Annotated in this window: 51 protein-coding genes (1 of these 51 only partly in view); 15 read left to right on the forward strand and 36 right to left on the reverse strand. The window is 64.7% G+C overall.

All coding sequences use genetic code 11. The features are described 5' to 3' along the window. Both BM275_RS16210 and BM275_RS16215 read left to right on the forward strand, forming a co-directional pair. Positions 1-267, forward strand: a 267-nt coding sequence (locus BM275_RS16210) for a PIN domain-containing protein (protein WP_244153884.1), incomplete at its 5' end; no start/stop codon positions are given. Between the two features lie 95 nt (positions 268-362). Next, positions 363-980, forward strand: a complete 618-nt coding sequence (locus tag BM275_RS16215) for an HAD family hydrolase (protein WP_019407037.1) — start codon at positions 363-365, stop codon at positions 978-980. Positions 981-1,600: 620 nt separating this feature from the next. Here the strand turns inward: BM275_RS16215 and BM275_RS16220 are convergent. Then, positions 1,601-2,056, reverse strand: coding sequence for an NUDIX hydrolase (locus tag BM275_RS16220; protein ID WP_023446199.1), 456 nt, complete (start codon positions 2,054-2,056; stop codon positions 1,601-1,603). Positions 2,057-2,279: 223 nt separating this feature from the next. Between BM275_RS16220 and BM275_RS16225 the strand changes: the two genes are divergently transcribed. Then, complete coding sequence (locus tag BM275_RS16225; protein WP_041016060.1) at positions 2,280-2,894, forward strand: LysE family translocator; 615 nt, start codon at positions 2,280-2,282, stop codon at positions 2,892-2,894. Between the two features lie 191 nt (positions 2,895-3,085). On the opposite strand, the gene malK is transcribed toward BM275_RS16225, so the two are convergent. The 3 genes from malK to BM275_RS16240 all read right to left on the reverse strand — a co-directional run bounded on the left by malK (position 3,086) and on the right by BM275_RS16240 (position 6,605). Then, positions 3,086-4,201, reverse strand: coding sequence for a maltose/maltodextrin ABC transporter ATP-binding protein MalK (gene malK, locus BM275_RS16230; protein WP_042923988.1), 1,116 nt, complete (start codon positions 4,199-4,201; stop codon positions 3,086-3,088). Positions 4,202-4,283: 82 nt separating this feature from the next. After that, on the reverse strand, positions 4,284-5,912 hold the full coding sequence (locus tag BM275_RS16235) for an alpha-glucosidase (RefSeq protein ID WP_023446202.1): 1,629 nt from the start codon (positions 5,910-5,912) through the stop codon (positions 4,284-4,286). A 144-nt stretch (positions 5,913-6,056) separates the two neighbouring features. Then, positions 6,057-6,605 (reverse strand): sugar O-acetyltransferase, encoded by a 549-nt coding sequence (locus tag BM275_RS16240; protein ID WP_090522319.1) that lies wholly within the window; start codon positions 6,603-6,605, stop codon positions 6,057-6,059. A 175-nt stretch (positions 6,606-6,780) separates the two neighbouring features. Here BM275_RS16240 and BM275_RS16245 point away from each other — a divergent pair, with 175 nt between their 5' ends. Continuing rightward, positions 6,781-7,404 carry a glutathione S-transferase family protein gene (locus BM275_RS16245; RefSeq protein ID WP_090522321.1) on the forward strand — a complete coding sequence of 208 codons (624 nt, stop codon included), beginning with the start codon at positions 6,781-6,783 and terminating at the stop codon, positions 7,402-7,404. Positions 7,405-7,450: 46 nt separating this feature from the next. Here the strand turns inward: BM275_RS16245 and BM275_RS16250 are convergent, their stop codons facing one another. From BM275_RS16250 to malE, 5 genes are all read right to left on the reverse strand, one after another. Beyond that, a complete protein-coding gene (locus tag BM275_RS16250) occupies positions 7,451-7,879 on the reverse strand; it encodes a hypothetical protein (RefSeq protein WP_090522323.1) in 429 nt (142 codons plus the stop codon). A 136-nt stretch (positions 7,880-8,015) separates the two neighbouring features. After that, on the reverse strand, positions 8,016-10,763 hold the full coding sequence (gene malT, locus BM275_RS16255; RefSeq protein WP_090522325.1) for an HTH-type transcriptional regulator MalT: 2,748 nt from the start codon (positions 10,761-10,763) through the stop codon (positions 8,016-8,018). A gap of 99 nt (positions 10,764-10,862) precedes the next feature. Next, the gene (gene malG / locus BM275_RS16260) at positions 10,863-11,753 is read right to left on the reverse strand and encodes a maltose ABC transporter permease MalG (protein WP_090522327.1); all 891 of its coding nucleotides are present in this window, start codon (positions 11,751-11,753) and stop codon (positions 10,863-10,865) included. Between the two features lie 10 nt (positions 11,754-11,763). Further along, positions 11,764-13,329 carry a maltose ABC transporter permease MalF gene (gene malF / locus BM275_RS16265; RefSeq protein ID WP_208607481.1) on the reverse strand — a complete coding sequence of 522 codons (1,566 nt, stop codon included), beginning with the start codon at positions 13,327-13,329 and terminating at the stop codon, positions 11,764-11,766. Positions 13,330-13,396: 67 nt separating this feature from the next. Further along, on the reverse strand, positions 13,397-14,584 hold the full coding sequence (malE, locus tag BM275_RS16270; RefSeq protein ID WP_090522331.1) for a maltose/maltodextrin ABC transporter substrate-binding protein MalE: 1,188 nt from the start codon (positions 14,582-14,584) through the stop codon (positions 13,397-13,399). 253 nt (positions 14,585-14,837) lie between these two features. On the opposite strand from malE, the gene BM275_RS16275 reads away from it, so the two are divergent. Together BM275_RS16275 and BM275_RS16280 are read left to right on the forward strand one after the other, a co-directional pair. Then, entirely contained in the window at positions 14,838-16,907 is a 2,070-nt protein-coding gene (locus BM275_RS16275; protein WP_090522333.1) for an alpha-amylase, read from the forward strand. Continuing rightward, positions 16,904-18,016, forward strand: coding sequence for a protein kinase family protein (locus BM275_RS16280; protein ID WP_090522334.1), 1,113 nt, complete (start codon positions 16,904-16,906; stop codon positions 18,014-18,016). Before BM275_RS16275 ends, BM275_RS16280 begins: the two co-directional genes overlap by 4 nt. Before the next feature lie 164 nt (positions 18,017-18,180). On the opposite strand, the gene mta is transcribed toward BM275_RS16280, so the two are convergent. Next, the gene (mta, locus tag BM275_RS16285) at positions 18,181-19,836 is read right to left on the reverse strand and encodes a glucan 1,4-alpha-maltotetraohydrolase (protein WP_090522336.1); all 1,656 of its coding nucleotides are present in this window, start codon (positions 19,834-19,836) and stop codon (positions 18,181-18,183) included. Positions 19,837-20,223: 387 nt separating this feature from the next. Between mta and BM275_RS16295 the strand changes: the two genes are divergently transcribed. Further along, on the forward strand, positions 20,224-21,516 hold the full coding sequence (locus tag BM275_RS16295; protein ID WP_090522338.1) for a maltoporin: 1,293 nt from the start codon (positions 20,224-20,226) through the stop codon (positions 21,514-21,516). A gap of 122 nt (positions 21,517-21,638) precedes the next feature. After that, positions 21,639-22,562: a MalM family protein gene (locus BM275_RS16300; RefSeq protein WP_041016047.1), complete on the forward strand. Its 924-nt coding sequence runs from the start codon at positions 21,639-21,641 to the stop codon at positions 22,560-22,562. Between the two features lie 61 nt (positions 22,563-22,623). Here BM275_RS16300 and BM275_RS16305 read toward each other — a convergent pair whose 3' ends face one another. From BM275_RS16305 to BM275_RS16365, 13 genes are all read right to left on the reverse strand, one after another. Beyond that, complete coding sequence (locus BM275_RS16305; RefSeq protein WP_090522339.1) at positions 22,624-24,465, reverse strand: nitric oxide reductase activation protein NorD; 1,842 nt, start codon at positions 24,463-24,465, stop codon at positions 22,624-22,626. Positions 24,466-24,547: 82 nt separating this feature from the next. Continuing rightward, a complete protein-coding gene (locus BM275_RS16310) occupies positions 24,548-25,969 on the reverse strand; it encodes a cbb3-type cytochrome c oxidase subunit I (RefSeq protein ID WP_014819181.1) in 1,422 nt (473 codons plus the stop codon). 44 nt (positions 25,970-26,013) lie between these two features. Further along, positions 26,014-26,454 carry a c-type cytochrome gene (locus tag BM275_RS16315; RefSeq protein WP_014819180.1) on the reverse strand — a complete coding sequence of 147 codons (441 nt, stop codon included), beginning with the start codon at positions 26,452-26,454 and terminating at the stop codon, positions 26,014-26,016. Between the two features lie 268 nt (positions 26,455-26,722). Next, the gene (ahbB, locus tag BM275_RS16320; protein WP_014819179.1) at positions 26,723-27,229 is read right to left on the reverse strand and encodes a siroheme decarboxylase subunit beta; all 507 of its coding nucleotides are present in this window, start codon (positions 27,227-27,229) and stop codon (positions 26,723-26,725) included. After that, positions 27,204-27,647 carry an Lrp/AsnC family transcriptional regulator gene (locus BM275_RS16325; protein ID WP_023446217.1) on the reverse strand — a complete coding sequence of 148 codons (444 nt, stop codon included), beginning with the start codon at positions 27,645-27,647 and terminating at the stop codon, positions 27,204-27,206. Before BM275_RS16325 ends, ahbB (BM275_RS16320) begins: the two co-directional genes overlap by 26 nt. Beyond that, positions 27,640-28,152, reverse strand: a complete 513-nt coding sequence (gene ahbB, locus BM275_RS16330; RefSeq protein WP_023446218.1) for a siroheme decarboxylase subunit beta — start codon at positions 28,150-28,152, stop codon at positions 27,640-27,642. The genes BM275_RS16325 and ahbB (BM275_RS16330) overlap by 8 nt, the downstream gene beginning before the upstream one ends. Continuing rightward, on the reverse strand, positions 28,149-28,607 hold the full coding sequence (locus tag BM275_RS16335) for an Lrp/AsnC family transcriptional regulator (protein WP_023446219.1): 459 nt from the start codon (positions 28,605-28,607) through the stop codon (positions 28,149-28,151). Before BM275_RS16335 ends, ahbB (BM275_RS16330) begins: the two co-directional genes overlap by 4 nt. A 1-nt stretch (position 28,608) precedes the next feature. Continuing rightward, positions 28,609-29,784, reverse strand: a complete 1,176-nt coding sequence (locus BM275_RS16340; protein WP_014819175.1) for a cytochrome D1 domain-containing protein — start codon at positions 29,782-29,784, stop codon at positions 28,609-28,611. Further along, a complete protein-coding gene (locus BM275_RS16345) occupies positions 29,781-30,122 on the reverse strand; it encodes a c-type cytochrome (RefSeq protein ID WP_208607483.1) in 342 nt (113 codons plus the stop codon). The genes BM275_RS16340 and BM275_RS16345 overlap by 4 nt, the downstream gene beginning before the upstream one ends. A 17-nt stretch (positions 30,123-30,139) precedes the next feature. Continuing rightward, positions 30,140-30,454, reverse strand: a complete 315-nt coding sequence (locus tag BM275_RS16350; RefSeq protein WP_042923944.1) for a c-type cytochrome — start codon at positions 30,452-30,454, stop codon at positions 30,140-30,142. Between the two features lie 322 nt (positions 30,455-30,776). Then, on the reverse strand, positions 30,777-31,652 hold the full coding sequence (locus BM275_RS16355) for an ethylbenzene dehydrogenase-related protein (protein WP_090522341.1): 876 nt from the start codon (positions 31,650-31,652) through the stop codon (positions 30,777-30,779). 47 nt (positions 31,653-31,699) lie between these two features. Next, entirely contained in the window at positions 31,700-32,305 is a 606-nt protein-coding gene (locus tag BM275_RS16360; RefSeq protein ID WP_003298726.1) for a cytochrome c3 family protein, read from the reverse strand. Positions 32,306-32,374: 69 nt separating this feature from the next. Further along, entirely contained in the window at positions 32,375-34,057 is a 1,683-nt protein-coding gene (locus BM275_RS16365; protein ID WP_090522343.1) for a nitrite reductase, read from the reverse strand. 332 nt (positions 34,058-34,389) lie between these two features. On the opposite strand from BM275_RS16365, the gene BM275_RS16370 reads away from it, so the two are divergent. The 7 genes from BM275_RS16370 to BM275_RS16400 all read left to right on the forward strand — a co-directional run bounded on the left by BM275_RS16370 (position 34,390) and on the right by BM275_RS16400 (position 40,760). Then, positions 34,390-35,202, forward strand: coding sequence for a CbbQ/NirQ/NorQ/GpvN family protein (locus BM275_RS16370; RefSeq protein ID WP_090522345.1), 813 nt, complete (start codon positions 34,390-34,392; stop codon positions 35,200-35,202). Next, positions 35,186-35,773: a cytochrome c oxidase subunit 3 gene (locus tag BM275_RS16375; RefSeq protein WP_045665494.1), complete on the forward strand. Its 588-nt coding sequence runs from the start codon at positions 35,186-35,188 to the stop codon at positions 35,771-35,773. The genes BM275_RS16370 and BM275_RS16375 overlap by 17 nt, the downstream gene beginning before the upstream one ends. A gap of 3 nt (positions 35,774-35,776) precedes the next feature. Further along, the gene (locus BM275_RS16380; RefSeq protein WP_014819169.1) at positions 35,777-36,025 is read left to right on the forward strand and encodes a cytochrome C oxidase subunit IV family protein; all 249 of its coding nucleotides are present in this window, start codon (positions 35,777-35,779) and stop codon (positions 36,023-36,025) included. Positions 36,026-36,194: 169 nt separating this feature from the next. After that, positions 36,195-37,376 (forward strand): heme d1 biosynthesis radical SAM protein NirJ, encoded by a 1,182-nt coding sequence (nirJ, locus tag BM275_RS16385; protein ID WP_090522347.1) that lies wholly within the window; start codon positions 36,195-36,197, stop codon positions 37,374-37,376. 70 nt (positions 37,377-37,446) lie between these two features. After that, positions 37,447-38,283, forward strand: a complete 837-nt coding sequence (cobA, locus tag BM275_RS16390; RefSeq protein ID WP_046621502.1) for a uroporphyrinogen-III C-methyltransferase — start codon at positions 37,447-37,449, stop codon at positions 38,281-38,283. Next, positions 38,274-39,797, forward strand: coding sequence for a nitrite reductase (locus BM275_RS16395; protein WP_090522349.1), 1,524 nt, complete (start codon positions 38,274-38,276; stop codon positions 39,795-39,797). Before cobA ends, BM275_RS16395 begins: the two co-directional genes overlap by 10 nt. A gap of 102 nt (positions 39,798-39,899) precedes the next feature. Further along, entirely contained in the window at positions 39,900-40,760 is an 861-nt protein-coding gene (locus BM275_RS16400) for a LysR family transcriptional regulator (RefSeq protein WP_014819165.1), read from the forward strand. A 24-nt stretch (positions 40,761-40,784) separates the two neighbouring features. On the opposite strand, the gene BM275_RS16405 is transcribed toward BM275_RS16400, so the two are convergent. From BM275_RS16405 to BM275_RS16465, 13 genes are all read right to left on the reverse strand, one after another. Continuing rightward, on the reverse strand, positions 40,785-41,924 hold the full coding sequence (locus BM275_RS16405; protein ID WP_046621495.1) for an HPP family protein: 1,140 nt from the start codon (positions 41,922-41,924) through the stop codon (positions 40,785-40,787). A 95-nt stretch (positions 41,925-42,019) separates the two neighbouring features. After that, positions 42,020-43,462, reverse strand: coding sequence for a cytochrome-c oxidase, cbb3-type subunit I (gene ccoN, locus BM275_RS16410; RefSeq protein ID WP_014819163.1), 1,443 nt, complete (start codon positions 43,460-43,462; stop codon positions 42,020-42,022). A gap of 269 nt (positions 43,463-43,731) precedes the next feature. Further along, positions 43,732-44,841 (reverse strand): methyl-accepting chemotaxis protein, encoded by a 1,110-nt coding sequence (locus BM275_RS16415; protein WP_090522351.1) that lies wholly within the window; start codon positions 44,839-44,841, stop codon positions 43,732-43,734. Between the two features lie 10 nt (positions 44,842-44,851). After that, on the reverse strand, positions 44,852-45,595 hold the full coding sequence (locus BM275_RS16420) for an SDR family NAD(P)-dependent oxidoreductase (RefSeq protein ID WP_090522352.1): 744 nt from the start codon (positions 45,593-45,595) through the stop codon (positions 44,852-44,854). 117 nt (positions 45,596-45,712) lie between these two features. Beyond that, positions 45,713-46,903: an NnrS family protein gene (locus BM275_RS16425; protein WP_042927105.1), complete on the reverse strand. Its 1,191-nt coding sequence runs from the start codon at positions 46,901-46,903 to the stop codon at positions 45,713-45,715. Between the two features lie 330 nt (positions 46,904-47,233). After that, positions 47,234-47,416, reverse strand: a complete 183-nt coding sequence (gene tatA / locus BM275_RS16430; RefSeq protein WP_014819159.1) for a twin-arginine translocase TatA/TatE family subunit — start codon at positions 47,414-47,416, stop codon at positions 47,234-47,236. Between the two features lie 51 nt (positions 47,417-47,467). Beyond that, a complete protein-coding gene (locus BM275_RS16435) occupies positions 47,468-48,040 on the reverse strand; it encodes a nitrous oxide reductase accessory protein NosL (protein WP_090522354.1) in 573 nt (190 codons plus the stop codon). Between the two features lie 29 nt (positions 48,041-48,069). Beyond that, positions 48,070-48,900, reverse strand: a complete 831-nt coding sequence (locus tag BM275_RS16440; protein WP_014819157.1) for an ABC transporter permease — start codon at positions 48,898-48,900, stop codon at positions 48,070-48,072. Beyond that, a complete protein-coding gene (locus tag BM275_RS16445; RefSeq protein WP_090522356.1) occupies positions 48,897-49,823 on the reverse strand; it encodes an ABC transporter ATP-binding protein in 927 nt (308 codons plus the stop codon). The genes BM275_RS16440 and BM275_RS16445 overlap by 4 nt, the downstream gene beginning before the upstream one ends. Further along, positions 49,820-51,130 carry a nitrous oxide reductase family maturation protein NosD gene (locus BM275_RS16450; RefSeq protein WP_042927106.1) on the reverse strand — a complete coding sequence of 437 codons (1,311 nt, stop codon included), beginning with the start codon at positions 51,128-51,130 and terminating at the stop codon, positions 49,820-49,822. Before BM275_RS16450 ends, BM275_RS16445 begins: the two co-directional genes overlap by 4 nt. Positions 51,131-51,257: 127 nt before the next feature. Beyond that, on the reverse strand, positions 51,258-53,171 hold the full coding sequence (gene nosZ / locus BM275_RS16455) for a TAT-dependent nitrous-oxide reductase (RefSeq protein ID WP_042927108.1): 1,914 nt from the start codon (positions 53,169-53,171) through the stop codon (positions 51,258-51,260). A gap of 67 nt (positions 53,172-53,238) precedes the next feature. Further along, positions 53,239-55,416: a transcriptional regulator NosR gene (gene nosR / locus BM275_RS16460; RefSeq protein WP_090522358.1), complete on the reverse strand. Its 2,178-nt coding sequence runs from the start codon at positions 55,414-55,416 to the stop codon at positions 53,239-53,241. Between the two features lie 260 nt (positions 55,417-55,676). Further along, positions 55,677-56,865: the 3' portion of an acyl-CoA dehydrogenase family protein gene (locus BM275_RS16465; RefSeq protein WP_090522360.1), read on the reverse strand. 62 nt of this gene lie beyond the right edge of the window; only the last 1,189 of its 1,251 coding nucleotides appear in the window; the start codon falls outside the window, past its right edge; its stop codon occupies positions 55,677-55,679.

Here is a 56,865-nt window from a genome sequence, read left to right on the forward strand (position 1 = left end):
CTCGGGGCTGTGGAGATGATCGAGGATCGCGCCAATGAGCTGTTCATCAGCGCCGCTAGCATCTGGGAAATCGGCCAAAACGCGATGGGCAAAGCAAGCTTTCAGTTCGATTCAGGAGTACTAAGAAGGTCTCTTCTGGACGGCGACTACAAGGAGCTGTCCGTGACCAGCCGACACGCCATTACGGCTGCGGCCTCGCCTCTCCTTCACAGCGCCCATTTGATCGGATGCTCATCGGACAAGCAGCTTCGGAAGGCTTCATCCTAGTAACCAATAATCATGCTACAGCGAAGTATTCGGGGCCAATCAAGCACGTCGGTTGAATGCGCCAGCCTTCATACCCTGTCGTAACGGGATGTCTAATGACCATACAAGCCGTCATTTTTGATGCTTTCGGGACACTGATAAAGATTCAAGATGGGTCGCATCCGTACCGACAGTTGATGAAGATCGGAAAGGCGCATGGGCGGCGCCCCCGCCCGGACGACGCGTCTTTCCTGATGAAATCTGCGATAACGTTGACGCAAGCCGCAGCGCATTTGGGGATCACTGCAAGCCCTGAACAATTGAGCACTCTGGAAACTGTCCTGGCAGAAGAGATCGCAGCCGTTGAGGCATATCCTGACGGGCTCGAAGCGGTGAAACTGCTCCAAGAGCAAGGCATTCGAATCGGTGTTTGCTCGAATTTGGCTTTCCCGTACCGGCAAGCCGTCCTGCGTTGCTACCCCATGCTAGACGCATATGCGTTTAGCTGTGATTTAGGCGTAATGAAGCCCGAACCCACCATCTACAGTTGGATTTGCGATCAGCTTGGGGCGTCCCCGACCGCATCGTGGATGATCGGTGACTCCCAACGTTGCGACCGAGATGGGCCAACGGCAGTAGGCATCCGAGGCTTTTTTGTTGACCGAAACAGCACCAACGGTGACTGCCCTGAATTGGTTACGTTCGCTCGTAAGGTATTGGCAACCGCGCGTTGAGCGAGCGATGTCAGCCCCATCCATTTTCGCACCTCGCGATTGAAACCTGGAATCACACCAGGCAATCCTGCTCCATGAACCTCGAACCGCAGTCAAAATAAGACCGTAAATTGAGTTGAGGTGATTATGATCGGGTGCCAACGGGAACACCTTAGAAACCCAAGGCGCCTCCCTAGATCATTGGTAACTTCAAACTCAGGAGCGTTTGGCTTCAACGCAGCCTAAACCCAACCGACTGCGGGCAGCTCTACTCGCCAACGCACGCAAAGCCACTCTCACAGATAGGTGAATGCGATGCTTGACAAGGCTCGAAAGGTTCATATACTCGCGCTCACTGTGAGCAATCCAACAAATCAAGGTTTCTTGCATAATGCGCTGAAGCCTTGATTTGGCCGGGATATTGAAGTTTGGGATTCAAATCCCCCCGGCTCCACCAAATACAAAGCCCCGAGAATCTCAAGATTCTCGGGGCTTTTTTTCGTGTATCGGAAAATACTGGAGGCCTCGGCACGCTTCCCCTTGCACGTTCACGCTCTCGTGCAAGGCTTTGGTAGCGACTCGGCCACTCCACTGGGTCACCCCACCGCTAGCCCCGTCCTAGAAGTGAACGCCGATCAGAATCAGCTGCTGCACTGACGATCACTTAAGAGAGCGCCCAGAAGTTCAGGCAGCCACGTGGGCTTGAATAGGGATGCGGCTTGGTCCTGCATTTCGTTCAAGCTCCACCACTTCCATTTCTGAATGGTGCTCTTTTCTTCTTCGGTCCATTCTGCCGCGAACACGCTCGTGTCCGCTGGGCATTCCACGAGGAAGTACTTCTCCAGCCAGCGCGCCGGTGTCGAGCGTGCTACGGCATATACCTCATCTCGTTCTTTGAGCAGCTTTCCGACGTGAAGCGTTAGGCCGGTCTCCTCATACAGCTCCCTTGCTGCTGCATCGGCGTAGCTTTCGCCAGGTTGTAGCTCGCCCCCGGCGGTCGCCCAGAAGGGCGCTTCATGCTCGTCTTTGTACAAGAAAAGTAAAAGGCGTCCATCAGCATCCACGATGAACAATCGAGAGGATTTTCTGACCTGCATTCGTACCTCACTGTGGCTCCGAGCGAATGCGCCATAACCGACGCGAAGCGCCAGACTACCGCGGTTGACTCTCGCGGGGCAGACGGGGTCCAGCGCTCAGGTCTCGAGGCTTTCGCGGCAGCGGCCTTCGACGAACCATGCGATGCGATATGCGCCGGTTGGGGCGGCGCCCGTCCATGCTCTATGCTGGTTCAGTCGATCAGCCCCTTATCAAGGAGCCCAAATGCCCAGCCTCGAATATCTGATTACCTGCCTGGTCGTCGTGCTGATACCCGGCGCGGGGGTGATTTATACGGTTTCGACGGCGCTAATGCACGGCCGTCGCGCCGGTATTCTGGCCGCGACGGCCTGTACGCTCGGGATTCTGCCGCATCTGCTGGCGACCATTCTCGGTGTCGCGGCGATCCTGCATTCCAGTGCGCTGGTCTTCGAGACTCTGCGCTATGCAGGTGCCGCCTACCTGCTCTATCTCGCCTATGCGACCTGGCGTGACCGCTCTGCGCTGGCGGTGGGCGGCGATAGTGAACCACTCAGGGTTCGATCGCTGGTTGCGAAGGCGCTGCTGGTCAATCTGCTGAACCCGAAACTGACCATTTTCTTCCTGGCCTTCCTGCCGCAATTCATCCGGCCGGGCGCAGGTGACGAGCTTGGGCAGCTGCTCGTTCTCAGCGCGACTTTCATGCTGATGACATTCGCCATCTTTACTGTCTACGGCCTGCTGGCGCACGCCTTTCGCAAGGCGGTTATCGAATCGCAGCGCGTTCAGGCCTGGTTGCGCCGCGGCTTCGCGGCATCATTTGCCGGTCTCGGTGTGAACCTGGCCTTGGCCGACAGATGAGCCCCCAGGCCTTTGACGCGACCAAGCAAACGCCACGGCAACGGTTCTAGCTTCACCGATCAGGCGGACCGTGCCTTTCTGTATGACGTCGGCACTGAGCAGCCTGAAGGAGCCGTTTTACCGCAGTCGATCAGGCGCAATTAGAGCTGGCCTAGCTAAACCCTGCCGCCAGTCCAGCGGGGCGGATTCGGTCATCCATAAATCGCCGGCTCGCGATAATGCCGGGTGCAGGCCTCGCCGTTCTCGCGGAACAGGTGGCACTTGTCAGCCTTGAGCCCGGCGGCGAAGGTTTCGCCTTCGGTGACGCGCAGGTTGCCGTCGACGCAGAGGGTGATGACGTCCTGCAGGCGCTCCAGGGTGAGGTAGAGCAGGTTGTACTGGCCCAGCCGTTCGGCCACGGTGATCTGGCCGTGGAAGGTGAAGTCGGCTTCGTCCGGCATGACGAAGTGTTCGGGGCGGATGCCGAGGGTGAGCGGGTCGCCAGCGCTGACGGCGCTGCCATCCACCGGCAGGGTCAGTGGGTAACCGCTGGGCAGTTCCACGGTGACGGCTTCCGGGCTGGCGGAGACGGCGCGCACCTCGACGAAGTTCATCTGCGGCGAGCCGAGGAAGCCGGCAACGAAACGGTTCTGCGGGTAGTGGTACAGGTGCAGCGGTTGGCCGACCTGGGCGATTTCGCCGGCGTTGAGCACGACGATCTTGTCGGCCAGGGTCATGGCTTCGACCTGGTCGTGAGTCACGTAGATCATGGTGGAGCGGATGCGCTGGTGCAGACGGGCGATCTCGATGCGCATCTGCACGCGGAGGAAGGCGTCGAGGTTCGACAGGGGTTCGTCGAACAGGAACACCTTCGGCTCGCGGACCATGGTGCGGCCGATGGCGACGCGCTGGCGCTGGCCACCGGAAAGGTCCTTGGGTTTGCGTTCGAGCAGTTTGTCGAGCTGCAGGATTTCCGCGACCGCTTCCACGCGACGGGCGATCTCGCGCTTATCGACGCTGGCAAGCTTGAGGCCAAAGGCCATGTTCTCGGCCACGGTCATGTGCGGATAGAGGGCGTAGGACTGGAAGACCATGCCAACTGAACGATCCTTGGGCGGCAGGTCGTTGACCCGCTGGTCACCGATCAGCAGATCGCCCGAGGTGATGTCCTCCAGCCCGGCGATCAGTCGCAGCAGGGTGGATTTGCCGCAACCGGATGGACCGACGAAGACGACGAACTCACCGTCCTCGATTTCCAGGTCGATATGCCGGGTGATCGGCGTACCGTCGTAACTCTTGCAGATGTCGCGCAGCGTGACACTGGCCATCGTTGTTGTTCTCCGTTGGATGCCGCCAAGCTCTCGTTATCTGGTGCAGCGGAGGGCCAACCCCGCCGCTGCCGGATCTCGCTCAACCCTCGAGACGCACGTAGCCGAAACCATGGGCCGGCAGGCGCGCCCATTGCCCATCGTATTCGGCGAAGCTCGCCGGCACGTCCACCAGCGGCACCGCCTGGGCCGGCAGCTCGTAGCTGCGCGGCAGATCGCCGAGGTTGAACAGGCACAGCCAGACCTCCCCCCCGAGCCGGCGCTCGAACACCAGCAAGGCGTCGTCATGGTAGACCATGCGGATGTCACCCTCGATCAGCAGACGCTGCTCGCGCCGCCAGCCGAGGAAGCGCCGGTAGCAGTTGAGCATCGAGTGCGGATCGGCTTCCTGCGCCGCCACGGAAAGCGAACGGTGCGAGTCGTCCACCGGCAACCACGGCTGGCTACCGGTAAAGCCGGCATGATGCGCCTCGCTCTGCCACGGCATCGGCGTGCGGCAGCCGTCGCGGCCCTTGAATTCCGGCCAGAAGGTAATGCCGTACGGATCGACCAGATCCTCGTAGCGCAGTTCCGCTTCCGGCAGGCCCAGCTCCTCGCCCTGATAGAGGCAGACACTGCCGCGCAGGGACAACAGCAATGCCATCAGCAGCCGGCCGCGCTCCGGGTCGGGCCGGCCATTGAGGGCCCAGCGCGTCATCACCCGCACCACATCGTGGTTGCCCATGGACCAGCACGACCAGCCGTCCGCCAGTTCGCGCTCGATGCCCTCGACGGTATGCCGGATATAGGCCGGGCTGCACTGTTCGGTCAGCAGGTCGAAGGAGTAGGCCATGTGCAGGGTGTCGCCGCCGCTGGTGTAGGCGGCCATGGTGCGCAAGGATTCGTCGCAGCCGATCTCGGCCACCGAGGAGGCGCCGGGATAGCGCTGCAGCAGGGCACGCAGACGGCGAAGGAATTCCAGATTCTCCGGCCGCGTCTTGTCGTAGATGTGGCGCTGGTAGGCGTAGGGGTTGTCGATGCGCACGCCGATGCTGCCCTCGCGGATCTCGGTGTTCGGCGGGTTGTCGCGCAGTTCGGCGTCGTGGAAGTAGAAGTTCGCAGCATCCAGGCGGAAACCGTCCACGCCCAGTTTGAGCCAGAACTCCATGTCGTCGAGCACCTGATCCTGCACGGCCGGACAATGGAAGTTCAGGTCCGGTTGGCTGGAGAGGAAGTTGTGCAGGTAGTACTGCCGGCGCCGGCTGTCCCAGCTCCAGGCCGGACCGCCGAACACCGACAGCCAGTTGTTCGGCACGGTGCCGTCCGGCTTGGGATCGGCCCAGACGTACCAGTCGGCCTTGTCGTTGTCGCGGCTGGAACGGCTTTCGACGAACCACTGATGCTGGTCGGAAGAATGGTTGAGCACCTGGTCGATCAGCACGCGCATGCCGCGTTCGTGGCAGGCCTCGACCAACCGGACGAAGTCGTCCAGCGTGCCGAACAGCGGATCGACGCCGCGATAGTCGGCCACGTCGTAGCCGAAATCCTTCATCGGCGAGGTGAAGAAAGGCGATAGCCAGATGGCGTCGACGTTGAGGCTGGCGATGTAGTCCAGCTTGTGCAGCACGCCGGGCAGGTCGCCCACGCCGTCGCCGTTGCTGTCGAAGAAACTACGTGGGTAGACCTGATAGATCACCCCGCCGCGCCACCAATTCTGAAGTTGCTCGGACATGCCACGTTACCTATGAGTGACCAGTGAAGATGGAGCCACTCTAGGTGCGGCTTCCCGTCGCAACATCCTCCGGCGGCGGGCTCTTGCAGGCGTAAGGGCCGGGCGTAGACGGCCCGCTGGCCGAGGGCGTAGACAGCGAGCCGGTCAACGCACCCGCGCCGGGTTGCCGACCACCGTGGCGCTGGCCGGCACGTCACGGGTCACCACACTGCCGGCGCCGATCACCGCATCGTCACCGACCGTCACGCCGGGGAGAATGATCGCTCCGCCGCCAATCCAGACATTCTTGCCAATACGGATCGGCCGGCCGAACTCGACGCCCGAGCGGCGTGCTTCAGGGTCACGCGGGTGATCGGCGGTGTAGAGCTGCACCGCAGGACCAATCTGCGCACCGGCGCCGATATGCACCGCGACCACATCGAGAATCACGCAGTTGAAGTTGAGGAAGGCGCCCTCGCCCAGGTGGATGTTGTAGCCGTAGTCGCAATGGAACGGCTGGCGGATCACCGCGCCGGCACCGACCGCGGCCAGCCTCTCGGCCAGCAGCGCCCGACGCTCGTCCGGCGAGGCCGCCAGCGCTGCGTTGTAGCGCACCATCCAGGCCTTGGCCGCGGCCTGATCGGCGAGAATCTCCGGGTCACCGGGGTAGTACAGCTCGCCGGCCAGCATCTTCTGTTTCTCGCTCATCGCCATGGCAATGCCTCCATCTCTGAAGGCCCGAGGGTGCCACAGCCTGGCGCTGCGCTCCTCCTCCCCCGCCCGGCGGCGAGCGAGCGATGCGATGGACGGTTCTGCCCGGCGCCTTCGCATCCACCGGCGGGCTCGACTAGGGTTGATGCACTGCCCAATTGCCTCTGGAGCACTGCCTGTGAAACTGATCGGTCGCTACATGTCGCCTTTCGTCCGCCGCGTCGGCGTCAGCTTGCATCTGTTGGACATACCATTCACCAACGAACCGCTCAGCGTCCTGACGGATAGTCTGAAGATTCGCGAATACTCGCCGCTGGGTCGCTTGCCGGCGCTGGTGCTGGACGATGGCCAGGTGCTGATCGACAGCAACGCCATCCTCGATTATTTCGATCAGCAGGCTGGCGCCGAGCGCGCACTGCTGCCGCTGTCCGGCCCCCAGCGCAGCGAGGCGATGAACCTGCTGGCATTCGCCGTCGGTGCCTGCGAGAAAACCGTGGCGGCCTACTACGAACGCGATCGTCGGCCGGAAGGGCTGGTCTGGGACGACTGGTACCGCCATTGCGAGGATCAGGCGCGCGGCGCACTGGCATTGCTGGATGCGCGCCAGGCCGAGCGCGGCGAGCGGCCCTTGCTGGGCGAGCGCATGAGCCAGGTGGATATCAGCGCGGTGGTCGCCTACGACTACGCCCGCCTCACCCTGCCCGACACGCTGGCGCCGGACGGCGCCTTTCCGCATCTGGCCTCAGCGTCGCAGCGCGCCAACGCCCTGCCCGCCTTCGCCCAGACGCAGTGGAAGGGCTGAGCGGCGCCCCGCAGTCCGCGCGCTAACGGCGCGTTGCCCGCGGAGCTCAGCGCGGCGCGCGAACCTGGGCTACCACCTCGTCCAGTGTCGGGTTGGCCTTGCCCATGCCATTGAAGAACACGGCGGGAATGCCACCGTTTAGCACCGCGACGGTGCGCTGCAGCTTGGCCTGCTGCTCGGCGTTGGGGTTGTTCGTCTCGGTAGTGAAATGACTGGAGCGTTGCACCGCGATGCCCATACGGGACAGCCCGGCCGCCAGCTCGTCGGCCCGCCGCGCTTCATCAGAAGGGCAGTTGACCGGTGCGAAAACCATCACCACACCCGGGCGTGCACCACCGGGCATCGCCACCGAGATGAACCCCGAGGGGCTACTTGTCGTGCCTGCCTGGAGCAGCATCTCCTGCTGATGCCCGCTCCACAGCTTGTAGCCAAGACCCAGGACGGCGGCGATAAACAGCACGCGGGTCAGGCTCATGGGCGGCCTCCGTCGTGCTGTACTGCGCCCGGCGCGCGCCGGGCGGTTCGCTGAACTGTCGTCATCATCCGCCACATCCCTGTTGTGCTGTACGGCCCGCGAGCATAGCCGGTCGCCTCGGCGGCGGCGAGCGGCGCTAGTCGCCCTGAATCTTGCTCAGCAGGTCGCGCGCCAGCTGCACCGCTTCGCTGCGGTGGGTGATGTTGAGCTTCTGGTAGAGGCTGCGGATGTGCGTCTTGATGGTGGTGGGCGCGACGTTCAGGTGATCGGCGATCTGCTCGTTGGACTGCCCGGCGTGGATCAGGCTCAGCACCTGCCATTCGCGCCGGGTCAGCGGTGAGCGGCGGATCAGCTCCGGCACGTCGGGGCGATTGATGATGTCCTGGATCACCGCCTCGTCGAGGGTGATGCGGATGGCGCGGCTGAAGTCGCGCTGCTGCTGCGCCAGCTGGATCAGCCGCGTGGCGCGCTGGGCTTCCGGTTCGTCGAGGGTGCGCTCGTGCAGCAGGCACTTGAGCATGCCGATGATCGGCTTGCCGACCCGCAGGAAGCTGCCGACTGCGCCGCTGCCGCTGGCCAGGATCATGGCCCGTTGCAGGTGATCCAGCGCCTGCTGGCGTTCTTCACGCAGCCAGTGCAGCTGCGCCAGAAGGATGTGGTTGCGGTTGCGATCCATCACCAGGCCGTGGCGCTCGGCATCGGTCAGCAGCTGGCGCAGGATCGGCAGCGCACTGTCCAGCTGCCCCAGCGCCACGTGAGCACGGGCATGGTTGCGCGCGTTGAGCTGGGAGAAGTGGTTGGCGCCGGCGCTGACCGGCGGCGCGCTGATCAGCCATTGGCGAATCGCCTCACGATCCTGGCTGGAATCCCAGTAGGCGAGCATCACCGCATGGGCATTGGCCAACCAGTCGATGTGGTAGCGGTCGTCGGCAAGCATCGTCTGCATCTGGCTGATGTAGTCGGCACAGGCGTTCTGCTGGCCGCGGGCGTAGGCGACGCCGGCCAGCAGTGCGTGGCTCTGCAGGCGCCAGCGCTGGTCGCCAAGCTCGTCGAGAATCTGGATGCCCTGCAGCGCGCACTGCTCGGCGGCATCCAGCTGGTGCCATTCCAGCAGCACCTGGCCGCGCACCCGGTAGATGAACTCGACGATCGGCGTGGCCTGCAGGTTCTGCTGTTCAATGTACTGGATGGCCCGTTCCTGCAGGGTGTAGGCCTTCTGCAGATGGCCCTGGGCGATGGCGATCTCCGACAGCTGGCCGAGGCTCCAGACCACCAGATGCGAGGCGTTGATCTCACGGGCGCGGCGTTCGGCTTCCTCGTACTGCTTCTGCGCCTGCGGCAGTGCACCCTGGACGAAATGCACCTCGGCCAGCCCGGACATCGCCGCCACCCGCGAGGTGCGCATGATCAGCGGCTCGCAGGTCAGCGCCTCCTGGGCCAGGGCGATGGCGCGCTGCTCGTCGCCCTGGTTCATCGCCACCTGCGCGCGCACTGCGTTGAACTCGCAGACGATGCGCGCCCAGTCCTGCTCCGAGCAGCTGCGCTGCAGGGCCAGCTCGGCGGCCTTGAACCAGCGCTCGACGTGATCGAACTGGTAGGAGTTCTGTGACACCCAGGCCTGCAGGAGCGTGAGCAGCGGCGAGCCGGCGATCACCGGCTCCGGCAGGGTTTCCAGGCATTGCTGCAGCAACCCGAGACGCCCCTGACGATAGAAGGCACGCCCGTGGCGCTGCAGGATTTCCGCGACCTGCTGCGGGTCGCCAGCCTGCACCGCGTGCCGCGCGGCTTCCTCGGGCATGCCCTCGGCCAGCAACGCCTCGGCGGCGCGCAGATGCAACTGGTTGACCCGCTGCGGCTGGTGGGTGCGCAGCTCGCCCTGCAGGAACACGGCGAACAACGGGTGATAGCTGTACCAGCGACGCAGGCTGTCCAGCGGCTGGATGAACAGGCCGCCGCGTTCGAGCCGTTCGAGCATCTCGCGGCCGTGGCAGGCTTCGGTCAGGCGGTCGGCCAGCGCCGCATCGAAGCGGTCGAGCAGGCAGGTCGCCTCGAGAAAACCGCGCAGGTCTTGCGGCAGGCCGTCGATCACCTGTTCGCGCATGTAGTCGCGGATATCCGGGTGGCCGAGCAGCAGGTTTTCCAGGAACAGGTCCATGCCACGGCTGGTCTGCACTTCCTGCAGCGCCAGCTGCAATGCGCAGGGCCAACCACCGATGCGGCGGTTGAGCCGCTCGACCTGCTCGCGGTTGATGCTCACCGGCACGCCCAACTCCAGCAAGGCCTGTACCTCATCGTCCTCGAAGGCCAGTTGGCGGGCATCGAGCAACAGCAGCTGATGCTTGACCCGCAGCTCGGCCACGCCCAGCTCCGGCAGCCGGCGGCTGCACACCAGCAGGGTCATCCAGCTCGGCATATGCCGCAGGAAGAAACGCAGCCCGGCGATCAGCTCACGCTCGTGCAGCACTTCAAATTCATCGAGCACGATCAGGATCGCCTCGTGCTCGCCCGGCAGTTCGGCCAGCAGTTGAGTGAACAGCGCATCCAGCGAGACCTGGCCCTGCTCGGCGAGTGCCGCGGATAGCGGGCAACCGGCATCGAGCTGGCGGTCCAGCGCCTGGGTCAGGTAGCGGCCGAACTGCAGCGCCAGGTTGTCGCTGGCATGCAGCTGCAGCCAGGCGACGCGGCCATCGAAGGCCCGCGCCCACTGCGCTGCCAGGGTGGTCTTGCCGAAGCCGCTGGCGGCGTGCAGCACCGCCAGGCGTACCTGCGGCAGGCGCAGCTGCCACTCGTCCAGTCGCGGGCGTTCGAGCAGGCCCGGCGGCAGCATGGGGATCGCCAGCTTGGTGGGGATCAGCGGCAGCAAGGCTGGCATTGAGGCATTCATGGACGGCTCCCTGTTCTCGTTATTGTTCTCGTCGTGGCCTGGCGCACCGGCTCGCATGGCGTCCGCTCCCCGGTCTGGCGCCCTGTTTCGCTACATCCTTCAGCCCTTCACGCCGCCCGCGGTAAGACCGCCAACGATCCACTTCTGGCAGTAGAGGAACACCGCGGTGATGGGTATCCCGGAAAGCACCGCCGCCGCGGCGAAATCACCCCACAGGTAGTTTTGCGGGTACAGGTACTGCTGGGCACCCACCGACAGAGTGAGTTTGTCCACGTCCATCAGCAGCACCGAGGCGATCGGGTACTCGGTGACGCTGGTGATGAAGGCGAGGATGAACACCACCGCCAGGATCGGTACGCTCATCGGCAGCAGGATATGGAAGAACGCCTGCCAGGTGGTCGCGCCATCGACGATGGCGGCCTCCTCCAGCGAGGCATCGATGCTCTCGAAATAGCCCTTGATGGTCCAGATGTGCAGTGCCATGCCGCCCAGCGAGGCGACGATCACCGCGCCGTGGCTGTTCACCCCGAGCCAGCTGACGTGCTGGCCGAGCTGGTCGAACAGCGCGTAGATGGCCACCAGCGAGAGCACCGGCGGGAACATCTGGAAGATCAGCATGCTCTTCAGGATCGGCGCCTTGCCGCCGAAACGCATGCGCGCGAAAGCGTAGGCGCTGGTGGTCGACAGGAGCAGGATCAGCACCGAGCTGGCCAGGGCGATTTTTACCGAATTCCACAGCCACAACAGCACCGGGAATGGCGGCTGGGTGACGCTGCCGTCGTCATGGGTGTAGGGGATGCCGAGAGCCAGCGACCAGTGCTCCAGGGTCGGATTGTCCGGAAACAGGCTGCCGGTGGCGAAGTTGCCTTCGCGGAAGGAAATCGAGATCACCATCAGCAGCGGAAAGAGGATCACCGCCACGAACGCCAGCAGCGCCGCGTGGGTTGCCCACAGCCGGTAACGGGCGGATCTGGGTTGCACCATGGCCATGTGGGTCTCCTTATACCTTCACTTTCGAGAGTTTGAGGTTGAGCAGCGCCATGGCGCCCACCAGCAGGAAGATCATCGTGGCAATCGCCGCGGCCAGGGCAAAGTCCTGCCCGGAATCCTGGAAGGCGATGCGGTAGGTGTAGCTCACCAGCAGGTCCGTGGTGCCGGCCGGCGTGGTCGCACCGATGATGTCGGGGCCACCGCGGGTCAACAGGGTGATGAGCACGAAGTTGTTGAAGTTGAAGGCGAAGCTTGCGATCAGCAGCGGCATCAGCGGCTTGATCAGCTGCGGCAGGGTGATGCGCAGCAGGTTGTCCAGCGGACTGGCGCCGTCGATGGCCGAAGCCTCGTACTGATCCCGCGGGATGGCCTGCAGGAGACCCATGCACAGCAACAGCATGTAGGGGTAGCCGAGCCAGGTATTGACGATGAGGATCATCGTTCGCGCCAGGGCCGGGTCGCTGAACCAGTCCGGGCGAATGCCGAACAGACTGTCGAGCAGCAGGTTGATCTCGCCGAAGTTCTGGTTGAACAGGCCGCGGAACACCAGAATGGAAATGAATGCCGGCACCGCATACGGCAGGATCAGCATCAGCCGGTAGAACGCCTTGCCGCGCACCAGCTCCCATTGCAGCAGGCTGGCCAGCACCAGACCGACCGCGAGGGTGAAGACCACCGTGAGGCCGGCGAAGGCGAAGGTCCAGGCGAAGATCTGCATGAAAGGTTCGCGGATGCTCGGTTCGGTCAGCACCCGGGAAAAGTTGGCGAAGCCGGTGAACACGGTAAAGCCCGGTGGCACCGCCTTGCCCGTCTCGTCGACATAGAAGCCGCGCTCCATATCGGCGGTCAACCGCGCGCCGCTGCGGGTGTCGACCAGTACGCCGGGGCCATCCTGACGATAGACGGGTTGCACGGCGGCGACTTCACGCAATCCATACAGGCGCAGCAGGCTGCCATCCGGCACCTGCATCACCCATTGCTCCAGGGCCTTGCGCCGCTGAATCACCTCGCGCAACGCCAGCGCATCGCCCAGCCCCTCGACGCTTTCGGCCGGCTGCAGGAGCAGCGGTGATTCGGCGTCAGGCTCGCCGGTCAACGGCGGGCTGACGAACACGCCCTGCTCGCCCTTGTCGATGCGCAGGCGCTCGCCCTCCGGGCTCGGGTGCAGACTGAAGCGGAAGCGCTCGCCGGCGAGGTAGGTCTGGCTCAGGTGATACTGCTCGACCTGGGCCTGACTCAGCAGATTGGTGCCACTGTAGTTGGTGAAGCCAATGCCCACCGTATAGAGCAGTGGAAAGATCACGAAAACCAGCATGCCCGCCACCGACGGGAAGATGTAGCGCTGCGCGTACATGCGCCGGTTGATGAACAGATAGCTGGCGATGCCGGTGACCACCAGCCCGAGCAGAGCGAAGGCCATCTGCTTCTGGACGTAGAGCGCGACCACCAGATACAGCGCGAACGCGTTGAAGGCCAGCCAAAGCAGCCAGCGCAGGCCAGTGGTCAGGGAGCGGGGCAGGCCCCGGGGAGTCGAACGGGTCATGGCAGGGCTGGGCAACTCGGCACGGGCATTCACGGGAGAAGAACCTTTATGAACGGAGCTTAGTCTGCCGGCGCGCCTGTGCAGGCGGCCGGCGAGCGGTTCAACGGGTGATGCGCTTGGCGGCATCGTCCAGGGCGGCGTCGACATCCTGTCGACCGGAAGAGATGTTGGTCAGCGCGGCAGCCATGGCCGACCAGAACGCCCCCATCTCCGGCACGTTGGGCATCGGCTCGCCCATCTGGGCGTTCTCGAAGGTCGCCTTGATGTGCGGGTTGGCAGACAGCTCTTCCATGTAGGCGGTATTGGCCACGGCACCCAGCGGCACGTCGGCATTCACCATCTTCAGACCCTCGACCTGCAGCAGGTAGTTCTCGAGGAATTCCACGGCCAGGTCCTTGTTCGGGCTGGCCGCATTGAGCAGCGCCGCGGCGACACCGACAAAGGGCTTGCTCGGCTCGCCATCGACCGCCGGGATCGGTGCCACGCCGAAGTCGATGCCGCTTTTCTCGATGTTCGACCAGGCCCAGGGGCCGCTGATCATCATCGCCGAGTCACCCTTGTTGAAGGCCGCTTCGGCCACGCTGTAATCCGCGCCCTTGGGCATCACGCCCTTGTCGATCAGATCGCGAAGCACCTGCGCGCCGGCCTTGGCGCCGGCGTTGTTCACCCCGGTGGATTTGACGTCGTAGCCGCCGTCGGCCTGCTCGAACACGTAGCCGCCCTTGGCCGACAGCAGCGGCCAGGTGAAGTAGGTGTTGTTGTAGTCCCAGAGGATGGCGCGCTTGCCTTGCGCTGAGAGCTTTTCGTTGAGCGCGAGGACGTCATCGAAGCTCTTCGGCGGGGTGTCCACCAGCGCCTTGTTGTAGATCAGGCCGATGGTTTCCACCGAAATCGGGTAGCCCCACAGCTTGTTGTCGTAGGTCACCGCCTGCCAGGAGAAGTCGGCGATGCCCGACTTGGTGTCGGCGCTGGGGGTGACGGGGGTGAGCAGGCCGCTCTTGGCCCATTCGCCGATGCGGTCGTGGGCCCAGATGAAGATGTCCGGGCCGTTGCCGGTGGCGGCTGCCTGTTGGAACTTGTCGGTGGCGCTGTCGGGGTGGGCCACTTCGACGGGAATGCCGGTTTCGGCGGTGAACTTCTTGCCGACTTCGGCGAGGCCTTTATAGCCCTTGTCGCCGTTGATCCAGACGACCAGCTTGCCTTCCTCGATCGCCGCCAGCGCCGGTAGCGGCAGGCTGAAGGTGGCCGCCAGGCCGACGGTGGCGATACACCAGAATTTCTTGTTCATGCTTCGCTTTCCTCGTGGCTTCTTATTAGTTGTTCCACCTGCTGCCGGCCTGAGGCTCTGGCAGTCGTTCCATCCTCGGCGCGTCCTGTGCCATGTGCATCCTCCTCCCCGAGGGGGCGGAGGGCGTAGAAGCGGGGCGTAGATCAGCCGTCGCAACGGCACAAAATACGCCATCAGCCTGGGGTTTACGCCTATACCCGGCTGCCAACGCGCGGTCAAATGTAGCGAAAAAGCATAATGGAGCCACATTTTGATGCGCGCCCACCGGTTATCCGCCCTGCCGCTACTGTTCGGCCTCGCCCTGCCCTTGTCCGGCCTCGCCGCTCCCGAGCTGAGCGTTCGCCTGAACGACCAGCCGCTGTCACCGAGCTGGAACGCCCTGGCAGCCGATCGCTACGACACACTGCTGGAACTCGAACCCGGTCGGCTGCACCTGGTGATGCCGCAAGCAGGCGTCGAAAACACCGCGCTTGCGCCGTTCCGTCGTCAGCCGCTTGGCAAAGACAGCGCCTACCGCTACGAAGTGCCCGAGGCCGGACGCTATCGCTTGATCGTCGAGACCGGCGCCTCAGCGGCGCTGCGTCTGCTGCCGATCAAGGCCGCCGAGCCGAAGACGGCTGTGCCGGTCTGCCAGGCCTGGGATGGCAGACCGGTAAACGTGTCGGTTGGCGACGTGTTCCGCGATGGCCAGACCCTGCGCGATGCGCTATCCGGCGCCATGGCGGACGTGCGCGACGGCCAGGTGACATTGCAACCCGCCGCCGGCAGCGACGGCCTCCTGCTGCTCGAAGCCGCCGAGCCGGCCAAACCGGCACCGCGCGACTGGCGCAACGCGATCGTCTATTTCGTGCTCACCGACCGCTTCGCCAATGGCGATCCAGGCAACGACCGCAGCTATGGCCGCGAGCCGGACGGTCTCGATGAAATCGGCACCTTCCACGGTGGGGATCTCAAGGGGCTGACCGAACGGCTCGACCATATCGCCAGCCTCGGCGTCGATGCGCTGTGGATCAGCGCGCCCTACGAGCAGATCCACGGCTGGGTCGGCGGCGGCGATGGCGGCGACTTCCGCCACTACGGCTACCACGGCTACTACGCCCTGGATTTCACCCAGCTCGACGCCAACATGGGCAGCGAGGACGACCTGCGCGCCCTCATCAGCGCGGCCCATGCCCGCGGCATTCGCGTGCTGTTCGATGTGGTGCTGAACCACCCCGGCTACTCGACCCTGCAGGACATGCAGCAGATGGGCTTCGGCGCCCTGCGCGACGGCATGGCCGAGTACCTGCCCGAGCAATGGAGCACCTGGCAGCCGGAAGCCCACGAAAATCTGCACGCCTACCACAACCTGGTGGACTACGAGCATCCGAGCTGGGCCGCCTGGTGGGGCCGCGACTGGGTGCGGGCCGGCATCGCCGATTACGACACACCGCCCAGCAGCACAGTCGATCCCCTCAAGGGCTCGCTGGCCTTTCTGCCGGATTTCCGCACCGAGTCCGAGGCGGTCGTCGCGCTGCCCGAGTTTCTCGCGCGCAAGGCGCAGACCCGTGCCGAGCCGCGCGAGGGCTATCGCGTGCGCGACTACCTGATCGAATGGCTGACACTCTGGGTCCGCGAATACGGTGTTGATGGTTTCCGTGCCGACACCGTCAAGCATGTCGAGCCATCGACCTGGGCCGAATTGCGCGCCGCTGCCGAGCGCGCCCGCGCCGACTGGGCCCGCGCCAACCCGGACGATCCCATGGCCGACGAGCCGTTCTGGATGGTCGGCGAAGTGTTCGGTCATGGCCCCGTGGCCAGCGACTATCTGGATCAGGGTTTTGACGCGCTGATCAACTTCAACTTTCAGGAGCAGGCCGTGGCCGCCAGCGATTGCCTCGCGGCCGCCGAACCCAGCTACGCCGACTATGCCCGGCGCCTGGCCGAGACGCCGAGGCACAACCTGCTGAGCTACGCCTCGTCCCATGACACGGCGCTGTTCAATCAGCTGGCCAAGGGCGACCTGACCCGCCAGCGCGGCCTCGCCGCCGCCCTGCTGCTGGCGCCCGGCGCGGTGCAGGTCTACTACGGTGACGAAAGCGCCCGCGCCTTCGGGCCCACAGGTTCGGACCCCTTCCAGGGCACGCGCAGCCCGATGAACTGGGACGAGCACGAGCGCCCCGAAGTTGCCGCACTGATCGAGCACTGGCAGCGAATCGGCCGGTTCCGTGCGCGCCATCCGGCGATCGGCGCGGGTGAACATCGACTGCTTTCGCCCGGCCAGCCTTATGCCTTCGCCCGCGTACTGGGCGAGGACAAGGTCATCGTGGTGCAGGCCCGATGAGTGCCGCCTCGCTGACCGCAGCGGCGCGGCGTCAGGCCCAGCTGGCCTTTCTCGCCAGCGGCACCGAGTTTCGCCTGGGCCGCGCCGAGGATTGCCCGTTGCCGCCGGAACAGCTGGCGGCGGTGCGCGGCGACGAGCCCTGGGTGCGTGCCTGCCTCGACGACGGTCTGACTGCGCGCGTCTACCGCGTGGAGCTGGCCGGCCACGACTGGGCGCTGAAGGTCGCCCGGCGGCCCTGTCGTGTGCAGAACCCCGATGGCCAGACGAGCTTTCTCAACGAGCTGCAGCGCCGCCGCGACCTTGCCCGGCTGATGCGCACGCCGGAGCAGGCCGAACGCCTGGCCGGCATCGTGCCGACGCAGTACGCCTCGCTGCAGCAGGGCATCGTGTTGTCGCCCTGGGTCGAGGGCGAGCGCATCGAGCGCTGGGACGAGCGCCAGCTCGTCGAGCTGTTCGACCTGCTGATCGTCTTGGTGCTGGCTGGCCTGTTCGAGTGGGATCTGGCGCCGGGCAACACTCTGGACGATGGCCGCATCCGCCTGTTCGATTTCGGCTACCTCTACCCCTTCGACCCGCTGCGTCAGTACAACAGCGACGGCCTGGCCTCGCCTGGCTTTCATCCCGCCGAACGTTTCGAGACACGGCAGATGTTTGCCTGCCTGCTGCGTATGGAGCAGCAAAGCGAGACATGGGCACTGGCCGATTTCGAGCTGGAGAAACGCATCGCGCTGGATGCCTACCAGCGGTTGCATCGAGAGCTGACTGGCCGCGGCGCAAGCGAAACGGTATTGGACTGGCTGAGCGGCCTGATGCGTCGCTGGCGCAACGCGCTGGCTGGCGATCTGGGCGGGCTGTACCTGCAGGAAGCCTGGCGCTCGCACTGGCTGGACGTGAAGGACGACCTCAGCGGACAGAGCTGCACGCCACTGACCCTGCAGCGCCTGGCCTGGCTCCGGGATAAAGCCACCACCCAACATGCCGAGCTGCTCGCCAGCGGTGCGCTGGGCAACGAACGAAACCCCGGCCGCGATGCCCTTCTCGATGAGCTGCGCCAGGCCGAAGCCCTGGCGATTCGCTGGCAGCTGGGCGATACGCAGAATGCTGGATAGTCTTGAGTGGCGCGGGCCTGGCCGAAGCGCTGCTTGGGTGGGCTGAAGCCCACCCAAGCTGGAGCGGCCGGCCCGGCGCATTGATCTCGACTGAACCACCGTAACGAGGTCAACAAAAAGACCCGCCTCACATCGGCGAGGCGGGCCGTCGCTACCGTTTGAGACTAAAACCGCCCGGCCGTAGTGGCACCTTCACTGGGCGTCACGCTGTTGTTGACCCCGCCCTGCCATTGCCGCACCAGCGTTGCGTTGGCCTCATTGCGGATCAGGCATTTCCATTCCACATCCTGGCCGGCAGGCAGGGAGATGCTGCCCTTCCAGGTCGGGTAGGCGCTGGTATCGGTCAGGCGCACCGCGGAGGCTGGGCTCCAGTTGCCGAGCTGGCTGACGTTGCCCACCGCGTAGACGCTGTCGCCGGGCTGCGTCATGCCGTTGTCGCAGCGGAAATTCACACTGACCAGTCCACCCTCGCCACCGTCATCCCCGCCGCCATCGCCCGTGCCGCTGCGCCAGACGCGCACCTGGCCGTTGCTGGCGTTGACCGCCTCGCTGAAGCTGCCGCTGGCAACCTGCCCGGGACTGGCCAGATCGGAGTTGAGCGCCACCACCAGGGTCTGCTGGCTGCCGCTCACGGTGGCGACCAGGCCGCTGTAGCCGCTGTGGAAGCTGATCGCCGAATCGGCACGCACGCCGGCGGCGCGACGCACCTGAATCAGCTGGCGGATGAAGTCGCCGTAGCCCCAATCGTACATGTGCGACCAGTACACCACCGGCGTGCCGGGGCTGGTCAGAATGTAGGCGTAGGCCTGGCGGATCAGCCCGTCCTGCAGCGCCCAGTGGTGCTGACCGCCGTTCTGCCCGGGCGAGTAGCCGGTGTCATGGTTGTCGACAAAGGTCACCGCCACCTCGCGCCAGCGCGGGTCCGGGTTGCCGTTCAGGCCGTTCTTCCAGTCGGCGACCGAGCCGTTCTGCATGCGCTCCTTGAGGGCGAAGTCGAACACCGGGCATTTGGCCCGGTCGGACCAGTCCTTGATGATCTGCTGCCAGCTGGCGGTATTGCGCCAGTCCCAGCTCGGGTATTCGGAGGGGCCTTTCCACAGTTCGCCGACGCAGAAGCTGTTGTCGGCGCTTTCCGTCATCCAGCTGTCGAGCCGCTCCGGCGCGTAGCCGCGGACGAAGTCGAAGCGGAAACCGCCGGCACCGTACCCGCTGCGCAGGTTGGCGAATTCGTCGCGGAACATGCCATAGACCTGCGGATGGCTGGTATTGAGGTCCGCATCGCCGCCGATGAAACGATCACCGTCGTCGCAGTCGTTGGGGTAGTTGCCCGGGTCGGCGCAGTCGTTGCGCCAGAAGCCCTGGCCGGCCGGGAGGTTGACTTCCTTGTCCGGGTAGCCGCGGTTCATGTGGTTGGGCACCACGTCGTAGAGCACCTTCACCCCGGCACCGCCAAGCGCGCCGGCGGCCTGGCGCAGCTGGGCGTCGCTGCCGTAGCGGCCGTTCTTGTTGAAGTCGTGCCAGAAATAGCCCTCACCGCCGCCGGACTTGCTACCGTCGCTCCAGCTGGAGAAGTCACGCCAGGGCACCGGCATCCAGATTGCCGAGAAGCCGTCGGCGGCGATGGTCGAGGCCTGCTGACGGAGGATGTTGTACCAGTCGTTGGGCGCTTCGCGGACGACGTTCCAATGAAAGCCCTGGAGGATGATTTCGTCGCCGCCGTGGTAGCGCACGGCATTGGGGCTCTTGCCGGCCTGATCGGCCATGGACGGCAGCGGCAGCAGGATCGCCGCCAATACGGCGGCACGCAGGATATGGCTCATCGCAAAACTCCGGTTCTTGTGCTTGTTCGGGTATCCGGCGACAAGGCCGCCAGATGAGGATGAACGCCGGCCGGGTCTTCGACCGGCACCCGCAGGCTGCCCCTGCAAGTCCCCGTCACCAACCTCCCCCGCCCCGTTGCAGGCGGCGTAGTGGCCAGGCGGAAGGCCCCTGGCAATCATCTGCGCCCCTCTCGTCTCATCCCCGCCCCGGGGATTACGCCGTTCTCATCCCTGGTACGCCCTCACCCTGCGCCAACGAAATCCGCTGCCGGGAGGATGCTGCCCCTGGCCCTATCCCCGAGGCTTCTGCCACCGAGCTGCGCCGCCCCTGGCTGGCAGCGACGGCGTGATCGATTCGGCATTAACAAGAAAAACAAGGACCTCGTCATGAAGCACACCGCGCACCCAAGCTTTGCCCGCAAACCCGCCTGCCTGCTCGCCGCCCTGCTGGTCAGCGGCCCGGCCCTGGCGGTCGACTTCCACGGTTACCTGCGCTCGGGCGTCGGCGCCACGGCGGGCGGCGGCGACCAGGCCTGTTTCCAGGCCGCCGGCGCTCCGGCGAAATATCGTCTGGGCAACGAATGCGAAACCTACGCCGAGATCGGCCTCGGCCAGGAGGTGTGGAGCGAAGGCAACCGCAGCTTCTACGTCGACAGCATGATCGCCTACCGCTCCGACCAGGGTAACGACTGGGAAGCCGGCGGCACCGATACCGACGGCGGCGAGAACAACCCCTTTGACGAGGCCGGCACCACCTCCATCCGCCAGTTCAACGTGGTCGGCAAGAACCTCATCCCGAGCCTGCCGGGCGCGGCGATCTGGGCCGGCAAGCGCTACTACAAGCGCCACGACGTGCACATCAACGACTACTACTACTGGGATGTCTCCGGCCCCGGCGCCGGTATCGAGGACATCGACCTGGGCTTCGCCAAGGCCAGCGTGGCGTGGATCCGCAACACCGACGGCGACTGGGTCTACCAGGGCTCGGGCACCGGCACCAACCTGGCCAACGACACCCTCGATTTCCGCCTCGCCGAGATCGACGTCAACCCGGGCGGCAAGCTGGAAATCGGCTACGACTATGGCAAGGCCAACCTCACCGACGAGCAGGAACGCGACCCCGGCTACGAGGACCAGAAAGGCCATCTGGTCACCCTCGAGCACACCCAGAGCGACTGGTTCGGCGGCTACAACAAGCTCGCCCTGCAATACGGCACCGACGGCATCATCGGTAGCAGCGGGCGCAACAGCACCGGTAACAGCGACGGCAAGATGTTCCGCCTGGTCAACCAGGGCGTGGTGGGCCTGAGCGACAACATCGAGATGATGTACGTGCAGATCTACGAGGACCGCGACTTCGACAACGACTCCGGGCAGACCTGGGCCAGCTTCGGCGTGCGCCCGGTGTACAAGTGGAGCGACGTGATGAGCACCGCGCTGGAGTTCGGTTACGACCGCGTCGATCCGCAGGCCGACGGCGAAAGCACCCGCGACCTGAAGAAGCTCACCCTGGCCCAGCAGTGGTCGGCCGGCAACAGCTTCTGGGCGCGCCCGCAGATCCGCGTGTTCGCCACCTACGCGCAGTGGGACGGCGGCCGTTACCAGGCGGCCAGCGAGTCCATCGATGCCGGTGACGACGACGGCATCACCTTCGGCGTGCAGGCCGAGGCCTGGTGGTAAGCCGCAACGTTTAAGTGCCGTCGCGGACCGACCGCGACGGCGCCCTTTCCGCTCCCACCGTCCAGACGGTGCCTTTGCCCCGACGCTGGCAGGTCGGGGCATTTTTTGTTCGGAGAACCACCATGCATCGCTTGTCCTTCCTTACCGCCGGGCTATTGGCCCTGGCGCTCGCCGGTTGCAGCAGCGAGCCGCTGCGCCGGGTCGATGCCCTCACCGCCAGCCCCAAACCGCTGGAACAGCCGATCGAGCAAGCCCGCAGCGCGCTGGCCGCGGCGCCGACCTGCTGCAGCGGTATCGAGCAGTTGCCGTTCGAGCCGCTCGAAGCCGGCTTCGCCGGTGACGTACTGATCGACACCCAGGCGCCGGCCTACAGTTTCGAGACCGGCAAGAGCTTCTTCCGCGCCTTCGCCCTGCCGGCCGGCGGGCCCTCGTTCGAGATCCGGCTCTACAGCCAGGCCGGCAGCAGCGTGCTGGCGCCCAACGCCATGCTGCTCGACAGCCGCATGCGCCCGACCCGCCTGCTCGACGCTGACGACTTCGCCTATGTACCGCCGACCGGGCTCAAGGGCGACAGCCTCGACGCGCGCCTGCGCATCGACCGCTCGCAGCCCGATCATCCGGGCAACGAGCGCTACCTGATCCTCTACACCAGCGACGCGCAGATGGCCGGCCAGACCGTGCTGCAGCATCCGGCCAAGGCCTACGCCAAGGCGCTGGGCAACGAGCCGCCGAGCATCCCCGACCCGATGGCGAAGCACTCGCCAGTAGGCGTGATCCGGCTGGTGATGATCCCCGACAACGCCGCCGGCTCGACCGCCAAGGGCTACGTACCGGGCTACAGCATCGGCCAGGAGATGGGCAACGAACTGCCCAGCGCGCCGGCGCCGACGGTGCTGCCGGAGACCTCGGCGTACTATCGCCAGGCGATCGATGCCGCGCTGGCGCAGAAGGATCTCGAACGCGCGCTGCGCCTGGCCGACGAAGCGGCACGGGTTGGCGACAGTACGGCCAAGCAGCACCTGCTCGAACGCATCGAGATCCGCTGAGAGACGAGGTTCGCGGCACGGCAAACGCGTCGCGAACATCGCTATGGAGGGGTGAAGCGCGTTAGGACTGGGTCAGCTGCTTGTACAGCTGCGGCAGGCGGAACGGCAGCTGTTGCGGCTCCTTGATCAGGGTGTAGCCGTTGGCGCCGAACATGTACGGCAGATAGTCACCGGCCTCGCGGTCGATGGTGATGCAGAACGGCAGCAGACCCTGCTTGCGCGCTTCCATGACGGCCTGGCGGGTATCTTCGACGCCGTAGCGGCCTTCATAGAGGTCCAGATCGTTCGGCTTGCCGTCGGTGACCAGCAGCAACAGCTTGCGCCGCTGCTTGCAGTTGCCAAGCAGCTCGGTGGCCTGGCGGATGGCCGCACCCATGCGGGTGTAATAGCCGGGCTTGAGCGCCTGGATACGGCCGCGGGTTTCATCGCCATAGGGCTGGCGGAAGCTCTTCAGCTCCTGCATGCGTACCTGTTGGCGACGCAGCGAGGAGAAGCCGTACAGCGCAAAGGGATCGCCCACCGCCGACAGTGCTTCGCCGAACAGCAGCAGGCTGTCGATGACCACATCGATCACGCGGTGCTCGTTGTCCAGGTGCGCGTCGGTGGACATGGACAGGTCGGCCAGCAGCAGGCAGGCCAGATCGCGGCGATTCTGCCGTTGCTCCATGAACAGGCCACGTTCGGCACACTGGCCGTTCTGCCGCTCGACGTGGAAATCGAGCCAGGCCTGCATGTCCAGCTCCGAGCCCTGGGGTTGCTGGCGCAGCCACTGGCGGTCGTTGCGCAGGTGCTCGAACTGCCGACGCAAACGTCGCGCCAGCGGCGACAGGTGCAGCGGCAACGGCTTGGCCTCGGCGCCGCGGGGCAGCATCAGCTGCAGGTTGACGAAATCCTTCTGCAGGCACTGCTTGCGATAGTCCCACTCGGGCAGCTTGATGCCTTCGCCCAGCGGCACATCGTCGAAATCCGCGGCCGGCAGGTCCAGATCCAGCTTGAGGCCGCCGCCCTGGCGCATGCGCTGACGGGACAGCGCCAGCTCGTCGAGATCCTCGGCGACGCGGGCCGCGTCGAGGTCTTCGGTGTCGTCGCCGCAGCGGTCCAGCTCGATGTGCTCGGACCAGCTGAACAGGTTCTCCAGCCGGAACAGCAACAGGCCACCCTTGCTGGAGCTCTCGTCCACTCGCCGTGCGCGCTTGCGCTGGCGCGATTCGCCGCCGGGCGGGGTTTCCAGATTGCCCTCGCCCTCTTCGGCGCGCTGGGCGGCCTGGGGTTCACCGAGGTTGTCGGCCGGATACAGCCACAGCGGCAGCGGCCAGGGCGCGCGCTCGCTGCGTGGAAACTGGCTGACGCTGCCCGGCTCGCGCAGGGCCTGGCATAGCGCCGCTTCCAGCGCGGCCTCGGCCTTGGGCAGCTGGCTCGGGTCCGGGCGCAGCTGCAGATGGGCCTCGACCAGACGCTGATAGCGCGGGCGCATGGCCGGAAAATGTTCAAGGATTGCCTGCGTCCAGCGCTGGTTGTCGCGCGCCCAGTGGCGCATCGGCCCGGCCTGCGCGGCGAGCAGCGCCAGCCAGCGATACAGATCCTGGTTCAGCGAGACTTCCGGATAGACCGCCAGGCTCTGCGGCAGCCGCAGGTTGCTGGCGTCGCACCAAGCCACCGGCAGTTGCTTGCAGGTCCCGGCGACCTGTTGCAGCAGGTTGCGCCTGAGCAGCAGATCACGCGCGCTGGCGGCTTCTACGCCGACACCGCTGGCGCCACCCATGGCGCGGAACAGCAGCGACAGCGGCCGCTGCATGCTCTCGAGCTCGACCCGTGCTTCCGGAAAATCCGGGTTGGCGCGACGGGTGATGAAGCGGTGCCAGACTCTACCGACCCACTCTTCCACTTCGATGGTAAAGGCCATGGCGGTTACTCCGTGCAGGCACTGAAAAAGCAAAACGGCCCGCTGTTACCAGTCGGGCCGTCGATCCTCATTGCGACTTGTCTCAGGCCGCGGCGGCAGCTGCTACGACCGGTACCCGACCGCGCTGGCGGAAGCTGTACAGGTAGCAGACCAGGCCGATCAGGAAGAACACCCCGGCGATCAGGCGCAGCCAGAAGAAGATGGCCAGCTGGTCAGCGGTGTTCATGAACGACATGGCAGCGCCATCGGCAGGGATCCGCTGCAGCCACACCTGCACCACGCCGGCTGCGGTGAGGAACAGGGTGATCGCGACCATGGAGATGGTCATCAGCCAGAAGCCCCATACTTCGATGCGCTGAGCACGTGCATCCGGTGCTTCGCCCAGGCCACGCAGACGTGGCATGGCGTAGCTGATCATGGTCATCACGATCATCGCGTAGGCACCGTAGAAGGCCAGGTGGCCGTGTGCGGCAGTCAGCTGCGAACCGTGGGTGTAGTAGTTCACCGGAGCCAGGGTGTGCAGGAAGCCCCACACGCCGGCACCGAGGAAGGCAGTCACGGTGGTGCCGATGGCCCACAGCGAAGCGGCCTTGTTCGGATGCTCGCGGCGACGACGGTTAACCATGTTCAGCGAGAACAGCACCATGGCGAAGAACGGCAGCGGTTCCAGGGCGGAGAAGATCGAGCCCAGCCACAGCCACACGGTCGGTGCGCCGATCCAGAAGAAGTGGTGACCCGTACCGATGATGCCGGTGATCAGAGCCATGGCGATGATCACGTACAGCCACTTCTCGACCACTTCGCGGTCCACGCCGGTGATCTTGATCAGGACGAAGGCCAGCATCGAACCCATGATCAGTTCCCACACGCCTTCCACCCACAGGTGCACGACGAACCACCAGTAGTACTTGTCGCGTGCCAGGTTCTCGGGGTTGTAGAAGGAGAACAGGAAGAACACCGCGAGGCCGATCAGACCGGTCATCATCACTGTGCTGACCACGGTCTTGCGACCCTTGAGCATGGTCATGCCGACGTTGTAGAGGAAGCCCAGGGCCACCACCACGATGCCGATCTTGGTGATCGTCGGCTGCTCGAGGAACTCGCGCCCCATGGTCGGCAGCAGTTCGTTCTTGGTCATTTCAGCCAGCCCTGCATAGGGCACGAAGAGATAACCGAGAATGGTCAGCACGCCGGCCGCGGCGAACACCCAGAACAGGATGATGGCCAGTTTCGGACTGTGCAGTTCGCGGTCCGCTTCCTCGGGAATGAGGTAGTAGGCCGCACCCATGAAGCCGAACAGCAACCAGACGATCAGCAGGTTGGTGTGAACCATCCGTGCCACGTTGAATGGCAGCAGCGGGAACAGGAAGTCACCGATGACGTACTGCAGCCCCATGATCAGACCGAACAGGATCTGACCGACGAACAGGATCAGTGCAAACACGAAGTAGGGTTTGGCAACGGCCTGCGATTGGAATTTGAGATGCGGATTGATGATGCTCATCTCGTGGCCCCTCCAGTGAAATCGGAAACAAAGACGTCCATCAATCAACCCTCCCTGTTTGGCGGCCAGTTGTTGGTATCGATCTTCGAAGTCCACTTGAGGAACTCCGCCATATCGTCAACTTGCTGTTCGGTCAGATTGAACTGGGGCATCGCACGACGACCGGGGGCGCCGAGTGGCTGGGCCTTCATCCAGGCGTGCAGGAAGGGCTTGAAGGCCTCTTCACCACCACGACGGACGAACACGTTGCCCAACTCCGGCGCGAAGTAGGCGCCTTCACCGAGCAGGCTGTGGCAGCCGATGCAGTTGTTGTTTTCCCAGACTGCCTTGCCGCGTACTACCGCTTCGGTCATTTCCGATTCGTTCGTGCGTTCGGGGAAAGTCTGCTCTGTGTGGTAGGTAAGACCGAGGAACACCAGGAAGAAGAAAACGCTTCCTCCGAAGTAGATATTCCTGGCCATTCCTTTGGTGAAGGTCTCGGACATGGTCGCCTCCTCATGGCTTGGCGTGGCCAGTTTAAGAAGGGGGCTATCGAAACCTGCTTGATGGCAATCAAGAAAAACCTGAACGTGGCAGTAGGGCTTTCTGGAGACCCTGCAGGAGGAGCGCAAAGCCAGATGCCACGGGGGCTGCAGCGCGCTGCGGGTCACTGGCCTGCATTTTCGGCGGCGTGACCGTGGCTATATGAGTGGCCCGCGCGGCGATCGCTCGCAGGCACTGCCGACACCCCGATGGGCGCCGGCAGGCCGAGAATCAGGCGCGACGTTGAGTCGCCAGGCGCAGGCCGGTCTTCTTCAGAATGCGGCTGGACACCAGCATCTCGTTGGCCCGGCAGGCGTTGCCCAGCAGCGCACGAATCTGGTTGCGGTAGGCCTCGATATCACTGGCATCACGCCCATGCACCATGGCGAACAGGTTGTATGGCCAGCCTTCCTGCCGTGGTCGGCGATAGCAGTGACTGACGAAAGGCTGGGCACCGATCAGCGCACCCAGTCGCGCAATCTCGGCGTCGTCGACGTCCCACACGGTCATGCCGTTGTGCCGATAGCCGAGGCGGTAGTGGTTGGGTATCGCCGCGATACGCCGGATCGCGCCGTCCGCCTGCAGCCGCTGCAGCAGCGCCAGGGTGGCGTCGACGTCGATGCCCAGCTCCCCGGCGAGCCAGGCCCAGGGATCGGCCACCAGCGGCAGCCCGGCCTCGGTCAGCTCGATCAGGCGGCGGGTCAGGCCATCGTCAGACGGGGAAGTGCAAACCGACATGGAAGGTTTCCTCTTTCGGCAGATTCAGCACCGCCAGGCCGGTTTCGGCCTCGATGCGCGCGATGCTCTCGGCGATGCCCTGCGGGGTCTCGCAACCGAGCACGAACCACATGTTCCAGCGGTGTTCGCGGCGGTAGTTGTGTGCCACTTCGGGCATCGCCTCCAGCTGCGCGGCAACCTCGTCGAAGCGCGCCTCCGGCACCGACAGCGCGGCCAGGGTGAAGGCACCGCCAAGCCGGTCGATGTCGAACATCGGCCCGAAGCGAGTCAGCGTGCCGTCGTCGAGCAATGCCTGGACCCGCTCGCGCAGGGCCACGGACGTGCTGCCCAGCTCCTCGGCCAGCGCTTCCCAGGGGTGGCGCACCAGCGGCAGGCCATGCTGCAAACGATTTATCAACAGCCGGTCGAATTCATCCATTGGCGACCTCGCGCAGCGGCGGTGCAAAACGGCCACCGCACTGCTTGAAGGCCCGCGTGCTGAACAGCAGCTGATGCGGTACATCGCTCAGACCGTTGTCCGCCAGCAGGCGCTCGATCAGCTGGCAGACCTGCTCGCGCTCGCGGCCATGGACCATGCAGAACAGGTTGTAGGGCCACTGCGGCAGACGCCGCGGGCGCTGGTAACAGAGATTGACTCCGGCGGCCTGGCCAAGACGTCGACCGACTTCGTCGACCTGGGCGTCGGGGATGTCCATCACCAGCATGGCGTTGGCGCGAAAGCCCAGCGCGCGGTGCTTGAGCACCAGGCCGAAGCGACGGAACAGCCCTTCTTCCTGCCAGCGTTGAATCTGCTCCAGCACCCGCTCCTCGACGCTGCCGATCTGTTCTGCGAGCCGCTGGTAAGGCCGCGCGGCCAGCGGCAGCCCGCCCTCGAGCAGGCGGCGCAGCTGCAGCGCCTGCAGGTCATTGAGACAACCGGTCATGATGGATCTCCCAGCGGGAAGCCGAGGTCGATGCGAAAGGCCTGCTGCATCGGCAGGTCGAGCGGTGTCAGCCCGGTATCGGCTTCTATCTCGGCCAGCAGCCGGTCGATGTGTGGCCGATCCGGCCCGGTCAGCACGAACCAGAGGTTGTAACGATGCTCGCGCAGGTAGTTGTGGTTGACCTCGGGAAACGCATTGATGCGCGCCGCGACCTGCTCCAGCCGCGCCGCGGGCACGGCCAGCGCGACCAGGGTGCTGGCGCCGGCACGGCTGTGCTCGAACACCGGGCCGATGCGCGACAGGCCACCGCCCTCGTGCAGTTGTTCGAGACAGGCGAGCACCTCCTCCTCGCTGCAGCCAAGCTCGTCGGCCATGGCGCGGTAGGGCTCGGCGCACAGCGGCATGCCGTGCTGGTAGCGGTCGATCAGGCGGCGACTGAGGGCGTCGATGTGCATGTCACAACCCCGTCTCGTGGGCGCGGCTGCTGAAGAAGATGCCGCTCGGACTCTGCGCCGGCAGTCGCTTGAGCAGCTTCAGGGTGTAGGGGTCCCAGACCTGGATTTCCTCGCCATCGCGCACCGACAGCCAGAGCTGGTCGCCGCGGGCGGTGAACTCCATGTGCAGCACGGCCGGGCCTGGCTCCAGATCGGCGATGACCTCGTGGGTCTCGCTGTCGATGACCTGGACCTTGCCGTTGTCGGGGTGGGCGAAGTTGACCCAGATCTGCCGCGCGTCCGGTCGCGCCATGACGAAGATCGGCTGGCCGGCCACGTCGATGGCGTCGGTCTGCTGCCACTTCTCGGAATCCATCACCAGCACACGATGCTGGCCGACGGCGGGGACAAAGGTCTGGTTGCCGGCCACGGTCCAGCCTTCCAGGTGCGGCATCTTGTAGACCGGCAGTTTCTGCTGGCCGCGGCCATAGCCATCGAGAATACGCTCGACGCCACGCTCGGGATGCCAGAGGTCGATCTTGGCCATGCCGTCCTCGCCGAACAGGCCGGCGATGTAATAGCGCCCTTCAGGAGTCAGCAGCGCATCGTAGGGTTGGCGGCCGATACCCTCGAAACGAGTGATCTGCGGCTCGTTGCCCTGGCTGAAATCCAACAGCCAGGTTTCATCGGTATCGAACAGGCTGTAGATGAAGCGCCGACCGGGCACGTCGATCACGCCGACCACCCGCGAATTGCGGCTGCCGTCGGCCAGCGGCGTCGCAGGTATGTCGGCGACCAGCTCCAGGGTCTTGGCATCGAATACCTTCACCCCGCCCGGCTCGTAGTTGCCGACCGCGATCAGCGTGCCGTCCTGGCTGATGGCGCCACCGATGCTGTTGCCACCCTGGATGACGCGACGATCGATGCGCTGGCGCAGCAGGTCAACCTTGGTCAGCCCGCCGTCGCGGCCGAATACATAGGCGTAGCGCTGATCGCGGGAAAACACCACCGAAGCATGGGACAGGTCGCCCAGACCCTCGATGCGGGCGAGCTGGCTCTGGTTGCTGCTCTCGATGATCTGCAGGCTGCCGGTGGCGCGCTCCACCACCACCCCGAGGTCACCGGTGCCGCGCAGCGGTTGCTGTGCACAGGCCGCGAGCAGACCGGCCGCAGCCAGCAGCAGAAAAGGACGAATCATGGCTTGGGATATCCTTCGAGCAGGCGGTCGACCAGGTAGGCGATGTCCTGCTCGTCGAGCAGGGCATTCCAGCCGGGCATGGCCGTACCGGGGCGGCCGTGGGTAACTGTGGCGATCAGACTGTCACGGGGTTTGCCGGCTAGCGCCTCGCGGGTGAGCGCGGGGCCGAGACCGCCGGTCATGCGCAGGCCATGGCAGGAGCCACAGTCCTGAAGCAGCAGATGGTCGAGCTTCGCCTGGCGTTCGGCGGTGGGGGCCGCGGCCAGGGCGGTGGGAATCAGGAGGAAGGACGCCAGGGCCAGCCCCAGACGCGATACTACTTGGCGGGACTGAATCATGACGTCCTCCTGGGGTGTTACTTCTGGCTAAGAACCCACTCGGCGAGGATCTTGGCTTCTTCTTCGGTGACCGGGTTTGGCGGCATCGGGATCGGACCCCATACGCCCTGGCTGCCGTTCTTGATGTGGCCGGCCAGCAGATCGGCAGCGCCGTCCTGTCCTGCGTACTTGGCGGCGACTTCCTTGAACGCCGGGCCTACCAGCTTGGCATCGATGCTGTGGCAAGCCGCGCAAGGCTTGCTCTTGAACAGCGCCTCACCATCCTGCGCCAGTGCCGGCTGCAGGGTCAGCGCGCCGCCCAGGGCGAGCATCGGGATAAGGATTTTCTTCATTAGATCTTTTCCTCAAGGCTAAAGGGGAGAGCGTTACCGCCCACCCAAAGGGTGCTCAGCAAAACGCACTGAGCAAGTGCACGGTAAATTTACCGCTTGTGCTAGGCAACCTTTTGTCCTTGGTCATTGTTTGTGGGTTCCGGGACTTCGAACGGCTGCTTCGCGACCGGTGCGGGCAGGCTCAGGATGAATGAGCCACCATGCCGGTTCCTTGATTGCAATCAAATCATCCCATTGGCACGACTGTGCCGTCGCCGGCCGGTGGTCGGACACCGGAAAAGCACAAGGCCGGCATTGCGCCGGCCCGTTGCTTGCCGCCTGGTTACTGCTTGGCGGCAGTGATATCGCCCTGGGCGTCGATACCCAGCGTGTAGCCGAGCGAAACGTGGTGGTAGCGCCCGGTGGCGTTGTCGTCATGAATGGCGAAGCCGAAGTTGTAGACATTGCCCGCCGCCAGCGTCACGTCACCCTCGCCGCCCGCGAACTTGCGAGTGAACACGACAGTCCAGGTATCGCCATCGAGCTGGCCCTGGGCATCGACCAGCGCCTGGCCGCCCTCCATCACCCGCTCGGTGGCGACATGACCGTCGAAGGCCTTGTTCTCACCGCTGCGCCACTGGTTCAGGTCATAGAAGATCCCGTTGGCCAGCGAGCCGTCCTTGACGTACTTGGTCTTGGTGTCGGCTGCGCCCGGCATGGTCCGTGCGTCGCCGTGGCAGCTGCCCCAGCAACCACCTGCCTCGGCCAGCTGAACCTTGGAACCACCTTCGAGCATGTAGGCGATCTTCACCGGGTTGTCGGCGTCCATCGGCGCCGCGCCGGATGCTGCTGGCTGTTTCCAGGTGAAGCGCAGGTAAAGGTTTTCGCCGTCGTTGGCGGCCTGCACCTTGGCATTGATGAACGGCGCCTTGCCATCGATCGGCGTAGGCTCGAGCTTCTGGCCGCTGGCCATCTTGCCGCCCATGTCCTCGACTTCCTCGGAGTGGCAGCCAGCGCAGGTTTCGCCTTTCTTCAGGGCCCGTGCACCGCCGTGCTCGGTACCCTTGGTGATCCATTCCACCGGCGACACGCCGGGGTAGAACAGGGTGACGTCGGTCGCTGCCACCGCGTTCCAGTCAGCCGGCGCCGCGGCCATTGCAGTCTGTGCGCCGAAGGCGATTACCGCCCCCACCGCACTGGCCATCAGAGTCTTTTTCATAATCGGTTCCTCATCATCGATGGTTGGCTGGCCCGACGGACCGCAGTTCAGTCTTCGTCTTCTTCGGTCATCCCTTCGGGCAGGTGGTGCGCGATGCCCTTGTGGCAAGCGATGCAGGTCAGGTTGTCTTCGCGAGCCATCTCGTGCTGCTTGCGGGCTCGCTGCTTCTGCATGTCGGAGCTCATGCTTTCCAGGCTGTGGCAGTTGCGGCATTCGCGGGAATCGGATGCCCGCATCCGCGCCCATTCGCGACGCGCCAGGGTCAGCCGCTTGGCCTCGAACTTCTCGGCGGTGTCGATGGTGCCGACGATCTTGCCCCACAGCTCCTTGGAGGCCTCGACCTTGCGCACCATCTTGTGCGTCCAGTCGCGCGGCACATGGCAGTCCGGGCAGGTCGCACGGACACCGGTGCGGTTGGCGTAGTGAATGGTCTCCTTGTACTCGGGGTAAACGTTGTCACCCATCTCGTGACAGGAGATGCAGAAGGTTTCGGTGTTGGTGGCCTCCAGCGCGGTGTTGAAGCCGCCCCAGAAGACGATACCGGCAACAATGCCCACCACTAGAATGCCGCCGAGCGAGTAGCGCGCGCTCGGCCGCCGCAGTAGCGCAAGGATGCCGCCCTTCTTTTGCTTGTTGCCGTCTTGATCTGTCATGGAATCTGTTCCCTTGCCAGACCCACCGCGCCAGGCGCGGTGGGTGTTAACAGGCAATCCTCGGGCGGATTAATACACGTCGTGCATGGTGTTGAAGACGTTGAACTTGCCGGTCGGCGTGACGATCGCCGGGTCGGTGATCACCTTCTTCAGCTTCAGCGTCTTGTCGTCGTAGATCACGATTGCGGACTGGTCGGTCTTGCCGCCCCAAAGGGAGATCCACACTTCGTCACCGGCCACGTTGTACTCGGGGTGGGTGGCGCGACGGATCGCCTTGCTTTCCGGCAGCCCGGAATCCTTGGCGACGTCGAGACGCTTGGGCTCCTTGCTCAGGTCGTTGAGGTCATAGACGTAGACGGACTCGGCGACTTCCCGCTCGGGGTTCATCGGCGCGTCGGCCCAGAGGTTCTTCGACTTCGGATGGGTCTTGACGAACAGGTTGCCGGCACCCGGCATCTTCAGTTCCTGCACCACCTTCCAGTTGTGCTCCTTGTACTTGGCGTACTTCGGATCGTCGGAAGCAGTGGAGATCAGCGAGACCACGTCATCGCCAAGGTGACCGGTGGTCCAGACCGGGCCAAACTGCGGATGGATGAAGTTGGCGCCGCGACCCGGGTGCGGGATCTTCGCGGTGTCGACCAGCGCGGCCAGCTTGCCGGTCTTGGTATCGACCGCAGCGACCTTGTTCGAGGCGTTGGCGGCGACCATGAAGTAGCGCTTGGAGTAGTCCCAGCCGCCGTCGTGGAGGAACTTGGCCGACTCGATGGTGGTGGTCTTGAGGTTCTTCAGGTCGGTGTAGTCGACCAGGATGATCTGCCCGGTCTCCTTCACGTTGACCACCCACTCCGGCTTGATGTGCGAAGCGACGATGGACGCCACGCGCGGCTCGGGGTGATATTCGCCGTCGACGGTCTGGCCACGGGTGGACACGACCTTGATCGGCTCCAGGGTTTCGCCGTCCATGATCGAGTACTGCGGCGGCCAGTAGGTGCCACCAATCAGGTACTTGTCCTCGTAGCCCTTGAACTTGGAGGTGTCCACGGAACGGGCATCGGAGCCCAGACGCACGGTGGCGACGGTGGTCGGCTCTTCGTACCACATGTCGATGATGGTGGTCAGGCCGTCACGGCCCACGGTATAGACGTAGCGGCCGGAAGCGGACAGGCGTGAGATGTGTACCGCGTAGCCGGTGTCCAGCACCTTCCAGATGGTGTGGGTATCGCCGTCCACCAGGGCCAGCTTGCCGGCATCGCGCAGAGTGATGGCGAATACGTTCTGCAGGTTGATCTTGTTCAGCTGCTTCTTCGGACGCTGATCAACCGGAACGATCAGCTTCCAGCTGTCCTTCATGTCCTGCAGAGAGAACTCTGGCGGCACATCCGGAGTGTTCTGGATGTAGCGCGCCATCATGTTGATCTCTTCCTTGGTGAGGATGTCGTCATAGTTGACCATCCCGCCCTCGGTGCCATAGGCAATGATGTTCTCCAGGCGCTTGGTGCCTAGATTGAGGGTGCCGCCCTCGGTCTTCTTGCCATCCGCGTCGGTCTTGCTCCAGTGCGGCTCGAGGTTCTTGCCCGTGGCTCCTTTACGCAGAACGCCGTGGCAACCGGCACAGCGTTCGAAATAGATCTGCTTGGCCGCTTCCTTTTCTTCGGCGGTCATCTCTGGGGCAGCAGCCTGGGCGACGGCCAGACCAAGCAACGAAAGGCCGGCGATCAGGCCAGCCAGAATAGGTTTACCGACATTGCTCATCCTTCTCTCCTATGGGAGCGCTTCTGGCGACTCCTGCTAGTTACGGCGGTGTGGCAGTTCCCGGGGACTTCTTCTTTTTGCGATTTGGATGCTATGAGAGCGCCGTTGCGAAGACGCTTGACGACAATCAAGAGAGCCCCCGGCACCCCCTCAGCGTGACGCCTTGTCGCGGGCGTAACGGGTCGAAACGTCTGGAATCGGCTTCGATTGGTCGGCATCAGGTGCGGGACTTGATCGCAATCAAGCTTTGCCGGCGGATGGCTTGAGAGGGGTCGGTGGGGCCGGTAGCTTGGCAATGGAAATAACCAACTGCTGCCGTGAGGTACTTGCCTGTGAATGCGATTGAAACCCCGACTGCCGCCGGCACGCCTGACGCGCCCTTCTACCAACCGCTGGGCAACGAGGAGCAGCTGTTCCAGCAGGCCTGGCAGCACGGCATGCCGGTGCTGATCAAGGGCCCGACCGGCTGCGGCAAGACCCGCTTCGTGCAGCACATGGCGCATCGGCTGAACCTGCCGCTGTACACCGTGGCCTGCCATGACGACCTCTCCGCCGCCGATCTGGTCGGCCGTCACCTGATCGGCGCCCAGGGCACCTGGTGGCAGGACGGCCCGCTGACCCGCGCGGTACGCGAAGGCGGCATCTGCTACCTGGACGAAGTGGTCGAGGCGCGACAGGACACCGCCGTGGTACTGCACCCGCTGGCCGACGACCGCCGCGAGCTGTTCATCGAGCGCACCGGCGAGGCGCTCAAGGCGCCGCCGGGTTTCATGCTGGTGGTGTCCTATAACCCTGGTTACCAGAACCTGCTCAAGGGCATGAAGCCGAGTACCCGCCAGCGCTTCGTGGCGATGCGCTTCGATTACCCGCCGGCCGCCGAGGAGGTGCGCATCGTCGCCAACGAGGCGCAGGTGGATGACGAACTCGCCGCCCAGGTGGTCAAGCTCGGCCAGGCGCTACGCCGGTTGGAGCAGCATGATCTGGAGGAAGTCGCCTCGACCCGCCTGCTGATCTTCACTGCGCGGATGATTCGCTCCGGCATGACGCCGCGTCAGGCCTGCCTGGCGTGCCTCGCCGAGCCGCTGTCGGATGACCCGCAGACGGTCGCCGCGCTGATGGATGTGGTCGATGTCCACTTCGCCTGAAGCCACCAGCCAACTGTCCCGGCGCCTGCCGGGCGATCTGGCGATGTGGTTCTTCATCCTCGCCGAGCTGACCGTCTTCGCCATCCTGATCCTGGCGTTCGCCGCCACGCAGATGCTCAATCCGCAGCTGTTCAGCGAGAGCCGCGCGGCGCTGGACAGCTCCATCGGCCTGGCGCTGACCCTGAGCCTGCTGACCTCAGGCCTGTTCGCCGCCCTGGCGGTGGAACAGGTGCGCGAGGCCCGGTCCGGGCGCGCGACGCTGTTGCTGCTCGCCGCGCTGGGCTCGTCCTGCGTCTACGTGGTGCTCAAGCTCAACGAGTACAGCCACCTGGCCGGGCTCGGCCTGGGCATGGAACACAACACCTTCTTCACCCTGTACTGGATTCTGACGGGCTTTCATTTCCTGCATGTGCTGCTGGGCATGGTGATCCTCGGCTGGCTGGCCATGCGCTGCCGCCGCGGCGCCTACGGGCCGGACGAGCACAGCGGCCTGGAGTCCGGAGTGCTCTACTGGCACATGGTGGATATGGTCTGGGTGCTGCTGTTCCCGCTGGTCTACGTGCTGAGGTAAGTCATGTCTGCTTCGAAGATTCTGGTGGCCTGCTGGCTCGGTCTGGCACTGCTGTCGGTTTCCACCGTGCTGCTGGGTAATGCCGGCGCCACGCTGGCATTGGCTGGTGCCGTTCTGCTCACGGCGTTCGGCAAGGCCTGGCTGATCACCGACGGTTTCATGGAGCTGCGCCACGCTCCGCGGGCGTGGCGTCTGCTGCTGCTCGCCTGGCCGCTGGTACTGGTGCTCGGCGTGCTGCTGACCCTGCTCTGACCAACGGTACACCGCCGCAAGAAGCTGACGATGCGGTCAGCCACGCCCCGCGACTTTTATTGTTTCCGATCAAGGCCAGCCCTACCCCGCTCGTTGATCCTGCTGCTCAAGGAACGGGCGCCCGAGACGGCGCGCCCAGTGAGATACGCTGCCGAAGCGGAGCCGCCCCATGTTGAGAATCAGCCATTACCTGCGCGCCCTGGCCCAACCGGCCACCAAGGTGCTCGGTGCCCGCAGCGCCAGCGGCAAGCGCCCACCCGTGGTGATCTGGAACCTGCTCAGGCGCTGCAACCTGACCTGCAAGCACTGTTACGCGACCTCCGCCGACAGCGAGTTCCGCGACGAACTAGATACCGCCGAGGCGCTGAAGGTGATCGACGATCTGCACGAGGCCGGTGTGCGCGTGCTGATCCTCTCCGGCGGCGAACCGCTGCTGCGGGCCGACATCTTCCAGCTGGCCGATTACGCCCGTGAAAAAGGTTTCTTCGTTGCGCTGTCCACCAACGGCACGCTGATCGACGAGAGCAACATCGAGCGTATCGCCGCGGCGCAGTTCGACTACGTCGGCATCAGCATCGACGGCCTGGAGGCGGTGCATGACGAATGGCGCCAGCTCAAGGGCAGCTTCGCCGCATCCATGCATGCCATCGACCTGTGCCGCCAGCGCGATATCCGCGTCGGCCTGCGCACTACCCTGACGCAGAACAACTACCCGCAGCTGCCGGCGCTGCTGGCGCTGATGCGCGAACACGACGTGCAGAAGTTCTACCTCTCGCACCTCAACTACAGCGGCCGCGGCAAGCGCAGCAGCAAGGCCGACGCCCATCACCAGATGACCCGCGACGCCATGCGTCAGCTCTTCGAGCAGGCCTGGGACGACGTCCAGCACGGCCGCGAGACCGATTTCGTCAGCGGTAACAACGACGCCGACGCGGTCCTGCTGCTGCAGTGGGTCGAGGACCGCCTGCCTGAGCATCGCGACCGCCTGGAAGGCATGCTGCGCGCCTGGGGCGGCAACGCCTCCGGCAGCGGCATCGCCAACATCGACAACATCGGCGACGTGCACCCGGACACCTACTGGTGGCAGCACACCGTCGGCAACGTCCGCCGCCAGCGCTTCAGCGACATCTGGCTGAACGAGCCGGCGCCGCTGCTGCAGGAGCTGCGCCAGCATCCGCGCGCGGTCCACGGTCGCTGTGCCGACTGCCGCTGGCTGGCGATCTGCAACGGCAACACCCGTACCCGCGCCTGGGCGCAGGGCGATCTGTGGGCCGAAGACCCGGGCTGCTACCTCTCCGACGAGGAGATCGGCCTGTCCGCCGCCGAGCGCATTCCCAGCATCGCCATCTGACCGATCGAGCGGCCGACCAAGCGCCGCAGCAACGCACTCCGTAAGCCCGATGAGAATTCAGGAGCACCGCATGGACCAGCCACTCACATTTCCCGCCTCGCTGAGCGCCGCGTTCGCCCCTGGCGAAGTCGCTCTGGTCGGCGCCGGACCGGGCGACCCCGGCCTGCTCACCCTGCGTGCCTGGAGCCTGTTGCAACAGGCCGACGCGGTGGTCTACGACCGCCTGGTCAGCGACGGGTTGATGGCGTTGCTGCCGGCCGACTGCAGCCGCCATTACGTCGGCAAGACCAGTGGCTACCACAGCCTGCCGCAGCCGGAGATCAACCAGCTGCTGGCCGACCTGGCGCTGCAGAACAAGCGCGTGGTGCGACTCAAGGGCGGCGACCCGTTCATCTTCGGCCGCGGTGCCGAGGAACTGGAATTCCTTCTGCAGCGCGGTATCGACTGCCAGGTAGTACCGGGCATCACCGCTGCGGCCGGCTGCAGCGCCTATGCCGGCATCCCGCTGACCCACCGCGATCTGGCCCATTCCTGCCAGTTCATCACCGGCCACCTGCAGACCAACGGCGAGCTGCACCTGCCCTGGGACGCCCTGGCTCAGGGCGGGCAGACGCTGGTGTTCTACATGGGCCTGGCCAGCCTCGGCGAGATCTCGCGCAACCTGATCTCCGCCGGCCTGCCGGTGGACACGCCCGCCGCGCTGATCGGCAACGGCACCCGCGAGAACCAGCAGGTGGTGCGCTGCACGCTGCGCCAGCTGCCAAGCATGGCCGACGAGCAGCACCTCACGCCGCCGACCCTGACCGTGATCGGCCGGGTGGTCGGCCTGTTCGCCGAGCGCCAGGTCCAGCACCCGGCGCGGCTGCACGGTGATCCAGCCCCGCAAACGGAGGCCTTATGCAACTGATACCCGCCCTGCTGCTGGCCGCCGCGCTGCCGGCGGCCACCTTCGTTGCCCTCGACCTGGCCATTCCGCGGGCTGCCGCGGCGACCCAGCCAGCCGACAGTCAGGCGCTGTACGAACAGCACTGTCAGAGCTGCCACGGCGTCAATCGTCTCGGCGGCGCCGGCCCGGCGCTGTTGCCGGAAAGCCTCAGCCGCATCAAGCCAGCCGAAGCCCAGGCGGTGATTCGCGACGGCCGTCCGGCGAGCCAGATGGCCGCCTATTCCCACGTGCTTAACGAAGCGCAGGTCACCGGCCTGGTCGACTACCTCTATCAGCCCTCTGCCGTGCCGCCCACCTGGAGCGACACCGACATCCGCGCCAGCCATCGGATTCTCAAGGACGTCGCCACGCTGCCAACGACCCCGCAGCACGGCGCCGACCCGCTCAACCTGTTCGTGGTGGTCGAAGCCGGCAATCACCACGTCCGGGTGCTGGACGGCGATCGTTTCGAGGAGCTGGCGAACTTCCAGTCGCACTTCGCCCTGCACGGCGGGCCGAAGTTCTCGCCGGACGGCCGCTTCGTCTACTTCGCCTCCCGCGACGGCTGGGTCAGCGTCTACGACCTGCACAACCTGAGCATGATCGCCGAGGTTCGCGCGGGGTTGAACACGCGCAACCTGGCGGTGAGCAACGATGGCCGCTGGGTGCTGGTGGGCAACTACCTACCGGGCAATCTGGTGCTGCTCGATGCCCGCGACCTTTCGCTGGTCAAGCACATCCCGGCGGTCGGCCAGGACGGCACGCCGTCCCGGGTCAGCGCCGTGTACACCGCGCCGCCACGCGACAGCTTCGTGGTCGCCCTGAAAGACGTGCAGGAAGCCTGGGAGCTCTCCTATGCCGGCGAGCCGACCTTCGAACCACGACGGATCAAGGCAGCCGACTATCTCGACGACTTCTCATTCACTCCAGACTACCGCTACCTGCTGGCCACCTCGCGCAAGGCCCACGGCGGCCAGGTGATCGATCTGGATAGTGGCAAGGCCGTCACCGACATCCCGCTGCCGGGCATGCCGCATCTGGGCTCGGGTATCTACTGGAAACGCGACGGCAAGTGGGTGTTCGCCACCCCCAACGTCAGCAAGGGATTGATCTCGGTGCTGGACCTGGAAACCTGGAAGCTGATCAAGGAGATTCCCACCGAAGGCCCGGGCTTCTTCATGCGCAGCCAACAAAACTCGCCCTATGCCTGGACCGACGTGTTCTTCGGCCCGAACAACGACGCCGTGCACCTGATCGACAAGCAGACCCTGGAAGTCGCCCACACCCTGCGCCCGATGCCGGGCAAGAACGCCGCCCATGTCGAGTTCACCAACGACGGCCGCTACGCCCTGCTCAGCGTCTGGGACACCGACGGCGCCCTGCTCGTCTACGACGCCAAGACGCTGGAGGAGGTCAAACGCATCCCGATGAACAAGCCCTCCGGCAAGTACAACGTCGGCAACAAGATCGAGTTCGCCGAAGGCACTTCGCACTGATCGTGAGCGGATCGCCCACCGATTCAAGGTGGGCGCCCCCACGACGGTCACAACCCCCTACAATCATCGGTTCCGTCACGTTCACTGCATTTAAGGTCGACCATGGATATTGATCTCGCCCGCACCTTTCTCGAGATCATTCGCAGCGGCAGCTTCATCGCCACGGCCGAGCGCCTGCACATCACCCAGACGGCCGTCACCGCGCGCATACAGAACCTGGAAAACCAGCTGAGCTGCCGGCTGTTCGTACGCAATCGCGCCGGGGCGCGGCTGACGGCCGATGGCGAGCGCTTTGCCGCCTATGCTCGCCAGCTGGTGCAGACCTGGGAGGCCGCGCGGCGCGACCTGCCGCTGCCACGGGGTTATGGCGAACTGCTCACGCTCGGCGCCGAGGTGAGCCTGTGCAACCCGCTGATGCTGGCCTGGGTCCAGCGCCTGCGGCAAGCGCTGCCGGGCCACGCCGTGCGACTGGAAGTGGGCAGCGGCGAAGAGCTGCAGAAGAAGCTCGACCTCGGCGTGCTCGACGCCGCACTGGTGCACCAGCCGGAGTACCTGCCCGGTCTGCAGGTCGAACAGCTGCTGGAGGAAAAGCTGATCCAGGTGGTGCAGGCGCAGAATCCAACGCCGTATCTGTACGTCGATTGGGGGCCGGCATTTCGCAAGCAGCATAACCAGGCGCTGCCCGAATACACCCGCGCCGCGCTGTCATTCAGCCTCGGGCCGCTGGCCTTGCAGTATCTGGTGCAATGCGGCGGCCGCGGCTACTTTCGCACCCGTGTGGTCCAGCGCTATCTGGAAGAAGGGGTTCTCAAGCGAGTGGAGCAGGCGCCGGAGTTCAGCTATCCGGTCTACCTGGTGCATGCCCGCGCCAGCGAATCGCCCGCGTTGCTCAAGGCCGTCGAACTGCTGCGCGAAGTAGCCCTCGACGATTACGACTGGTCACGCTGGTACTACGATATCTGAGCGTCGCGCCGGACTCGTGGCCGCTCAGTCCGGCAGCTGCTTGAGCCAGTTGCGGTACAGCGCGGCGATCAGATCCGTCTGGGTAATCATGCCGACCAGCCGCTGTTGCTCATCGACCACCGGCAGGCAGTGCAGGCCGCGATCCGAGAGTAGATAAACCAGTTCGACCATGTGCGTATCGGCGGTCACCGAGACTACTGGCGAACTCATGATCGCGCGTAGCTTGGTGCCGCGCAGGAAGTTCAGCTGACCGAAACTGAGCCGCCCGGGCCGCGGGTGGAAGTGCTTGAGCAGGTCCACCTGGGTGACGATGCCGACCAGCCGATGGTCGTCGCCCTGCACCACCGGCAGCGAGCGCAGCCGGTGCACCTGCAGGGTCTGCCAGGCCTGCTCGATGAAGGTATCCGGCGTGTGCCAGTACAGATCGCGTGACATCACGTGCGCCGCGGTGATCTCGCCCATGCTGCGCCGCAGGGCGTGCTTCTCGGTCTGCTTGATCAGCCGCTCGAGGTCGTCACGGGTGACGTCGACATACTCGCCGAACTCCTGCAGTGCGCGATCCACGTCGTCATGGGTGAAGCTCATGCGCTCGCCCGGCGGCAGGTCGCGGGTGTGATGACTGTTCTCGCGGCTCAGCCGCGGCTTCGGATAGGGATGCCCGGTCAGGTTGTTGTAGACCAGCGCGACCGTCACCAGGAGCGCCGAATAGAACAGCACTGGCCCGACCAGCGCGTAACCCAGCTGATGCAGCTCCGGGCTGCCCACCGCCGCCACCAGCGCCAGCGCGATGCTCGGCGGATGCAGGCAGCGCAGATAGAACAGACAGAGCAGCGACAGGCAAGCCGCCAGCGCCAGCGAGGCGATACTGGGCAAGCCGCTCATGCCCAGACTGATGCCGATCAGCGCCGCCAGCAGATTGCCAACCAGAACCGCCCATGGCTGGGCGAACGGGCTGGACGAGGCGACGAACACCAGCACCGCCGAGGCGCCGGCTGGCCCCATGATCTGCAGGGTCAACGAACTGCCGACCAGCATGTAGCCGCTGCAGAACACCAGCGGCATGACGATGGCGACGCCGAGGGCGGCGCGCAACCACTCCTTCGGCGAAGCATTCAGCGGGGCGGGAAGGAACGAGCGAATCCAGAGGGCGAAAGAGTCGTGCATTGGTCCTGCTTGTGTCGAAATCGGAGAGACCGCCCGGCGGGCGGTGGAGCGGTCCGTCCCTGGACCGGTTTTGAGCGAGATAGCTGCCCGGGCGTTCAGCTGGCCAGCAGCGGCGCTGCCTGCGGCACGCGCTCGTCGCGGCGGGTGCGCACGGTCAGCCAGGTGTTCAGCGCCATCAGCAGCATGCCGCTGGCGAAGATGGCGCCGCCGGCCATGCGCACGATGTAGCCGGGATGGCTGGCTTCCAGCGCCTCGACGAAGGAATAGGTCAGCGTGCCGTCTTCGTTGATCGCCCGCCACATCAGGCCCTGAGTGATGCCGTTGACCCACATCGAGGCGATGTAGAGCACCGTGCCGATGGTCGCCAGCCAGAAGTGCGCGTTGATCAGGCCGATGCTGTGCATCTGCTCGCGCCCCCACAGCCGCGGAATCAGGTGGTACAGCGAGCCGATGGAGATCATCGCCACCCAGCCCAGCGCCCCGGCGTGTACGTGCCCAATGGTCCAGTCGGTGTAGTGCGACAGCGCATTGACCGTCTTGATCGCCATCATCGGGCCTTCGAAGGTCGACATGCCGTAGAACGCCAGCGAGACCACCAGGAAGCGCAGGATCGGGTCGGTGCGCAACTTATGCCAGGCACCGGAGAGGGTCATCATGCCGTTGATCATGCCGCCCCAACTCGGCGCCAAGAGGATGATCGACATCACCATACCCAGGCTCTGCGCCCAGTCCGGCAGCGCGGTGTAGTGCAGATGATGCGGGCCGGCCCAGATGTAGATCGAGATGATCGCCCAGAAATGCACGATGGACAGACGGTACGAGTATATCGGCCGCCCCGCCTGCTTCGGCACGAAGTAGTACATCATCCCGAGAAAGCCGACCGAGAGGATGAAGCCCACCACGCTGTGCCCGTACCACCACTGCACCATCGCATCGGTGGCGCCCGAATACAGCGAGTAGGACTTGAGCGGCCCCACCGGCACCAGCGCGTGGTTGATGATGTGCACCATGCCGGTGACGATGATGAAGGCGCCGAAAAACCAGTTGCCGACGTAGATGTGGCGGATGCGCCGGCGGGCGATGGTGCCGAAGAACAGATAGGCGTAGAGCACCCAGATCAGCGTCACCCAGAGTGCGATCGGCCACTCCATCTCGGCGTATTCCTTGGACGTGGTGTAGCCCAGCGCGTAGCTGATCGGCATTGCCACGCAGGCTGCCTGCCAGCCCCAGAAAACCAGCGCCGCCAGCCGATCGGAGATCAGCCGGGCATGACTGGTGCGCTGAACGATGTAGAAGGACGAGGCGAACAACGCGCCGCCACCGAAAGCGAAGATCACCAGATTGGTGTGAATCGGTCGCAGCCGGCCGAAGCTGGTCCAGGGCAGGTCGAAGTTCAGCTGCGGCCACACCAGCTGAGCAGCGATGAAGACGCCGAGGCCCATGCCGAGCACACCCCAGACCAGCGTCATCAGGGTGAACTGGCGCACCACGTGGTAGTTGTAGGCAATCGGTTCGGGACTGTTGTGCAGTTCGCTCATGCTCGCCAGGCGGCCGACGCGGGCGCCAGGGAACGAACATCGAGATCTGCCAGCGCAGCGCAGGCAATGGTCGACGGACCGGCACGCCGCATCCGCTCGCCGCTCCTCCTGGGATCGGTTCATATCGAGCGCGGCGGATTGCCGCGCAGACGGAATGCGTGCGCATTGTCTGCGGCGCTTTAAATGTTATCTAACGAATAGTATTGCTCGATAAGCGCAATATTTTTGCACCAACGACATCACGAGCGAAAACGCGGGCGTCTGTGCCATCAGGCCGCGCGACTCGCCCCTTTCTCGTACTGATCGACCACGGCCGTGACGATACACATCACCTCCAGGTTGGCTTCCTCCATCTGGCCCAGGTGGCGCAACGCGCTTTCCAGGGCGTCCTGAGCGAATGCATCCAGCGCCGCCTGCCCCTGGGCATGCACCGCCGTGTGGGGCCGCTCGATCTGCCGGAAGCAGTCCAGCGCCTGGATGTCGCGGTTGCCTTCGCCGTAATACCAGCGGCCGAAACGACAGTCGCGCTCGCTCGGCAGCTGTGGAATCGGCTGTGCCTGGTCGCTCAGCAGGTGGTTGTACACCACGAACTTCAGTGACAGCTCGTCGAGATTGGCCAGCTCGATGCCGGCACGGAAGGAAGACGCGGCGCTGCTGCCACGCATCGCCCCGGCCAGCTGGTAGAGCGTACGCATCGCCTCGACCGCCACCTCGGTGGTTCGACTGAAGCCCTTGGCGTGGCTGCCCTGCAGCTGGATGTAGTCATGCACATTGCGGATTTCGGCCTGCACTTCGCCAATCTTGCGCACGATGTCATCGGTCGCCAGCGCGGTCTTTTCCGCCAGGCTGCGAATCTCCCCGGCGACAACTGCGAAACCACGCCCGGCCTCGCCGGCACGCGCCGCCTCGATCGCGGCATTCAGCGCCAGCAGATTGGTCTGGCTGGCGATGCCGCTGATGAGATCGACGATGCCGTTGATCTCCTGCGAGCGCTCGGCAAGGGTATCGACCTTGCGCGAGGCCAGGCCGAGGCCGTCCTCCATCTCGGCGGCCTTGCCCTGCAGCTCGCCGAAATGCTTCTGGTTGCTCAGCGCCGCGGCGGCGACCTCGCCGGCACGGGCCTTGTTATCGCCCAACTGCCCGGTGAGGAACTCGAACGACTCGCCGAGATGGGCCACGGAGGTGCTGAAGCGAATCAGCCTTTCCGACACACCCCGGTAATAGTCGAGCTGTCGCTGGCGCTGCTGGCTGGCAGCCTCTGCCGCCTGCAGCTGTTGCTCCAGCGCGACGACGCGCGCCGCCTGTTCGGCGTGACTGGCCTGCAGCGCATTCAGCTCCTGCTCCAGGCGCGTCGCGCTGTTCTTCCACTTGAACCACATGCGCTACACCTCAGTTGATGGTGTAACCGTTGTCCACCACCCAGTCCTGGCCGAACACGCCGCGCGCACCCTGGGACAGCTGGAACAGGATGACATTGGCCACCGCCGCCGACTCAAGGAAATGCCCCGGCAACAGACGCTTGGTGACGCCCTCGGCGACCGCTTCGAGCTGATCGTCGTTGAGCCCCAGCGAGCCCCAGATGGCGGTGGCGGTCGGGCCGGGCGAAACCATGTTGATGCGTACATCCAGCGGCGCGAACTCCACTGCCAGCGTGCGCGCCTGCGCCGCCAACGCCGCCTTGCTGGCGATGTAGGCCGCCAGCCCGGGGAAGGTCGAGCGGATCAGGAAGGTGCCGACGAAGACCACCGAGGCCGGCTTGGCCAGCTCGGTGCGCAACGCAGCGAAGGTGTTCAGCGCACCGGCGCCATTGACCGCCCACTGCCGATCGAAGGCGGCCATGTCCAGGCCATCGGCCAGCTCGGCGATACCGGCGTTGGGCACCAGGTAGTGCACCGGTCCCATCTGCGCGGCACGGCGCGCCAGCTGGGCCAGATCTTCAGCCGAGGTGACATCGCCGCTCAGCCACTGCAGCTGGTCGGCGTGGGTTTCCAGCAGCGGTTCGAGACCGCCGATGCTGCGCGACATCGCCAGCACCCGGGCACCGCGCTGCAGCAGGGCTGCGCACAACGCCAGACCGATTCCGGAACTGGCGCCGGTGACGACAGCCAGACGATCCTGAAACTCGCTTTTCATCATCATCTCCGAGCTCGGCGCACGCCGAGTCACAAGCCGCCTCGCGGCAGCGGTTCTAAGGCTTGGTATTGACGGGCAGGCGCGACGGGCACCTGCCCCGGTGAAACGATTCGGTGCTCAGCCCGGATGGCCGTCGACCCGCGGTGCGACCAGCATCGGCGCGTAGCGCCAGACATACAGGGCGAAGGCCGCCGCCCAGCAGGCCGCCGCCAGCCACAGACCGCCGACCGGCCAGATGACAGAGAGGAATACCCGCGCGGCCGTGCCCAGATTGAACAGCACGAAGGCGCCGATGATGCCCGCCGGCAACTGCAGCGGCCGGCCGGTGTGGCCGAGGGTCACGCGGGCGATCATCGCCAGGATCAATCCGCCCATGGAGCCGACGCTCAGCGCATGCAGCGAAGGGCTGGACTGCGCCAGCAGACCAAAATGCCAGAGCGCCAGGCCGAATGCCGCGACCACCAGCCAGAGCATCGCCAGGTGCAGCGACCAGAGCAGGCCGACCTTCCAGATACCGTGGTCGTACCAGCGCGCCAGGCGCAGCAGATGGCCGACGCCGATGGCGACGAACAGCAGGCCCAGCAGCGGATGCGGCTGCAGGGCGACGCCGAAGGCGTGCAGCAGTGCGACGATCCCGGTGCCCACCAGCAGGGCGACATCCAGCCAGACCCAAGGCTTGACCGCCTCGACCTTGCCCAAGCCGCGCTGAGTGAAGAACGGAATCACCCGGCCGCCGATCAGCGCCATCAGCGCCGCGACCAGCCACAGCCCGGCGAGCACGCCCTGGCGCTGCAGCGCATCGTTGTCCTGCAGCAGGCCGACCAGGATCAGCACATCCGCGCCGAACATCAGCGTCAGCACCACCACGATCGGGTAGTTGCGCTTCTGCCGTACGGCCCAGAGCATCCGCCCCATCATCCAGACCAGCGCCAGCAGGAACAGCAGATCGAGTGGCGCCAGCCATACCGCCGGCAGGCCGAACAGCCAGCCCAGACGCGCCGCCAGCCAAATCACTGCCAACCCCATCAGGCGATTGCCGGACGGGGCCGTCTGGCCGGTCCAGGTCTGCACCGCGGTGAGCAGAAAGCCGGCGACGATTGCCATGGCGAAACCGAACAGCATTTCGTGACGATGCCAGGCCAGCCAGCCACCGGTGGGCTGAAAGCCCGGCCACAGCCCGGTCCACGCGGCGACCCAGAGCGGAATCGCCAACAGCGCGAACAGGCTGCCGGCGAGAAAGAAGGGGCGAAAGGCGAGCCGCCAGATAGGCGGAACACTCAGGGCTTTTCGCCGATCGATAACTTGCACGGAAGGGCCTCCAGACTTTCTATGTCCGGCAGCACAACGAACGCGCGCCGGACGAATGATCGCTCCCGTTTACAGGAGCCAGGATTACTTTCTACAGGGTAGGCGCCATCAACAGACTTGATTGCGATCAGATTTTCGCGGAGGCGGCGGGAAAGTGACGGTCGGCGCCCGAAGACCGCCTGAAGACGCACCGTTGCGGTGCGAAACGGCCCCGATTATCGAGCATTGAAGCCGCTTGGGCGGCTCTCAACGGCGACGGGCATCCGCCTCCCCCGGCAGCGCGCAAGCGCCGTGTTAGGGGAGGCTGGCCGAGCGAAGTGGTCGCTGTTCTTACTTGATTTCCTGCTTGACCGTCTCGGCCTGGGTGACGCTGTCGCCATCACTGACCGACTTGCGGAAGCCGCTGATCGCGCTGCCCAGGTCGGAGCCCAGGCCGCGCAGGCGCTTGGTGCCGAACAGCATGACGACGATCAGAAGAATGATCAGAAGTTGCCAGACGCTGATACCCATCATTGTGCTTACCTCGAATGTGTCGGAAGACTGGTTACGGCCACTGAATAGGTCTCAGTGCCCCTGGTGTGCGTTGTGTGTATCGCCGGGCATGTGCTCGTGCATGCCGCCGTGCTGCATGCTCGCTGCTTCCTGCAGCAGCGCCTGATCGATCTGTTCGAAACGCAATACCCGGCCACCGTGTTCCTCGGCGAGGCGCATGGCGGCCTGCTCTTCGGCGAAGGTCGCCAGCGACGCCCCCATGGCGCCCTTGAGCGACGTACCGATCACATAGTAGGCGCTGGTTGCGTCGATCAGGTGACTGTCATCCGGCTTGTCCCAAACGCTACGGCCCATATCGTGTACATACAGCCTGGCATCGAGCAGACGGTTCTCCGGCTGTAGCCACCAGCCGAGCATCTCGGCCGTGGAACAGAACTTCTTCACGCCGCCCTTCTCCACCGCCTGGCCCTTGGGCCCGGGGAAGTCGCTGATGATCATGCCGCACACGTGACACTCGTCGGAGTCATGGAAGGCCACTGGCTCGAGCGATTGCTGGACCTCCTCCTTCTCGCCGCAGCCGGCCAGGCCGAAGGCGAGCAACATGGCCAGGAGCGTTCCGGCGCCGATGCGATGCAGTGCGTTCATAGAGGGATTTCCTTTTCGATTCATGGAAGTCAGGTCAGGCGCCGGCGAAAGATGCCGTACGCCAGCAGCAGCGACACGCCGATCCAGGCCAGCAGACATAGCCAGAGCACCGAGGCCGGCACCGGCAGATCGGCGCCCAGCGACAGCACACCCATGGCACTGCCGCTGCCTTCGAAGCCGGACAGGTTGATCAGGCGGTAGATGTCGGTGGGGTTTAGCAGCAGCAGCCAGGGCAGCAGTTCGGGGTTGAACTTGCCTTCGCTGAGCACCAGCAGCGCAAGCAGGACCAGATCGAACACCAGCACGAAGAGAAACCACACCCCGAGCGCCAGCCCGGCGGCGCTGGACTTCTCATTGACCTTGCCGCTGAGCACGTAGGCGAAGGCGAGGAACACCCAGCCGAGCAGCGTCGAGGAGATCATGAAGCGGCCGAACGCCCAGAACAGCATGCCGAGCTCGACGCCTTCGACCAGCACGGCGATGGCCAGCGCCGCGCAGCCGAAGCCGATCAGCACCGCCAGGGCGAGGATCAGCCCGTGGCCGACGAACTTGCCGAGCAGGATCTGCCCGCGCCCCAACGGATAGGTCAGCAGCAGCATCAGCGTGCCGCCCTCGTCCTCGCCGACGATGGCGTCATAGGCCAGCAGCAGCGCGATCAGCGGCATGAGAAAGGTGGCCAGACTGGCCAGGCTGGCGATGGTCGCCGGAATCGAGGTGAAGCCAAGCTGGCCGGAGGCCGCGGCGCCCAGCCAGGCGATACCCACCGCCAGCACCGCGAAGAGCAGACTGATTGCGAGCAGCCAGCGGTTGCGCAGGCCGTCGCTGAGTTCCTTGCGGGCGATGTTCCAGACCTGGTTCATACGCGACCCTCCTGGGCGCGCACATCACCGGCGCGCTCCATGTAATAGCGATAGAGGTCTTCCAGCGACGGCTGGTGGATCTCGATGTCCTCCGGCTCGCTCTCGCCCAGCAGCTGGCGCAGCAGCACCAGCTTGTGGCCGTTGACCGCAATCACTTCCAGACTCGATTCGCTGAGACCGCGGGCGCTGTGCCCGGCATCGGTCCAACGCTGCAGCCAGCTGTCGCGCTCGCTGACGCCACTGGCACGGATGCGCACCGGCAGCCCGGCCTCGGCACGCAGTTGCGACAGGCTACCGACGGCCTGCAGGCGGCCCTTGGCGAGGATCGCCGCGCGGTTGATGTGCGCCTCGACGCCCGGCAGCACGTGGGAGCAGAGAATGATGCTGGTGCCGCGCTGACGCAGGCGGTCGATCAGCAGGTAGAGGTCCTGGGTGGCGATCGGGTCGAGGCCCACGGTCGGCTCGTCGAGCAGCAGCAGCTTCGGTTCGCCAAGCAGCGCCTGGGCCAGGCCGAGACGCTGGCGCATGCCCTTGGAATAGGTTTTCACCCGGCGATCGGCGGCATGGGCCAGTCCGACCTGCTCGAGCAGCTCATCCACCTGGCTCAGCGCGGCGCCCTTCAGACGGGCGAAATGGCGCAGGGTTTCGCGGCCGCTCAACTGCGGATAGAAAGTCACGTTCTCCGGCAGGTAGCCAAGCTGGCGACGCACCTGCGGATCGTTCGGCGCACGGCCCAGGACTTTCACCTGGCCCTCGCTCGGCGCGAGCAGGCCGAGAATCAGCTTCATGCTGGTGGTCTTGCCCGCACCGTTATGGCCGAACAACCCCAGCACCTCACCTTCACCGAGGTTCAGATTCAGATCGTGCAGCACGGTCATGCTGCCGTAACGCTGGCTTACGCCCTGGATCTCGACGGCGTTCATGACGTTGGTTCCTGCTTGTCAGTAAGGAGTTTTTCAGTGGGCAGCTTCATCAGCGGATGGCTGTCCTGTACGCCCGGCGACTTGACCACCGGGAAGGCCCGCTGCACCCAGCGCAGCACTTCGATGCTCGGGCTGTTCATCAGCAGACGTACCTGTGGATACAGCCAGAGCAGGCGGTCGACGTTGTCGTTGGGTTCGTAGGCGACATCGCCCAGCCCGTCGTCATTGCGGTCCCAGCCCAGGTAATCGCTCCAGTAGTTGCCGCGACCATCCACCGACCACTCCTGGGTGCGGGTGGCGACGTACTTGACCTGCTGCTGGTTGCCGACGAAGGCGTTGCCGGCGATACGGTTGTCTTCCGAGCCGGCGGTCAGGTGGATACCCAGCGAGCTTTTCTCGAAATGGTTGTTCTCGATGGTGTTGAACAGCGAGTTGTAGATGAACAACGCCTTGCCCTCACCACCGCTGATCATGCTGTCGCCACCGGTATCGCCACGCTGCACGTCGCTGACGAAGTTGCCGGTGATGGTCGAATAGGTGATGTAGTTCATCAGGATGCCGTAGTTCTGATCTTGCTCGGAGCGGTTCCCCGTGACGATCAGCTTGCGGCTCTGCATCAACGCGTAACCGGTGCGGGTACGGCGGGTGATGTTGTCGATCACGCTGTTGTCGTTGGCGAACATGTAGTGCACGCCGTAGCGGACGTCCTCGATGACGTTGCCTTCCAGATGATTCCCGTTGGAGGTGTCGATATAGATGCCATCGCGCACGTCGCGCACCTGATTGCCAACGACCCGAGCACCTTTCACGGCAAACAGATGGATGCCGTTGCCACGGTCCTGCGAGCGAACGCTGGCGTCGCCGTCGATTTCGTTGCCGATCACCTGCACATCGCTGGTGCCATCGACGAACACGCCGAACCCGGGGCCACGCATGCGGTTGTTGCTGATCTGCGCACGCTTCGCGGCAGGCAGGATGAATATTGCCGAATCCATCGCGGTGAGGTCGGCGCCCCAATCGCGCAGCGTGCAACCTTCGACGAGGACGTCGGGCGCGCTGATGAGCAGGCTGCTGCCCTGGCCTTGCGACTGGATGATTGCACCCGGCTCGCAACGCAGCTGCATGGGCTGCTCGATGGTGAACTGCCCCTGATATTCCCCGGCAGGCAAGCGCCAGCGGTTCTCACCATCGGGCTGCAGCGGCAGGGTTGTGATCGCTTGCGGTGCCGCCTGGGCCACACCACTGAATAAAAGCAGCAGCGAAACTGCCGCTGAGTACCGCGAGAAAGTAGCCTGAGCTTTGAACACTGCGTTTTGACCTTCTTCAGCTTGCAGGCGAACGGCGGTTGCCGGAAGGGCCGCGGCTGCATGCCGAAGCCCTTCGCGAAATCACGACACCATCGCCCGACCGCAAACGGGCGATGGCTGGAGCAGCTTACGCGGGCTCGACCAGCATGCGGCCGACCATTTCCATGTGCAGTGCATGGCAGAACCAGCTGCAGTAGTACCAGTGCAGCCCCGGCTTGTCAGCCACGAAGGTAATGGAAGAGGTCTGCTGCGGGCTGATCTCCATGCTCGCACCGTGATTGACCATGACGAAACCGTGGGACACATCTTCGATCTGGTCGATGTTGGTGATGGTCACGGTGACTTCATCGCCCTGCTTGACGGTGAATTCCTGCACACCGAACGCCGGCGCCATGGAGGTCATGTACACACGCACCTTGTTGCCGTCACGGATGACCTTGTTGTCGGCGTCCAGGTTGATGCCATCCTTCTTCGCCCGCTCCAACGTCGGCGCGAAGAACGGATCGTTGCGGTCCCAGATCTTCTTGGTCTTGATCTGGTCGCGGCGGGCCATGATGCAGTCGTGCGGCTCGGCATAAGTCGGGCCGTCATGCACCAGTTTCATCTCGTCGCCGGAAATGTCGATCAGCTGATCGTTCTCCGGATGCAGCGGGCCGGTCGGCAGGAAGCGGTCCTTGCCGAACTTGCACAGCGCCACCAGCCACTTGCCGTCGGCTTCGCTGGTTTCGCACAGCGAGGCATGGATGTGGCCAGGCTGGTAGTGCACATCCAGCTTCTGCTTGATGTAGTTGACCTTCTCGCCCTTGTAGGCGCGGACCGCGTCGGCCATGTTCCACTTGACTACCTGGCTGTCGATGAACAGCGTGGTGTAAGCGTTGCCGCGACCGTCGAAGGTGGTGTGCAGCGGGCCCAGGCCCAGTTCCACTTCGGCGGCGATGGTGTCACGCGGATCGGCCAGTTTGCCGGCGAACAGATCGGGCAGCTTGGCGATCTCGATCATCGACACGGTCGGCGAGAGCTTGCCGTTGGCGATGAAGTACTTGCCGTCGGAGGAAGTGTTGCAGCCGTGCGGGTTCTTCGGCACCGGAATGTAGCGGGTGAACTGGCTGTCTTTCTCGGCCTTCTTGCGGCCGTCGAGCACCGGCACCTTGGAGTCGCCGAGAGTGATGAACTTGCCGGCCTTGACTGCCTTTTCAGCAGCCTCGATGTCGAACACCACGACCCAGTCACGCTCGTTGCGCATCATGCCGCCGAGGTCGTAGGCCTTTTCCGAGTTGTAGCAGGTGGCAGCGGCGAAGCGGCCGGTGTAGTCGGCGTCGGTGTTGTCGAGGTTGCCGTCGACGATGATCTGGAAGGCCATCTCCATCTTCTCGGCGTCGATGACGTTGTACATGGTGTAGCTGTTTTCATCCTGCAGATCGAAGACCTTGCCGTCGTTCGGATGCGGGATGACGAATTCGGCGTTGGCGAACACGTACTTGGTGTACGGCACCTTCTGCAGACGCAAACCGTGGATGGCCTGGCAGTTCGGCACGGTGATCATCTTGTCGCACTTCATGATATCCAGGCGGATACGGGCGACGCGGGTGTTGGCCTTGTCGTTGATGAACAGGTACTTGCCGTCGTACTTGCCGTCGGTCATGGAGATGTGCGGGTGGTGGCAGTCGCCGTTGAGGAACTTGGCGCTGTCGCCCATGATCGCGCGGCTTTCGTTGGTCAGGCCCCAGCCGGTGGCGGAGTCGACGTTGAACACCGGGATGCGCATCAGCTCGCGCATCGACGGGATGCCCATCACACGGACTTCGCCCTGGTGGCCGCCGCTCCAGAAGCCGTAGTAGTCGTCCAGGTCGCCCGGCGCGACGTGGATGTTCTGCCGCGCGTCCTTGACCGCTGCGGCCCAGGACTCACGGCTCATCACCGCGCCACCGAAGGCAGTGGCCGCAACGGCCGCGCCGGTAACCGCGCTGGCGCCGAGGAAGCCACGACGGCTCATGCCGCCCTTCTCCAGCACCTCGGGATTGTTCTTGCTCTTGTCACTCATGGGGTTTCGCTCCTTTGGGACATCTGCTTCAAACACATCGATCGAGCACTTCGCCTACGGCGATGACTCAGGGTTCCACTACTTGCACTACGGGAATCAGCGACGGGTCGGCCGGTGCCTTCTTGCCGCGCTTGGCGCGCTTGTTCTTCAGGATCAGCGGCGGGCACTTGTTTTCGTTGTGATAAGTCATCTGGCAGTCCAGGCAGTAATGGCACTCGTTGTGGTTGATGTGCCCATCCGGATGGATGGCCTGGATCTCGCACTCCTTGGCGCATAGCTGGCAGGGGCTGCCGCATTCCGGACGGCGCTTGAGCCAGTCGAACAGGCGGACCTTGCTGCTGATCGACAGCGCCGCACCCAGCGGGCAGACGTAGCGGCAGTACACCTTGCGGGTGAAGATGTTGATCACCAGCAGGAACACCGCGTAGGCGACGAACCACCACTGGCGGTCGAACTTGAGGGTGATGGCGGTCTTGAACGGCTCAACCTCGGCGGCCTTCTCGGCCATCATCATCGACTCGAGCGAGAGCCCGAACAGCACCAGCAGGACGATGTACTTGATCGCCCAGAGCCGCTCGTGCACCGCGAAGGGCAGCTCGTACTGCGGAACCTTCAGCTTGCGTGCCGCCTCGTTGATCAGCTCCTGCAGCGCACCGAACGGGCACAGCCAGCCGCAGAACACGCCACGGCCCCAGAGCAGAATGCTGGCGGCGGTGAAGGTCCAGATGATGAAGATCACCGGATCGGAGAGGAACAGTTCCCAGCGGAAGTCCTGGAACAGCGCATGGGTGAAGGTCAGCACGTTAACCACCGACAGCTGACCGAGGGCGTACCAGCCGATGAACACCACGGTGAACACCAGGTAGCCACGGCGCAGCCAGTGCAGGAACTCCGGCCGCTGGGTGAACTTGTCCTGCAGGAACAGGATGACCGTCAGCAGGCCCAGCGCCGCGAGGATCACGCCGATCTGGAACGACTTCTGATACCAGATGTTGACCCACACCGGGCGGTTGGCTTCCTCGATGGCGGCCAGCTCCTCGGCGGTCGGCAGTGGCCGCTCGATGTACTGCTCGGGCATCTGATACGGCAGCTCGAAGCTGGTGAACATGCCGCTGATCGGACCGATCTGGCGGCGCACCAGCAGCTCCAGCGTCCAGGGCGAACCTGGATCGAACGCGGCGTGCTCACGGACGATGAACACCGCCATCTCGCTGAAATCCGGAATGCCGTCGGCATACACGTCGTCCAGCCGCTGGAAGTCCATGTCGCGGAAGCTGATGACGTTGCCGAACTGGCGCAGCTGCACCCGATCGAAGATGCCGCCGCGCACATAGCCCGAGCCTTTGAACGAGTATTCGCCGCTGCCCATCACCGCGACGGCGTGCTCGCCTGGCTTGAGCTCGTCCATCAGGGTGCGGTAGTGCGCGTCGCCGAGCAGCGCGCGGCCGATGGTCGGCGGATTCAGATGGGTGGCGTAGAGGTCGATGAAGGTGTCCTGCACCTCATCGGCCGTGGCCTCGTCGATGCCTTCGCCCTCGGTGCCCTTGAACGCCTCGTCGATGTCGCCCTTGGTCAGGTGCAGGCGGCGGATCGCGCCGTTGCCGGTCAGCTCGCTCCAGGTGGCCTCTTCGTAGTAATCCTGGCGGACGGTTGCCGGCTTCTGCGCGATGCCGGCGTTGTCTTCCACCAGCCCCAGCGACACCGCGACGTCGTGGGCGGCGCGCATGACGATCTCATTGACCACCATCACCGTGACGGTGGCACCGGTGACGGCATCGATGGTGACCGCATTCTCGTCCCGGGAGCGACCGACCACGACGCGCTGATCGACTCGGATGCCCTGGTACTTGGCGTTGAAGGCGTGGAGCTCTTCTTCGGGAATGCCGATCAGCAGGATCGGTTCATGGTGCTCAAGCACATAGGCATCGACGATCACACCCTGCGGATCGAGCAGCACCTGCATGTTGATGGGCTTGCCGGAATAGGCGGGAATGTCCACCACATTGATGGACTGAAAGGCGTAGCCGAGTACCTCGTCACCCTTGGTGATCGTGCGGACCTGATAGTCGCCCTCGGCTGCCGAGAGACTGGCACCGGGGAAGAACTTGTCGAGGCGCTGCTGCTCGGCTTCATATTCCCTGGCCTGCAGCGACGATGCGCAGACGCTCAGGATCAGCAGAATGACAAAGCCCTTGACCCAGGTACTGAACGTACCGGCCAGCGACCAGATTTCACGGGAAGCCATCGAGTTACCTGCTTGTACGGTTGGCGTAAGCGGATGGTAGGTGAGCGCCTACATGCCTCCCCTTGATTGCAATCAAGGACTCCCCCGGCGGCTGGTTTCGTTGTCCCATGTCAAAGAACACCATGACCGTGAACAAAGACGTTGTTATGACCAGCCTAGGTCAGTGCACCAAAATAGCGAGCGAGGCGGCACGGATAGCGCCAAGGAGACAGCGGGGAGGACTGCGCCCACGCAGGCGCAGCCGGAGGGAGGTGACGCGTTCAGTGGCGACCCGGCGGGGTGAGATAGGCCGCCGTCGCACCGCGGCTGGCTTCGCTGGCCTTGATTTCCATCTTCGCAATGCTGCGCAGATGTACCTGATCCGGGCCGTCGGCAAAGCGCAGCGCGCGGCCGCCGGTCCACATGTCGGCCAGCGGCGTGTCCGGCGTCAGGCCCATCGCGCCGTAGACCTGGATCGCGCGGTCGACCACGCTGGTGTGCATGCGCGGCACCAGCGCCTTGATCATCGAGATTTCCTTGCGCGCCGCCTTGGCACCGACCTCGTCGATCATCCAGGCGGTCTTGAGCACCAGCAGTCGCGCCTGCTCGATCTCGATGCGCGATTCGGCGATCCAGTCGGCGACATTGGAATACTGCTGCAGGTACTTGCCGAACGCCTTGCGCTCCTGGCAGCGCTCGACCATCAGTTCCAGCGCCAGCTCGGCCATGCCGATCGAGCGCATGCAGTGGTGAATGCGCCCTGGCCCCAGGCGCGCCTGGGCCATCATGAAGCCGTCGCCCTCCCTGCCCAACAGGTTGCTCGCCGGCACCCGCACATTGCGCAGCAGGAGTTCGCTGTGACCTTCCGGGGCGATGTGGTTCATCACCGGGATGTTACGCACCAGCTCGACACCGGGTGTGTCGAACGGCACCAGGATCATGCTCTGCTGCTGATGGGTCTCGGCGTTCGGGTCGGTCTTGCCCATGACGATCAAGAGCTTGCAGTTGGGATGCGAGGCGTTGGTGATGAACCACTTGCGACCGTTGATCACGTAGTCGTCGCCGTCGCGACGGATCAGCGTCTGGATGTTGGTAGCGTCGGAAGACGGCACGTCCGGTTCGGTCATGGCGAAGGCCGAGCGGATCTCGCCTTCGAGCAACGGCGTGAGCCAGCGCTGACGCTGTTCGGGCGTGGCGAACATGTGCAGCAGCTCCATGTTGCCGGTGTCCGGTGCGTTGCAGTTGAACACTTCCGAAGCCCAGTGCACGCGCCCCATGATTTCCGCCAGCGGCGCGTACTCGAGATTGCTCAGTCCCATGCCCGGCTCGTCTTCGCCGAGCGACGGCAGGAACAGGTTCCACAGCCCTTCCGAACGGGCCAGCGCCTTGAGGTCGTCCATGAACGACACCGGGTACTGCCCCGCCGCCACCTCCGCGTGCCAGGCACCGATGCGCGGCACGATGTGCTGG

It is taken from the genome of Stutzerimonas kunmingensis, from assembly GCF_900114065.1.
In the GTDB taxonomy this organism is placed as follows: Bacteria; Pseudomonadota; Gammaproteobacteria; order Pseudomonadales; family Pseudomonadaceae; genus Stutzerimonas; species Stutzerimonas kunmingensis.

What these genes read in the sequence shown, in the direction of transcription:
- BM275_RS16315 (WP_014819180.1), bottom strand. Translation starts at nt 26,454, where the DNA reads ATGTCCGAGACCTTCACCAAAGGAATGGCCAGGAATATCTACTTCGGA.
- BM275_RS16310 (WP_014819181.1), bottom strand. Translation starts at nt 25,969, where the DNA reads ATGAGCATCATCAATCCGCATCTCAAATTCCAATCGCAGGCCGTTGCC.
- BM275_RS16445 (WP_090522356.1), bottom strand. Translation starts at nt 49,823, where the DNA reads ATGAACGCCGTCGAGATCCAGGGCGTAAGCCAGCGTTACGGCAGCATG.
- BM275_RS16225 (WP_041016060.1), top strand. Translation starts at nt 2,280, where the DNA reads ATGCCCAGCCTCGAATATCTGATTACCTGCCTGGTCGTCGTGCTGATA.
- BM275_RS16345 (WP_208607483.1), bottom strand. Translation starts at nt 30,122, where the DNA reads ATGATTCAGTCCCGCCAAGTAGTATCGCGTCTGGGGCTGGCCCTGGCG.
- BM275_RS16420 (WP_090522352.1), bottom strand. Translation starts at nt 45,595, where the DNA reads ATGAAAAGCGAGTTTCAGGATCGTCTGGCTGTCGTCACCGGCGCCAGT.
- BM275_RS16305 (WP_090522339.1), bottom strand. Translation starts at nt 24,465, where the DNA reads ATGGCCTTTACCATCGAAGTGGAAGAGTGGGTCGGTAGAGTCTGGCAC.
- BM275_RS16220 (WP_023446199.1), bottom strand. Translation starts at nt 2,056, where the DNA reads ATGCAGGTCAGAAAATCCTCTCGATTGTTCATCGTGGATGCTGATGGA.
- nosZ (WP_042927108.1), bottom strand. Translation starts at nt 53,171, where the DNA reads ATGAGTGACAAGAGCAAGAACAATCCCGAGGTGCTGGAGAAGGGCGGC.
- tatA (WP_014819159.1), bottom strand. Translation starts at nt 47,416, where the DNA reads ATGATGGGTATCAGCGTCTGGCAACTTCTGATCATTCTTCTGATCGTC.
- BM275_RS16355 (WP_090522341.1), bottom strand. Translation starts at nt 31,652, where the DNA reads ATGAAAAAGACTCTGATGGCCAGTGCGGTGGGGGCGGTAATCGCCTTC.
- BM275_RS16415 (WP_090522351.1), bottom strand. Translation starts at nt 44,841, where the DNA reads ATGTGGTTCAAGTGGAAGAACAGCGCGACGCGCCTGGAGCAGGAGCTG.
- nosR (WP_090522358.1), bottom strand. Translation starts at nt 55,416, where the DNA reads ATGGCTTCCCGTGAAATCTGGTCGCTGGCCGGTACGTTCAGTACCTGG.
- BM275_RS16395 (WP_090522349.1), top strand. Translation starts at nt 38,274, where the DNA reads ATGCAACTGATACCCGCCCTGCTGCTGGCCGCCGCGCTGCCGGCGGCC.
- BM275_RS16435 (WP_090522354.1), bottom strand. Translation starts at nt 48,040, where the DNA reads ATGAACGCACTGCATCGCATCGGCGCCGGAACGCTCCTGGCCATGTTG.
- ccoN (WP_014819163.1), bottom strand. Translation starts at nt 43,462, where the DNA reads ATGAGCGAACTGCACAACAGTCCCGAACCGATTGCCTACAACTACCAC.
- BM275_RS16375 (WP_045665494.1), top strand. Translation starts at nt 35,186, where the DNA reads ATGTCCACTTCGCCTGAAGCCACCAGCCAACTGTCCCGGCGCCTGCCG.
- nirJ (WP_090522347.1), top strand. Translation starts at nt 36,195, where the DNA reads ATGTTGAGAATCAGCCATTACCTGCGCGCCCTGGCCCAACCGGCCACC.
- malT (WP_090522325.1), bottom strand. Translation starts at nt 10,763, where the DNA reads ATGAATGCCTCAATGCCAGCCTTGCTGCCGCTGATCCCCACCAAGCTG.
- ahbB (WP_023446218.1), bottom strand. Translation starts at nt 28,152, where the DNA reads ATGACCGGTTGTCTCAATGACCTGCAGGCGCTGCAGCTGCGCCGCCTG.
- BM275_RS16440 (WP_014819157.1), bottom strand. Translation starts at nt 48,900, where the DNA reads ATGAACCAGGTCTGGAACATCGCCCGCAAGGAACTCAGCGACGGCCTG.
- malG (WP_090522327.1), bottom strand. Translation starts at nt 11,753, where the DNA reads ATGGCCATGGTGCAACCCAGATCCGCCCGTTACCGGCTGTGGGCAACC.
- BM275_RS16335 (WP_023446219.1), bottom strand. Translation starts at nt 28,607, where the DNA reads ATGCACATCGACGCCCTCAGTCGCCGCCTGATCGACCGCTACCAGCAC.
- BM275_RS16250 (WP_090522323.1), bottom strand. Translation starts at nt 7,879, where the DNA reads ATGAGCCTGACCCGCGTGCTGTTTATCGCCGCCGTCCTGGGTCTTGGC.
- BM275_RS16295 (WP_090522338.1), top strand. Translation starts at nt 20,224, where the DNA reads ATGAAGCACACCGCGCACCCAAGCTTTGCCCGCAAACCCGCCTGCCTG.
- BM275_RS16400 (WP_014819165.1), top strand. Translation starts at nt 39,900, where the DNA reads ATGGATATTGATCTCGCCCGCACCTTTCTCGAGATCATTCGCAGCGGC.
- BM275_RS16350 (WP_042923944.1), bottom strand. Translation starts at nt 30,454, where the DNA reads ATGAAGAAAATCCTTATCCCGATGCTCGCCCTGGGCGGCGCGCTGACC.
- malK (WP_042923988.1), bottom strand. Translation starts at nt 4,201, where the DNA reads ATGGCCAGTGTCACGCTGCGCGACATCTGCAAGAGTTACGACGGTACG.
- BM275_RS16325 (WP_023446217.1), bottom strand. Translation starts at nt 27,647, where the DNA reads ATGGATGAATTCGACCGGCTGTTGATAAATCGTTTGCAGCATGGCCTG.
- BM275_RS16280 (WP_090522334.1), top strand. Translation starts at nt 16,904, where the DNA reads ATGAGTGCCGCCTCGCTGACCGCAGCGGCGCGGCGTCAGGCCCAGCTG.
- BM275_RS16275 (WP_090522333.1), top strand. Translation starts at nt 14,838, where the DNA reads ATGCGCGCCCACCGGTTATCCGCCCTGCCGCTACTGTTCGGCCTCGCC.
- BM275_RS16300 (WP_041016047.1), top strand. Translation starts at nt 21,639, where the DNA reads ATGCATCGCTTGTCCTTCCTTACCGCCGGGCTATTGGCCCTGGCGCTC.
- BM275_RS16235 (WP_023446202.1), bottom strand. Translation starts at nt 5,912, where the DNA reads ATGTCCGAGCAACTTCAGAATTGGTGGCGCGGCGGGGTGATCTATCAG.
- malE (WP_090522331.1), bottom strand. Translation starts at nt 14,584, where the DNA reads ATGAACAAGAAATTCTGGTGTATCGCCACCGTCGGCCTGGCGGCCACC.
- BM275_RS16215 (WP_019407037.1), top strand. Translation starts at nt 363, where the DNA reads ATGACCATACAAGCCGTCATTTTTGATGCTTTCGGGACACTGATAAAG.
- BM275_RS16360 (WP_003298726.1), bottom strand. Translation starts at nt 32,305, where the DNA reads ATGACAGATCAAGACGGCAACAAGCAAAAGAAGGGCGGCATCCTTGCG.
- BM275_RS16240 (WP_090522319.1), bottom strand. Translation starts at nt 6,605, where the DNA reads ATGGCGATGAGCGAGAAACAGAAGATGCTGGCCGGCGAGCTGTACTAC.
- BM275_RS16380 (WP_014819169.1), top strand. Translation starts at nt 35,777, where the DNA reads ATGTCTGCTTCGAAGATTCTGGTGGCCTGCTGGCTCGGTCTGGCACTG.
- mta (WP_090522336.1), bottom strand. Translation starts at nt 19,836, where the DNA reads ATGAGCCATATCCTGCGTGCCGCCGTATTGGCGGCGATCCTGCTGCCG.
- cobA (WP_046621502.1), top strand. Translation starts at nt 37,447, where the DNA reads ATGGACCAGCCACTCACATTTCCCGCCTCGCTGAGCGCCGCGTTCGCC.
- ahbB (WP_014819179.1), bottom strand. Translation starts at nt 27,229, where the DNA reads ATGTCGGTTTGCACTTCCCCGTCTGACGATGGCCTGACCCGCCGCCTG.
- BM275_RS16365 (WP_090522343.1), bottom strand. Translation starts at nt 34,057, where the DNA reads ATGAGCAATGTCGGTAAACCTATTCTGGCTGGCCTGATCGCCGGCCTT.
- BM275_RS16405 (WP_046621495.1), bottom strand. Translation starts at nt 41,924, where the DNA reads ATGCACGACTCTTTCGCCCTCTGGATTCGCTCGTTCCTTCCCGCCCCG.
- BM275_RS16340 (WP_014819175.1), bottom strand. Translation starts at nt 29,784, where the DNA reads ATGATTCGTCCTTTTCTGCTGCTGGCTGCGGCCGGTCTGCTCGCGGCC.